This is a genomic window from Pseudarthrobacter linnaei (genome assembly GCF_055412825.1).
Genome location: NZ_JBVAYX010000025.1, coordinates 1 through 48,928 on the forward strand (window position 1 = coordinate 1; position 48,928 = coordinate 48,928).

The 48,928-nt window shown below is 67.4% G+C and carries 49 protein-coding genes and 5 pseudogenes; 28 read left to right on the forward strand and 26 right to left on the reverse strand.

What is annotated here, in order from left to right:
* Window positions 1–131 precede the first annotated feature (131 nt).
* Window positions 132–1,445, forward strand: a complete 1,314-nt coding sequence (locus ACZYZ3_RS16485; protein WP_463964891.1) for an MFS transporter — start codon at window positions 132–134, stop codon at window positions 1,443–1,445.
* Here the strand turns inward: ACZYZ3_RS16485 and ACZYZ3_RS16490 are convergent.
* Together ACZYZ3_RS16490 and ACZYZ3_RS16495 are read right to left on the reverse strand one after the other, a co-directional pair.
* The gene (locus ACZYZ3_RS16490; RefSeq protein ID WP_463964892.1) at window positions 1,423–1,689 is read right to left on the reverse strand and encodes a hypothetical protein; all 267 of its coding nucleotides are present in this window, start codon (window positions 1,687–1,689) and stop codon (window positions 1,423–1,425) included. The genes ACZYZ3_RS16485 and ACZYZ3_RS16490 overlap by 23 nt on opposite strands.
* Window positions 1,690–1,783: 94 nt before the next feature.
* A complete protein-coding gene (locus tag ACZYZ3_RS16495; RefSeq protein ID WP_463964893.1) occupies window positions 1,784–3,460 on the reverse strand; it encodes an alkaline phosphatase D family protein in 1,677 nt (558 codons plus the stop codon).
* Window positions 3,461–3,890: 430 nt separating this feature from the next.
* Between ACZYZ3_RS16495 and ACZYZ3_RS16500 the strand changes: the two genes are divergently transcribed.
* The 3 genes from ACZYZ3_RS16500 (at window position 3,891) to ACZYZ3_RS16510 (ending at window position 7,545) form a co-directional block, all read left to right on the forward strand.
* Window positions 3,891–5,252, forward strand: a complete 1,362-nt coding sequence (locus ACZYZ3_RS16500; protein ID WP_463964894.1) for a hemolysin family protein — start codon at window positions 3,891–3,893, stop codon at window positions 5,250–5,252.
* A complete protein-coding gene (locus tag ACZYZ3_RS16505) occupies window positions 5,245–6,285 on the forward strand; it encodes a hemolysin family protein (protein ID WP_463964895.1) in 1,041 nt (346 codons plus the stop codon). The genes ACZYZ3_RS16500 and ACZYZ3_RS16505 overlap by 8 nt, the downstream gene beginning before the upstream one ends.
* Window positions 6,286–6,357: 72 nt before the next feature.
* Window positions 6,358–7,545, forward strand: coding sequence for a TerC family protein (locus ACZYZ3_RS16510; protein ID WP_463964896.1), 1,188 nt, complete (start codon window positions 6,358–6,360; stop codon window positions 7,543–7,545).
* A 36-nt stretch (window positions 7,546–7,581) separates the two neighbouring features.
* Here ACZYZ3_RS16510 and ACZYZ3_RS16515 read toward each other — a convergent pair whose 3' ends face one another.
* From ACZYZ3_RS16515 to ACZYZ3_RS16530, 4 genes are all read right to left on the reverse strand, one after another.
* Window positions 7,582–8,190 carry a nucleoside/nucleotide kinase family protein gene (locus ACZYZ3_RS16515; protein ID WP_463964897.1) on the reverse strand — a complete coding sequence of 203 codons (609 nt, stop codon included), beginning with the start codon at window positions 8,188–8,190 and terminating at the stop codon, window positions 7,582–7,584.
* Window positions 8,191–8,594: 404 nt separating this feature from the next.
* Window positions 8,595–8,921, reverse strand: coding sequence for a GYD domain-containing protein (locus ACZYZ3_RS16520; protein ID WP_463964898.1), 327 nt, complete (start codon window positions 8,919–8,921; stop codon window positions 8,595–8,597).
* Window positions 8,922–9,031: 110 nt separating this feature from the next.
* A complete protein-coding gene (locus ACZYZ3_RS16525; RefSeq protein ID WP_463964899.1) occupies window positions 9,032–9,508 on the reverse strand; it encodes an NUDIX hydrolase in 477 nt (158 codons plus the stop codon).
* Window positions 9,505–10,140 (reverse strand): hypothetical protein, encoded by a 636-nt coding sequence (locus tag ACZYZ3_RS16530; protein WP_463964900.1) that lies wholly within the window; start codon window positions 10,138–10,140, stop codon window positions 9,505–9,507. Before ACZYZ3_RS16530 ends, ACZYZ3_RS16525 begins: the two co-directional genes overlap by 4 nt.
* A gap of 180 nt (window positions 10,141–10,320) precedes the next feature.
* Here ACZYZ3_RS16530 and ACZYZ3_RS16535 point away from each other — a divergent pair, with 180 nt between their 5' ends.
* The 4 genes and pseudogenes from ACZYZ3_RS16535 to ACZYZ3_RS16550 all read left to right on the forward strand — a co-directional run.
* On the forward strand, window positions 10,321–11,529 hold the full coding sequence (locus ACZYZ3_RS16535; protein ID WP_463964901.1) for an alanine racemase: 1,209 nt from the start codon (window positions 10,321–10,323) through the stop codon (window positions 11,527–11,529).
* A gap of 760 nt (window positions 11,530–12,289) precedes the next feature.
* Window positions 12,290–13,189, forward strand: a complete 900-nt coding sequence (locus ACZYZ3_RS16540; protein WP_463964902.1) for a hypothetical protein — start codon at window positions 12,290–12,292, stop codon at window positions 13,187–13,189.
* Between the two features lie 216 nt (window positions 13,190–13,405).
* Window positions 13,406–13,672, forward strand: a pseudogene (locus ACZYZ3_RS16545) (MFS transporter); the annotation flags it as partial.
* A 54-nt stretch (window positions 13,673–13,726) separates the two neighbouring features.
* Window positions 13,727–14,157: pseudogene (locus ACZYZ3_RS16550) on the forward strand (phospholipase D-like domain-containing protein); the annotation flags it as partial.
* Window positions 14,158–14,526: 369 nt separating this feature from the next.
* Here the strand turns inward: ACZYZ3_RS16550 and ACZYZ3_RS16555 are convergent.
* Window positions 14,527–14,865 carry a YnfA family protein gene (locus ACZYZ3_RS16555; RefSeq protein WP_463964903.1) on the reverse strand — a complete coding sequence of 113 codons (339 nt, stop codon included), beginning with the start codon at window positions 14,863–14,865 and terminating at the stop codon, window positions 14,527–14,529.
* Between the two features lie 431 nt (window positions 14,866–15,296).
* Here ACZYZ3_RS16555 and ACZYZ3_RS16560 point away from each other — a divergent pair, with 431 nt between their 5' ends.
* Together ACZYZ3_RS16560 and ACZYZ3_RS16565 are read left to right on the forward strand one after the other, a co-directional pair.
* Window positions 15,297–15,599 carry a DUF4193 domain-containing protein gene (locus ACZYZ3_RS16560; RefSeq protein ID WP_463964904.1) on the forward strand — a complete coding sequence of 101 codons (303 nt, stop codon included), beginning with the start codon at window positions 15,297–15,299 and terminating at the stop codon, window positions 15,597–15,599.
* Window positions 15,600–15,678: 79 nt separating this feature from the next.
* Complete coding sequence (locus tag ACZYZ3_RS16565; RefSeq protein ID WP_463964905.1) at window positions 15,679–16,695, forward strand: hypothetical protein; 1,017 nt, start codon at window positions 15,679–15,681, stop codon at window positions 16,693–16,695.
* Between the two features lie 41 nt (window positions 16,696–16,736).
* Here the strand turns inward: ACZYZ3_RS16565 and ACZYZ3_RS16570 are convergent, their stop codons facing one another.
* The 3 genes from ACZYZ3_RS16570 to ACZYZ3_RS16580 form a co-directional block, all read right to left on the reverse strand.
* A complete protein-coding gene (locus ACZYZ3_RS16570; RefSeq protein ID WP_463964906.1) occupies window positions 16,737–17,072 on the reverse strand; it encodes a YegP family protein in 336 nt (111 codons plus the stop codon).
* A gap of 205 nt (window positions 17,073–17,277) precedes the next feature.
* Window positions 17,278–18,255: a dienelactone hydrolase family protein gene (locus tag ACZYZ3_RS16575; protein WP_463964907.1), complete on the reverse strand. Its 978-nt coding sequence runs from the start codon at window positions 18,253–18,255 to the stop codon at window positions 17,278–17,280.
* Window positions 18,256–18,334: 79 nt separating this feature from the next.
* On the reverse strand, window positions 18,335–19,063 hold the full coding sequence (locus tag ACZYZ3_RS16580) for a TetR/AcrR family transcriptional regulator (protein WP_463964908.1): 729 nt from the start codon (window positions 19,061–19,063) through the stop codon (window positions 18,335–18,337).
* Between the two features lie 106 nt (window positions 19,064–19,169).
* On the opposite strand from ACZYZ3_RS16580, the gene ACZYZ3_RS16585 reads away from it, so the two are divergent.
* From ACZYZ3_RS16585 to ACZYZ3_RS16605, 5 genes are all read left to right on the forward strand, one after another.
* Entirely contained in the window at window positions 19,170–19,937 is a 768-nt protein-coding gene (locus ACZYZ3_RS16585) for a DUF2306 domain-containing protein (RefSeq protein ID WP_463964909.1), read from the forward strand.
* Window positions 19,937–20,929 (forward strand): NAD(P)-dependent alcohol dehydrogenase, encoded by a 993-nt coding sequence (locus ACZYZ3_RS16590; protein WP_463964937.1) that lies wholly within the window; start codon window positions 19,937–19,939, stop codon window positions 20,927–20,929. Before ACZYZ3_RS16585 ends, ACZYZ3_RS16590 begins: the two co-directional genes overlap by 1 nt.
* Before the next feature lie 95 nt (window positions 20,930–21,024).
* Complete coding sequence (locus tag ACZYZ3_RS16595) at window positions 21,025–22,038, forward strand: isopenicillin N synthase family dioxygenase (protein ID WP_463964910.1); 1,014 nt, start codon at window positions 21,025–21,027, stop codon at window positions 22,036–22,038.
* A gap of 218 nt (window positions 22,039–22,256) precedes the next feature.
* Window positions 22,257–22,553: an MmyB family transcriptional regulator gene (locus ACZYZ3_RS16600; RefSeq protein WP_463964911.1), complete on the forward strand. Its 297-nt coding sequence runs from the start codon at window positions 22,257–22,259 to the stop codon at window positions 22,551–22,553.
* 189 nt (window positions 22,554–22,742) lie between these two features.
* Entirely contained in the window at window positions 22,743–22,997 is a 255-nt protein-coding gene (locus ACZYZ3_RS16605) for a hypothetical protein (protein ID WP_463964912.1), read from the forward strand.
* A 77-nt stretch (window positions 22,998–23,074) separates the two neighbouring features.
* Here the strand turns inward: ACZYZ3_RS16605 and ACZYZ3_RS16610 are convergent, their stop codons facing one another.
* The 3 genes from ACZYZ3_RS16610 to ACZYZ3_RS16620 all read right to left on the reverse strand — a co-directional run bounded on the left by ACZYZ3_RS16610 (window position 23,075) and on the right by ACZYZ3_RS16620 (window position 26,046).
* Window positions 23,075–23,656 (reverse strand): hypothetical protein, encoded by a 582-nt coding sequence (locus ACZYZ3_RS16610; protein WP_463964913.1) that lies wholly within the window; start codon window positions 23,654–23,656, stop codon window positions 23,075–23,077.
* Entirely contained in the window at window positions 23,649–24,035 is a 387-nt protein-coding gene (locus tag ACZYZ3_RS16615) for a hypothetical protein (protein ID WP_463964914.1), read from the reverse strand. The genes ACZYZ3_RS16610 and ACZYZ3_RS16615 overlap by 8 nt, the downstream gene beginning before the upstream one ends.
* 496 nt (window positions 24,036–24,531) lie before the next feature.
* Window positions 24,532–26,046 carry a CYTH and CHAD domain-containing protein gene (locus ACZYZ3_RS16620; RefSeq protein ID WP_463964915.1) on the reverse strand — a complete coding sequence of 505 codons (1,515 nt, stop codon included), beginning with the start codon at window positions 26,044–26,046 and terminating at the stop codon, window positions 24,532–24,534.
* Between the two features lie 149 nt (window positions 26,047–26,195).
* Between ACZYZ3_RS16620 and hrpB the strand changes: the two genes are divergently transcribed.
* From hrpB to ACZYZ3_RS16635, 3 genes are all read left to right on the forward strand, one after another.
* Window positions 26,196–28,877 carry an ATP-dependent helicase HrpB gene (gene hrpB / locus ACZYZ3_RS16625; RefSeq protein WP_463964916.1) on the forward strand — a complete coding sequence of 894 codons (2,682 nt, stop codon included), beginning with the start codon at window positions 26,196–26,198 and terminating at the stop codon, window positions 28,875–28,877.
* A gap of 104 nt (window positions 28,878–28,981) precedes the next feature.
* Window positions 28,982–29,254: a hypothetical protein gene (locus ACZYZ3_RS16630; protein WP_463964917.1), complete on the forward strand. Its 273-nt coding sequence runs from the start codon at window positions 28,982–28,984 to the stop codon at window positions 29,252–29,254.
* A complete protein-coding gene (locus ACZYZ3_RS16635) occupies window positions 29,251–29,553 on the forward strand; it encodes a hypothetical protein (RefSeq protein WP_463964918.1) in 303 nt (100 codons plus the stop codon). The genes ACZYZ3_RS16630 and ACZYZ3_RS16635 overlap by 4 nt, the downstream gene beginning before the upstream one ends.
* On the opposite strand, the gene ACZYZ3_RS16640 is transcribed toward ACZYZ3_RS16635, so the two are convergent.
* Both ACZYZ3_RS16640 and ACZYZ3_RS16645 read right to left on the reverse strand, forming a co-directional pair.
* A complete protein-coding gene (locus ACZYZ3_RS16640; RefSeq protein WP_463964919.1) occupies window positions 29,544–30,866 on the reverse strand; it encodes a nicotinate phosphoribosyltransferase in 1,323 nt (440 codons plus the stop codon). The genes ACZYZ3_RS16635 and ACZYZ3_RS16640 overlap by 10 nt on opposite strands.
* An 8-nt stretch (window positions 30,867–30,874) precedes the next feature.
* Window positions 30,875–31,036: a hypothetical protein gene (locus ACZYZ3_RS16645; RefSeq protein ID WP_463964920.1), complete on the reverse strand. Its 162-nt coding sequence runs from the start codon at window positions 31,034–31,036 to the stop codon at window positions 30,875–30,877.
* Between the two features lie 79 nt (window positions 31,037–31,115).
* Between ACZYZ3_RS16645 and ligD the strand changes: the two genes are divergently transcribed.
* Window positions 31,116–32,138: a non-homologous end-joining DNA ligase gene (ligD, locus tag ACZYZ3_RS16650; RefSeq protein ID WP_463964921.1), complete on the forward strand. Its 1,023-nt coding sequence runs from the start codon at window positions 31,116–31,118 to the stop codon at window positions 32,136–32,138.
* A gap of 6 nt (window positions 32,139–32,144) precedes the next feature.
* Here the strand turns inward: ligD and ACZYZ3_RS16655 are convergent, their stop codons facing one another.
* Together ACZYZ3_RS16655 and ACZYZ3_RS16660 are read right to left on the reverse strand one after the other, a co-directional pair.
* Window positions 32,145–33,065 (reverse strand): amidohydrolase family protein, encoded by a 921-nt coding sequence (locus tag ACZYZ3_RS16655; RefSeq protein WP_463964922.1) that lies wholly within the window; start codon window positions 33,063–33,065, stop codon window positions 32,145–32,147.
* A 177-nt stretch (window positions 33,066–33,242) separates the two neighbouring features.
* A complete protein-coding gene (locus ACZYZ3_RS16660; RefSeq protein WP_463964923.1) occupies window positions 33,243–33,611 on the reverse strand; it encodes a hypothetical protein in 369 nt (122 codons plus the stop codon).
* A gap of 148 nt (window positions 33,612–33,759) precedes the next feature.
* On the opposite strand from ACZYZ3_RS16660, the gene ACZYZ3_RS16665 reads away from it, so the two are divergent.
* Window positions 33,760–35,043, forward strand: coding sequence for a class I SAM-dependent methyltransferase (locus ACZYZ3_RS16665; protein ID WP_463964924.1), 1,284 nt, complete (start codon window positions 33,760–33,762; stop codon window positions 35,041–35,043).
* A gap of 19 nt (window positions 35,044–35,062) precedes the next feature.
* On the opposite strand, the gene ACZYZ3_RS16670 is transcribed toward ACZYZ3_RS16665, so the two are convergent.
* Window positions 35,063–35,734 (reverse strand): alpha/beta hydrolase family protein, encoded by a 672-nt coding sequence (locus ACZYZ3_RS16670; protein WP_463964925.1) that lies wholly within the window; start codon window positions 35,732–35,734, stop codon window positions 35,063–35,065.
* A gap of 61 nt (window positions 35,735–35,795) precedes the next feature.
* Between ACZYZ3_RS16670 and ACZYZ3_RS16675 the strand changes: the two genes are divergently transcribed.
* Window positions 35,796–36,794, forward strand: a complete 999-nt coding sequence (locus ACZYZ3_RS16675) for a pirin family protein (RefSeq protein WP_463964926.1) — start codon at window positions 35,796–35,798, stop codon at window positions 36,792–36,794.
* A gap of 622 nt (window positions 36,795–37,416) precedes the next feature.
* Window positions 37,417–37,605 (forward strand): hypothetical protein, encoded by a 189-nt coding sequence (locus ACZYZ3_RS16680; RefSeq protein WP_463964927.1) that lies wholly within the window; start codon window positions 37,417–37,419, stop codon window positions 37,603–37,605.
* 391 nt (window positions 37,606–37,996) lie between these two features.
* On the opposite strand, the gene ACZYZ3_RS16685 is transcribed toward ACZYZ3_RS16680, so the two are convergent.
* Window positions 37,997–38,299: a DUF4193 domain-containing protein gene (locus ACZYZ3_RS16685; RefSeq protein WP_024367177.1), complete on the reverse strand. Its 303-nt coding sequence runs from the start codon at window positions 38,297–38,299 to the stop codon at window positions 37,997–37,999.
* A gap of 263 nt (window positions 38,300–38,562) precedes the next feature.
* Between ACZYZ3_RS16685 and ACZYZ3_RS16690 the strand changes: the two genes are divergently transcribed.
* Entirely contained in the window at window positions 38,563–38,829 is a 267-nt protein-coding gene (locus ACZYZ3_RS16690) for a hypothetical protein (RefSeq protein WP_463964928.1), read from the forward strand.
* A 32-nt stretch (window positions 38,830–38,861) separates the two neighbouring features.
* Here ACZYZ3_RS16690 and ACZYZ3_RS16695 read toward each other — a convergent pair whose 3' ends face one another.
* Window positions 38,862–39,365, reverse strand: a complete 504-nt coding sequence (locus tag ACZYZ3_RS16695) for an HtaA domain-containing protein (RefSeq protein WP_463964929.1) — start codon at window positions 39,363–39,365, stop codon at window positions 38,862–38,864.
* A gap of 199 nt (window positions 39,366–39,564) precedes the next feature.
* Between ACZYZ3_RS16695 and ACZYZ3_RS16700 the strand changes: the two are divergent.
* Window positions 39,565–40,257, forward strand: a pseudogene (locus ACZYZ3_RS16700) (peptidase S1); the annotation flags it as partial.
* A gap of 445 nt (window positions 40,258–40,702) precedes the next feature.
* On the forward strand, window positions 40,703–41,548 hold the full coding sequence (locus ACZYZ3_RS16705) for an AfsR/SARP family transcriptional regulator (protein ID WP_463964930.1): 846 nt from the start codon (window positions 40,703–40,705) through the stop codon (window positions 41,546–41,548).
* Window positions 41,549–41,593: 45 nt separating this feature from the next.
* On the opposite strand, the pseudogene ACZYZ3_RS16710 reads toward ACZYZ3_RS16705, so the two are convergent.
* A pseudogene (locus ACZYZ3_RS16710) lies at window positions 41,594–41,948 on the reverse strand (DUF4113 domain-containing protein); the annotation flags it as partial.
* A gap of 5 nt (window positions 41,949–41,953) precedes the next feature.
* On the opposite strand from ACZYZ3_RS16710, the gene ACZYZ3_RS16715 reads away from it, so the two are divergent.
* Window positions 41,954–42,358: a VOC family protein gene (locus ACZYZ3_RS16715; RefSeq protein ID WP_463964931.1), complete on the forward strand. Its 405-nt coding sequence runs from the start codon at window positions 41,954–41,956 to the stop codon at window positions 42,356–42,358.
* Between the two features lie 530 nt (window positions 42,359–42,888).
* Here ACZYZ3_RS16715 and ACZYZ3_RS16720 read toward each other — a convergent pair.
* Complete coding sequence (locus tag ACZYZ3_RS16720; RefSeq protein WP_463964938.1) at window positions 42,889–43,464, reverse strand: dihydrofolate reductase family protein; 576 nt, start codon at window positions 43,462–43,464, stop codon at window positions 42,889–42,891.
* A 691-nt stretch (window positions 43,465–44,155) separates the two neighbouring features.
* Here ACZYZ3_RS16720 and ACZYZ3_RS16725 point away from each other — a divergent pair.
* The gene (locus tag ACZYZ3_RS16725; RefSeq protein ID WP_463964932.1) at window positions 44,156–44,503 is read left to right on the forward strand and encodes a hypothetical protein; all 348 of its coding nucleotides are present in this window, start codon (window positions 44,156–44,158) and stop codon (window positions 44,501–44,503) included.
* Between the two features lie 148 nt (window positions 44,504–44,651).
* Here the strand turns inward: ACZYZ3_RS16725 and ACZYZ3_RS16730 are convergent, their stop codons facing one another.
* Window positions 44,652–45,725 carry a DNA polymerase IV gene (locus tag ACZYZ3_RS16730; RefSeq protein WP_463964933.1) on the reverse strand — a complete coding sequence of 358 codons (1,074 nt, stop codon included), beginning with the start codon at window positions 45,723–45,725 and terminating at the stop codon, window positions 44,652–44,654.
* A gap of 730 nt (window positions 45,726–46,455) precedes the next feature.
* Here ACZYZ3_RS16730 and ACZYZ3_RS16735 point away from each other — a divergent pair.
* Window positions 46,456–46,824 (forward strand): hypothetical protein, encoded by a 369-nt coding sequence (locus ACZYZ3_RS16735; RefSeq protein WP_463964934.1) that lies wholly within the window; start codon window positions 46,456–46,458, stop codon window positions 46,822–46,824.
* Here ACZYZ3_RS16735 and ACZYZ3_RS16740 read toward each other — a convergent pair.
* From ACZYZ3_RS16740 to ACZYZ3_RS16750, 3 genes and pseudogenes are all read right to left on the reverse strand, one after another.
* Window positions 46,761–47,381, reverse strand: coding sequence for an L-threonylcarbamoyladenylate synthase (locus tag ACZYZ3_RS16740; RefSeq protein WP_463964935.1), 621 nt, complete (start codon window positions 47,379–47,381; stop codon window positions 46,761–46,763). The two genes, ACZYZ3_RS16735 and ACZYZ3_RS16740, sit on opposite strands and share 64 nt — an antisense overlap.
* Before the next feature lie 145 nt (window positions 47,382–47,526).
* Window positions 47,527–48,654, reverse strand: coding sequence for an XdhC family protein (locus ACZYZ3_RS16745; RefSeq protein WP_463964936.1), 1,128 nt, complete (start codon window positions 48,652–48,654; stop codon window positions 47,527–47,529).
* Window positions 48,647–48,928: pseudogene (locus ACZYZ3_RS16750) on the reverse strand (SRPBCC family protein); the annotation flags it as partial. The gene ACZYZ3_RS16745 and the pseudogene ACZYZ3_RS16750, both read right to left, overlap by 8 nt.

The window sequence follows — 48,928 nt, forward strand, 5'->3', positions numbered from 1 at the left end:
CCCACGAAACCGTCCCCGCCAGCTGACCGGCACCACCAGCACCTAACCGCAACCCTGTGGCGGCGGCCCTGAACACCAGGGCCGCCGCCACGCTTCGTCCGCCACACTTCGTCCGCACCACATGGAGCACCATGAACTCCGGCACCACCAACCCGCTGCAGCAGCGGCATCGTCGCCCCGCCCCCACGCTCGGCCTGCGGCAGAACCTGGCGCAGTTCATCCTCCTCGTCGCCGTCAACGCCCTCGTCGGCGGCACCCTGGGCCAGGAACGCACGGTCCTCCCGCTGCTGGCCGGACAGGTCTTCCACCTCGACCTCTACACGTCCGCGCTGACCTACATCCTCGCCTTCGGCCTCGCCAAGGCCGCCACCAACTACTTCGCCGGCACCCTCTCGGACCGCTACGGCCGCAAACCCGTCCTGGTCGCCGGCTGGGTCATCGCCCTGCCCGTCCCGCTGATGCTGATCTTCGGACCCTCCTGGGGCTGGATTGTGGCGGCCAACGTCATCCTGGGCATCAGCCAGGGCCTCACGTGGTCCACCACCGTCATGATGAAAATGGACCTCGTCGGCCCGGAACGCCGCGGCTTCGCCATGGGCCTGAACGAAGCGGCCGGGTACCTCGGTGTCGCCGGCACCGCCCTGGCCACCGGCTACATCGCCGCCACCTACGGCCTGCGCCCCGGACCGTTCCTGCTCGGCGCCGCCTACATCGCACTGGGCCTCGGCCTCTCGGTCTTCGCCGTAAAGGAAACCCGGGGCCACGCCAAGCTTGAAGCCGCGAACCACACGTCCGCCCACGCCAACGCCCACGGCGACCTGAGCAACCGCGACATCTTCACCCTCACCAGCTTCCGGGATAAATCCCTCTCCTCGGTCAGCCAGGCCGGCATGGTCAACAACCTCAACGACGGCCTCGCCTGGGGACTCTTCCCCGTCCTCTTCGCCGCCGCCGGACTGACCATCGAAAGGATCGGTATCCTGGCCGCCGTCTACCCCGCCGTCTGGGGCGCCGCGCAGCTCGTCACCGGAGCAATGTCGGACAAATACGGCCGGAAATGGCTGATCGTGGGCGGCATGCTGCTCCAGGCCGCCGCCCTGGCGATGATCGCCGTCGGCCAGGACTTCGGGATCTGGCTGGCCGCGGCCGTGCTCCTGGGCCTCGGCACGGCGATGGTCTACCCCACCCTGCTCGCCGCCATCGGCGACGTCGCACACCCGGAATGGCGGGCCCGCTCCGTGGGCATCTACCGGCTGTGGCGCGACGGCGGCTTCGCCGTCGGCGCGCTGCTCTCCGGCATCATCGCCGACGCGTACGGCATTCCGGCCGCCGTCGGCGTCGTCGCCGGACTCACGGCCCTCTCGGGTCTCCTGGTGGCCGTCCGCATGCGCGGCACCGACCACCACCCACCGCCCCTCCGGGCTAAGGCTCCAGACGGACCGTGAGGTTAAGGTAAATGCCGTGGGTGACCAGGCGGTCTGCCAGGAACGTGGCAAGGCCCGCCTCGGTCGCGGTGTGCTCGCCTTTCGCGATCGCGCCCCGAAGGCACGCCGTCGTCGCCGTGGACCTGACGGTGGACAGGGGAGCGCGGTGGTCGGATACCAGCCGCTCAATATCCGTCTGGAAGGCGTGCTGGTGGCCTTCCCGTGCGGTGGCGAGCAGGGTGAACGGCACGAAAGCAGTCGGCATGGAGGGTCCTTTTCTGGCGGCCCCTCGGCCGCCCAGTGAGAACAAGTCTTCGAAGCTTCCGGCTATTCCCCGAACTGGTGTGCTGGGTCCGGGCTCACCCGGCGGGCGCCCCGTCGCGCCGCGGGGCCACCGTGACGGAGGAGACGCGCTTGAGTCCGGGATGCAGGTGGTCACCGCCGTTCACGACGCCGGTCTGCCACCACAGCTTCAACCCCTCCGGTGCCACTTCCAGGCAGGCCAGGTTGTTGTCGAACCAGGGCCCCTTGACGCCGGACCATCGAAACGGCGGGTCCGGGACCTTTGCCGAGCGGGCCACCAGGGCGCCTACCGGGGTGGCCAGTCCGTAGGACATGATGGCCGCGAAGGACCTCATCAGCCGGGGCAGCGGGTTGCGGATGGGGGAGCAGACGGCCTGCACAATCCGGCTGCCGGAGGAGCGGTCGACTTCTGAAACGTAAGAGTAGTGGACGTCTCCGGAGAGAAAAGCGATGGTTTCCGGCGCCGGGCCCCGTTTGCCGTCGGCGACCTCGGTCACCATGGCCGCCACTTCCTGGAAACTGTTCTGGAAGGCGCCCCAGTGTTCAAGGTCCACCGCCTGGCGCAGTTTTTCGCCGGCCCGCGCGGCAGGTTTCCCCCATGCACCCCGGGAAATGGCCTCATTCCAGGACTCGACGTAGTGCAGTCCCGTCGGCAGCAGGAAAGGCAGCGACGTTGCCACCAGCAGGTGGCGGAAACCGCCGCGCATCCGTCCGTCCAGCCAGGCCATTTCCACCTTGTCCAACAGGGCGCGGCCGTCCGGCGTCAGATCCCGGGCCGCTCGGGAATCCACCACAATCAGCCGCGTGTCCCCGAAATCCCGGCAGTAGCTCCACCGGTACGATCCGGGGTCCTGATCGGCCTGGTCCGCGAACCTGTCCAGCTCGGCGCTCACATCGATCTCATCCTCGTCCACGTGCCCGGCGATCAGCTGCCAGATGGCGTCCTCGGCCCGCTCCCGCGGTGACAGGTTGCCAAGATGCTGATAAACCCAGTACGAGGCCAGCCCCGCGACAATCCGCCCATGCCACCAGGAAGTGGCCTCCATCTCCTTCTTCCAGCTGAATGAGGTGTTCCAATCGTCGCGGATGTCGTGGTCATCGAAAATCATGGCGCTGGGCAGCGTGGATAGCAGCCACCTGTTCGCAGGGTCTGACCAGGCCAGATTGTAGAGGTGGGCGTATTCCTCAAAGTCCTTGAGTTCCTCGCCGGGCGGTTCATCGATGTCCCTCCGGGCACGGATGAACTCCTGCATCTGCTCGCTGGTCACGTCGGCGTACACCTGGTCGCCGAGGAAGGCCACCAGATCCGGCCACGGCGGATTATCGCCGGAGGCCATCTTCAGTGCATACGCCCGCAGCGAGTCGACGCCGTGGGTCCGGTTGCCGGCCTCATCGTGCGGCACACTGGTCCGGCAGGAGCCGAAGGCCATCCGCAGCGGCTTGCCCGGCTGCAGCGTCGCGATCATTGACGGCGGGAACTCCGATGCGGGATCGGGCCAGACCTGGCTTCCGTCGATGTCGAGGGAGTACGGCGTGACGGTGCCGGGCTCCAGGCCGTCCAGTTCCACCAGGGCGTAATGGTGGCCGTGAACCGCGAAGGTGGCGGCTACCCATTCCCGGCCGCCGGCGCGAAGGGTAACCCGGGCAGCGGCCCGGGTCTCCACCCAGATGCTTGCTGAGGTCTCATCCACGTACCGCATCATCGGGCCGAGCACGAGGGGTGAGGTAGTCATGACTCAGTTCTACCTGCTCGACATCGGTGCGGCCATGCTTTGGCGGCAAATGATCCGACGGACCGGATGCTTTCGTGGTGTCGCAGTCCTTGTGGTCGCAGGAATCGAGGTCCTTGCCAGCCACGCCGCCGCAGGCCTGCACCTGGGCTTTCATCGTGGATTCCAGGTCGCCGGTGAACAGCCGTCCGCCGGGAATGACTGCCCTCAGGAACGGTTCGTCACCGGCGCCGCCGTGGAAAGGTGTGGTTCCTCCCGGCAGCGAGTTACCGGCAGATGGCCGGATGACGGGTTCGCCTGCAGCGGATTGCTGCGCGGCGTCACGGCCGGGCGGATAGACTGTCAGGCACTATGGATGACCCCCCCTCACATATGCCCTCGCCCCTCAACTCCCTGACCGGATTCCCGGCCACCGCAGGAGAGGGGCGCCCGAATGTATGAATGGATCATGATCGGCGTCGGCCTCGTCCTGACCGTCGGCACGGGAATGTTCGTTGCCTCCGAATTCGCCCTGGTCAACCTGGACCGCAACGACCTTGAAGCCCGCCAGGCGCGCGGGGAAAAACGGCTGACACCGACCATCAAGGCCCTTAAGATCACGTCGACACACCTCTCCGGCGCGCAACTCGGCATCACGTTGACCACCCTGCTGACCGGGTACACGTTTGAGCCGGCCATCAGCAAACTGCTCAGCGGACCGTTGACGAGCGCCGGCGTCCCCGAGTCAGTTGTCCCCGGCGTGGGGGCCGTCGTCGGCATCTTCCTGGCCACGATCTTTTCCATGGTGATTGGTGAACTTGTCCCCAAGAACTTCGCCCTGGCCCTCCCGCTGGCCACGGCAAAAGTGGTGGTTCCGTTCCAGACGCTATTCACCACGGTCTTCAAGCCCGTGATTGTGCTGTTCAACAACACCGCAAACAAAATCATCAGGTCCTTCGGCATCGAACCCAAGGAAGAGCTCTCCGGTGCACGCAGTGCCGAGGAATTGAGCTCCCTGGTCCGCCGGTCCGCGCTGGAAGGCGTCCTCGACCTGGACCACGCTGCCCTGCTGCACCGGACACTGCGGTTCTCGGACCACAGCGCCGCCGACGTGATGACCCCGCGCGTGCGGATGGCCACGATCGGATCCGACGACACGGCCGAGCAAATCGTCAGCCGGGCGACCGCCACCGGCTATTCGCGCTTCCCGGTGATCGGCCGGGACCGGGACGACGTAATTGGTGTGCTGCACGTCAAGCAGGCCTTCGCGGTGGCCCTCGACGACCGGTCGGGAGTCTCGGCATCCGACCTGATGATCGAGCCGCTGCGGGTGCCTGAGTCCATGGGCGTCGACACCCTCCTGGGTCTCCTCCGCCGGCAAGGCCTGCAGGTGGCGATCGTCTCGGACGAGCATGGCGGCACCGCCGGCATCGTCACGCTCGAGGACCTGGTGGAGGAAATCGTCGGGGAGCTCGAAGACGAGCACGACCGTGCCCGAACCGGCGTCGTGCGGACCGGCCGTTCGCTGACCTTTGATGCCTCCCTCCGGCCGGATGAACTCCTGGACCGGACCGGCATCACCGTCCCGGACGGGGAGGAGTACGACACGATGGCCGGGTTCGTTACGGACCGGCTGGACCGGATCCCCGAACTCGGCGACGAGGTGGCCATCCACGGCGGGACGCTCCGGGTGGAACGCGTGGTGGGGACGCACGTCGAACGGCTCCGGTTTACCCCGGACGAATCCACGGAACCCCCGCAGAGCGCCCATGACCGGATCATCGACAATCTCACGCAGGAGCTGACCCATGAGTGAATATCTGCCAGGCATCATCTGGCTCGTCGTCCTGCTGGTCGTCAATGCCTTCTTTGTCGGTGCTGAATTCGCCGTCATCTCCGCCCGGCGGTCGCAGATCGAGCCCAAGGCCGAGGCTGGAAGCAAGGCCGCCAAGACCACCCTGTGGGCGATGGAGCACGCCACCCTGATGCTGGCGACCAGCCAGCTCGGCATCACGGTGTGTTCCCTGGTCATCCTCAACGTCTCGGAACCGGCGATCCACCACCTGCTGGAGATCCCCCTTGGCCTGACCTCCCTGTCGGCCGAGACGATCGGCATCGTCGCGTTCGTCGTCGCCCTGCTGCTGGTGACCTTCCTGCACGTGGTGTTCGGCGAGATGGTGCCGAAGAACATCTCCTTCTCCGTTCCGACGCGGGCGGCGCTGCTCCTGGCCCCCCCGCTGGTGCTCGTGGCCCGCGTCTTCAAACCGGTCATCTGGACCCTCAACGGCATCGCCAACTCCATCCTGCGGCTCTTCAAAGTTGAGCCCAAGGACGAGGCCACCAGCGCCTACACGCTGGACGAGGTCGCGAACATCGTGGAGCAGTCCACCCGGGACGGGATGCTGACGGACACCAGCGGGACCCTGACCGCGGCCTTCGAGTTCACGGCCAAGACGGTCGCCGACGTGGAAGTGGCGATCGCTGACATGGTGCTGCTGCCCTCGACCGCCACCCCGGCGGACATCCAGCGGGCGGTCGCGGCGCACGGCTACTCCCGTTACATCCTCACGGACGACGACGGCGCCCCCACCGGCTACCTGCACCTCAAGGACGTCATGGACCTCACGACGGCGGCCGCGTTCAGCGAGGCGGTACCCGCCAAGCGGATCCGGAAGCTGGCATCGGCCTTCAGCGGCAGCGAACTCGAGGACGCGCTGGCCGTGATGCGCCGCACCGGAGCCCACGTGGCCAGGGTATTTGACGCCCATGGCACGACAACCGGCGTGCTGTTCCTCGAGGACATCATTGAGGAACTCGTCGGCGAGGTGCAGGATGCCACCAGTGCATAAATTCCCCAGATCATCTGAGTCACCTGACCGAACCGGCCGCAGCGGCCGGACCCTTCACGGAAGTTGAGCACCATGACCGTTTCCCCCCTCATCTGGGCCGTCACCATTGCCGTCATCCTGGCGTTGCTGGCCTTCGACTACTTCTTCCACATCCGCAAAGCCCATGTGCCCACGCTCAAGGAGGCCGCCGCGTGGTCGGCCCTCTACGTGGGCCTGGCGGTCGTCTTCGGTATCGTGGTGTGGGTTTTCGGCGGCACCGCGATGGGGTCGGAGTACTTCGCCGGCTACATCACGGAAAAGGCGCTCTCGGTCGACAACCTCTTTGTCTTCCTGATCATCATCGCGAGTTTCCGGGTGCCCCGCGAAGACCAGCAGAAGGTGCTGCTTTTCGGCATCGTCTTCTCGCTGATCGCCCGCACCGGATTCATCCTGCTGGGCGCCGCGCTCATCAATTCCTTCGCGTGGGTGTTCTACATCTTCGGACTGATTCTGCTGATCACTGCGGGCAACCTGCTCCGGCCGGACACCCACGGCGACGACCAGGCCGATAATTTCATAATCCGCATCGCCAGGAAGCTCTTCCACACCACGGAGCACTACGACGGGGACAAGCTCTTCACCATCCAGAATGGCAAGAGGGCGCTGACGCCGATGCTGCTGGTCATGGTGGCCATCGGCGGCACCGACATTCTCTTTGCCCTGGACTCGATCCCGGCGATCTTCGGGCTGACCCAGAACGTGTACATCGTCTTCACCGCCACCGCGTTTTCCCTGATGGGCCTGCGCCAGCTGTACTTCCTGATCGACGGGCTCCTGGACCGCCTTATCTACCTCGCGTACGGCCTGGCGGTCATTCTCGCCTTCATCGGGGTCAAGCTGGTGCTCCACGCCCTGCATGAGAACAACCTGCCGTTCATCAACGACGGCCAGCCGGTTCCCGTCATCGAGATCAGCACGGCCACCTCCCTGACCGTCATCGTTGGGGTGCTGATCCTGACTGTCGTGGCGTCGCTGCTGAGCAAGGCCGGCAAAGCCCAGACCTCCATCAACAATGCGCGCCGGCACGCCGTCAATTACCTTGACCTGGAATACACCGCTGACTCATCCGAACGTGAGCGGATGTACCGGATGCTGACCGACGAAGAGGCCCAGATTCTCACCATGGATCCGAAGTACCGCAACAAGGCCAAGGACATTGACAAAATCCGGGCGCTGGTTGCGGAAGCACACCGGCAGCACGAGGAATACCTCGCACGGTAGGTGCCGGGCCCGGCCGGGTCTCCGGTCAGAGCATTGTCAGGCGGGGCCGGCGGGGGAGCGACCCCCGGCCGGCCCTACGCAGGCATGGGTGATGACGGCTTGCAGCCGGGCCAGCACCTCGGCTGGCTGCCCGCCGGCGGGGATGCTGGTAAACGCCGGGAATTCCGGGAGGGACCGGTACGCCTCGTGCAAGGACTGAAGGTCTTCGAGCCGCTCGGAGTCGGTGCCTCGCGCGAGGACCCGTGCATGCGCCTCGCGGGGGTCAACGTCGAGGTAGATCAGCAGATCGGGCTGGGGGAGCGCGCGAATGAGGAACGGCAGCACCCGACCCCGGGGCAGTCCGTGTATCCGGCGCAGCGCGAGCTGGCAATGCAGGTCCCGGTCCATGACCACCAGGCCGGTAAATCGCCTCGCGCGGCGGTGTGAATTCAAGACATTAAACGTCCGAACTGCAGTTTCAAGAACGTCCGCCAGCCGCGGGGGCAGGTGGATCCCGAGCCAGGCACTGATCAGGGACATCTGTCGGCGACCGGCATAGTTGCCGAGAAACAGGGCCCCGTTCCCCGCGCTGCGGGCGGCATCAACCAGGGCGCGTGCCGCCGTCGTTTTTCCTGAACCGTCAATTCCGGTGAGCACGATCAGCAAGCAGTCTCCTTTGGTGGGGGTGTTGGGCCGCTACCCACCCCAACGAATGGACGCCCGGCTTGATCCCCCGGCTGGGGCCGTCCGCGGTGCCGCTGTCAGAGATTGTGCGCCAGCAGTTCAAGCCCGATGACCACCAGGCTCAACACTACTTCGGCGAACATGATCAGGGCTTTGTGGCGGCCCAAGCAGGGAACCAATGACCACGATGCTGAGGGTCACGGCCGCGGCAGCGGGCGTCGTCTCGTCTGCGTGGCCCCGCAGGGCCAGCACCACAGCCCGGCTGGTGCAACTGATTAGACGCGCCCCTAGAGGCTCGCCGCGCGATGGACGGCGGACAGCTCGCGGCGCCCGGTCGGTTCGGTTGCATTCATCAAGGAGTCCTCTCTGCGCGTGGGACGGGATCGTCAGGTACCGGGAGCCCGGTACCCGACCTCCGCGGCCATCCGCAGGGCGTCCAGCGTTTCATCGACGGTCAGCAGCACTGTTGTTTCCAGCGAACTCAGCGCTCCGCCTCCTGTGATTGCCAGCGCCACGGCGGCCATGGACACGTTGTCCGGGGCCTCCCACAGGTTGTAGCCGTCGTGGCTGCCGAAGGCGTACCAGAAACCGTGGAGCTTTCCCCCGACCGATTCGATATAGGCCTGGGCGGCTTTGCCGCGGTCTTCTGGGTTTTTGATCATCCTGGCCCAGGTTTCAGGGGTGTAGCTGAACTTCGACAGATAGAGCGGCATTGTCTTTCCTTTCGTTCGCTTCCGGAGTGCGGATTACCCAAGGATGACAGTCCGCTGCCTGGCCAGCAATGGCTTGCGGCGGTCAGTGAGGTGGCCGGCGGACGCGCCCTTCAGGTGCCGAGGCTCTTCAGATGTTGGATCAGCGCGTCGAGGATCGGCAGCTGGCCGCCGACCAGCCTGGTGCGGGCGTCCCCCACACCGGTCCACCTGGCATCGTCGATCTCGGGGTAGTCGCGAACGGTGCCGGATCCCTTCGGCCATTCCAGGGAGAAGGTGTTGCTCACGATGCGGTCGGGTGCGAAATCGGATTCGGCGGTGAAGACCGTAATCACCTTTCCCGAGGGTTGCCGGAAGACACCGAGTTCGTAGTAGTCGGCAGAGGGTGCAGGAGCCCCCATTTCTTCGGCGAATTCACGTTCCGCGGCGGCCAGCGGGTCCTCGGCTTGAACGTATTCGCCCTTGGGAATCGACCACGCGCGGGCATCCCTGCGCGCCCAGAACGGTCCGCCCATATGGGCTAACCACACCTCCACGTCCCCTCCACCGCACAGGCGGTACAACAGAATACCAGCGCTCCGGACTGTCATTGCCCGCCGCCTGTCCCGGGCGGACCGGGGTCCTGGTCCCGCCCTGCTCCGGTGCCGCTGGTCGGGAGGAACTGGCGGTTCCGGATCCGTGATTCGCCAAATTCGATGGCCACCGGGTCGATGTCCCACGGCCCGCGGCCCCTCGACTTGGGGCGGCCGACAGCGATGTGCGGTGTCCAGCGGGGATATCTGAAACCGAGGGCGCGTGAGCCGAGGATAAAGTCATCGACATTGTCCACCAGCAGCTCGTCCAGCAGCTCGTGCAGCGCCTTCACGAGGGAAACCTGAAAGTCCCGCACATGCGGGGGCACCTCCACTTCCAGCCCGCTCACGCGCCCGCCGCCCAGCAGGACCAGCCGCTCAGATGTCCCGGAAAAGCCTCCGAGCACGGGCAGCCCCTCCAGCCAGGCAGACGCCGTGCCGGCGGCGTCCTCGGCGGTCGTGATGCCCCTGGTCCACTCCGCGATGTCCCGGGCGAAGTCCGCCAGGACGCCGATGTGCAGCAGGGTCAGGTGCAGCCCGCGCTGCCGGCGCAGCGCGTCGACCTGGCTGCCCAGTTCCTCGTAGTCCGCGGGCCCGGAGCCGATGGTGAGTACCGGCACCTCCACCGTGATGCGCGGCGGCGTTTGCATTCGGCCCCTCCCGTCCGCAGTGGCTGCTGGCTCTCTCTCGCTGCCATTATCCTCCCGGGCGGGAACCGGCGACTCAAAAAATCAGCGGGCACTGCGAGGCGTGCCTGGCGGATCGGACTTTGCAGCCCGGATGTGCAGGCCGGATCCGGCAGGCGGCAGGCGGCATGGCACAATAGCCGCGTGAGCAGCCCGATGCAGCGCCAGAGCGGACCCGGTGACAATGCCGTGGCGGAGATGCCAGCGGCCGCGGCGTATCCACAATTGCGGCTCAATATCGCTGCCCTCGACAACAACATCCGGGTGATGGCCTCCTGGTGCGGGCAGCGGGGCGTGGAGCTGGCCCCCCACGTCAAGACAACGATGTCCGCCCCGGTCATCGCCCGCCAGCTGGCTGCCGGCGCCGTCGGCGTCACCGTCGCCACCGCGGACCAGGTCGCCTCGGCGCTGGGCTGGGGCCACCGGCACGTTCTTGTGGCCAACGAGGTCGTCGACCAATACGGCCTGATGCGCCTTCGTTCCTGGCTGGAGGAAGATTCCGGGCGGGAAATCCGGTGCTTCGTGGATTCTGCTGCCGGTGTCGAGGCGGCAGCCCGGGTGTTTCCCGGGGCCGCCGTCAGCCTTGAGGTGCTGATCGACGTCGGGACACCGGGCGGCCGCACGGGTACCCGGAGCCTCGATGAGTCCCTTCGGCTGGCTCGGCTGGTCCACGGGACGCCCGGACTCCGGCTCGCCGGTGTCGCCGGTTACGAAGGCGTCGTGCCCAACAGCCGGTCGGAGTCCACGGTCGACGCCGTCGACCGGCACTGCAGGCTGGTGCGGGATGTGTATCTGGGCGCCGCGCAGTTCTTCGAGACCGCCGCCCCTATCTACTCCATGGGCGGGTCAGCCTTCCCGGACCGCGTCGTGGAGTACCTTCCGGACGACAGCCTGGTGCCCGGAACCCGAAGGATCCTCAGGTCCGGCCGCTACGTCACGCACGATCACGGCACCTACGCCAGCGTCAGCCCGCTGCCGGGCCTGATTCCCGCGGTTTCGGTCCGGGCGGTCGTCCTGTCCACGCCTGAAGCGGGAATGGCCGTGGTAGGGGCCGGCAAACGGGACCTGCCCTACGACGACGGGCTGCCGGTTTTCCTATCAGCCCACACCGCGGACGGCGCCCCCAGGGACGAGGCAACCGCCGTGGTGCGGAACCTGTTCGACCACCACGCCGTCCTTTCCGGGGTGAGCGGGCTGGACGTTACCGATGTGGTCGACTTCGGGATATCCCACCCCTGCTCGGCCTTTGACCGCTGGCCCGAGTACGTCGTCACCGACGGCGGCGGACAAGCCGCCGGTGTATGGCGAACGGACTTCCACCGGTCCCCCCTGGCCGCCGGCCGGCAACCGTGAACGGCTCCTGCTGCCTCAGCCTCCGGGCCAGCGGGTCTCCGACCGTCAGGGGTAGGGGCGCCTCATCGGGGTGCCTGGTTGAGCCGAGCGGAAAGTCCCGGAACGGCCGGGCCGACATTTTCGATGTGGTCGCCAAGAACCAACCCTGATCCGATGTGCCGCGCTGAAGTCGCAGAGGGCGCGCATTGAATCCTGGAAGGCCGGAAAATTTTGCGCAGAAGGCCGGCCGGGATGGACTGTGTCCTCGGTGGGCAGCATGCCCGTGGCCACGTCATTAATGGCGACGGCGGAAGGATAGTGCCCCGGCGTCGGGATCACCTCAAGCACCCGGCTGCCAAGGTCCACGCGGGCCCTGCTGCGCTCGGGACCAGGAGGCCAAGGGGGCCGACGACGACTGGGGGGAGAGAACCCCGGTCTCAGAGGGCTCTCAAGCGTCGCCGACCCCGTCTCGCACCGGACCGCATCGGCTCCGGCAAGTAGACGTACTCGGTCCAACACCCCGCAGCGTTCGGCAGAGGCGCGGACCTACTACCATTGAACACCCTGTTGGCAGGAACGGCGAGCGATATCTCATGCGTGCATCACAAGGGTCGACGGACGGATTCATCCTTTCCGTGTGACGGCACCCGGCCGCGGCAGTCGTAGCGTTGGCGGTACCCGGAAACAAACCAGGGCCGCGGCGTTTCGCCCCAGCAGGACGAGCCGCCGGTCAGCGGCGGCTCTCCAGGAACCCCTGAGCCCAGGCGAAGCGAAGTGAACCATGACAACCCTGAAGAAACATGGTGCGGTCACGGCCGAGTCGCGGGCGCTCATCATCGGCAGTGCGGGCTTCTTCATCCTCGGCGTAATGGCTTTCGTGCTTGTGGGGCGGGAGCCTGTTGCCTTGTCCGGACGGGGTTCGGCGGGTGACATCGCCCCGCACGGGACGGCGATCCTCGGTGCGGCCGCGGTGGTGGCCGGGTCCCTGCAACGCCGTGGGCCGGAATCGAACCAACCACCCGCGGGTGGCGGAACACGCAATGACGTCGACACCGCCGCCCTCGCGCTGGCTCATGCCTGCATCTTCCTCCTCGGCTGGCTGGCGCTGTTCTCCATCTTCCAGCGGGCGTTCGTGAGGGCAGTGTTGTACCCCCTGGCCGCGGCAATCCTCGTCGGGGTCACCGGAGCCATCAGTGCCTACATCGCGTACCTCTCGGCAGTCACCATGAACGCCTACCGGCTCGCCGCGCTGCTGGCCGTCTTCCTCGTCACAGGTGTCCTGACGAGCATGCTCACCGCAGAAGACCCGTTGTCGTGGCAGGAAAATCTCAGTGCCCTCGGCACGAGTTCCGACGTCTCGGGGGCGGCGTTCAACATCACGCTGATCGTTGCCGGCGTCGTGGTCACCACGCTGGCCGGATACTCGACCAGGACGCTCGAATCGACGGCAGATGCCGCGCGGTCGCGACGCCGCGTGCGACAGCTGGAAGGCGGCATCATCCTCATCGGAATTCTCCTCGCCTGCATGGGATTGTTCCGGGTCGGCTACTACAACCTCACCGCTGTGGAGCTCATCGCGGCCTCGCTGGTCTTCGCGTGGCTGATCGTCCTGAGCAGGTCCGGCGCACCTAGCCCTCCGGCCACGCTGCTGCACCCGGACCAGACCGGACCGGACTCCTGAAGAGTCACGACAGAGGGGACAGGGATGAAAGAATTGCAGCGGGGGCGCCCGCCCGGGTTGCCCATCGCCGGCCAGCTCCGCTCCTACGACCGCGCCTGGCTGAGGGCGACCTGAGCGGCTTCCAATCGGCGATTGCGCTCGAAGCGCTGGTGTCCGCCGCTCTCATCCTTGATCGGCGGAAAAATCGGCGACCTGATCGGGCGGAAGCGCGCCTACGTGATCGGGCTGGTCTGTTATGCCATCGGCGCCGTGGCGATGGCGCAGAGCCTCCTCCCGATCAAAATCTTCTGGGCCGTGATCGGCGGCCTGGGCGCCTCGCTCCTGCTGCCCGCCATGCAGGCCCTCATCCATGGCAAATCCGAGGGTGCTGAGCAGAAACGCGTCTATGCCCTGGTCTGCGCCTCGGCGGCGATTGCCGCGGCTGTGGGGCCCCTACTCGGCGGGTTCATCACCACGTTCCTGTCCTGGCGCGTTGCGTTCATGCTCGAGGCGCTGATCATCGCGGTGGTGCTCTCCGGCATCAAGCTTGTTCGCGACGTGCCGGACGAATCCATCATGATGGCAATCGTCACGGCCGCCGCCCGGGGACTCAGCGTCGGACGCTTCGTTTCCGAGATTGGAGACCAGAGCATGGTCTACCACGCGCAGCGTTCGTACAACGAGGCGCTGCTCCGCGCCGGCGTCAGGATCTACCTCTACCGGGCCCCCAGGGGGTTGCCTTCCAAGCACTTCACCATCGACGAGGAGGTTGCGGTGATTGGGTCCAGCACCATGGACGTCCGGTCGTTCAGCTTCAACATGAGGCGTCGGTCCTGGCGCATGGGCGCGGCTTTGTGGACGCGATCCGCAAGATTGAAGACGCGTACCGGATGAGCAGTTTTGAACTCCAACTTCAAGACTGGCTCCGGCGGCCCGTAGCCCAGAAGGTGTTCGACAATCTGGCCCGTCTGACAGCGCCCCTCCAATAGCGCCGGAGCGGCTCGGGGCGGGGCGTCGAGGCACCGCGCCTACCGGGCAGCGTCGGCGAGCAGCTGCCGTCCGCTTCTGTGTTCAGCATTAGTTCCCTGCCAGTGAGGAAGATGGTGGGTGTGCTGGCGACCTCCAGGGCCTTGCCGTCCTCGGCGTCTTTCCGGATCCGTCCCTGGAGCCCTCGTCCGCCACTGCGGCGACCGCCGGGGAGGTGAAACGGTGGCTGGCACCGCGGACCCGTTGCGCATTGGCCACCGGCTGGGAACTTCCGGCGCGGGCACGCTGGCCGTCCGGGCCGCGGACCAGACGAGTCCGGCAGCACCGACGATGGCGGCGGATGCAACAGGGCGTCTGCGACGCCCGGTCGGCTAGCAGGCACTTCGTGGCGCAAACATGATCACGGCCACGCCAAACAGGCAGACCACGGAGCCGATAATGTCCCAGCGATCGGGCCGAAATCCATCGAACATCACGCCCCACGCAAGCGAGCCGGCCACAAAAACGCCTCCATAGGCTGCGAGGATGCGGCCAAAGTGCGCGTCGGGCTGGAGGGTCGCCACGAAACCGTACGCGCCCAGCGCGAGGACGCCCAGCCCGGCCCACCACCAGTCCTTGCCTTCACGGACCGCCTGCCAAACCAGCCAGGCGCCGCCGATTTCCGCTATGGCGGCGATCACGAACAGCAGAACGGATTTTGCGATAGTCACGCCACCATCATGGCAGGGAGCCTGCGGGTCAGCAGCGGCTCACGACTCCCGCCAGTTCTGAGCGTCATTGAGGACGCATGCCTGGCGGCTGCACTGCCGGGCACTCACCCTCCAGTCGGGCTGGCTGGAAGCCGCAGAGCGCTCGTCTTTCCAGGTCGGGATGACCCGCGAACCGCACTCCCGGCAAGGCGCCTCCACGTGGGCGCGCCGCTGCGCTTTGTTCATAATTTCCCCCAAAGAAACTCACCAGAATATAGCTGTAAATCGAACGAATGTACAAACTAAAACCCGCGGACGGCGATCGGAAAGCCGTTAACGGCCGCTCGTTCCGGGGTGTAAAGTATTGAAATTGTCGTGCGGGGAATACCCGGGCGGTTCCGTCTGTTGAACAGCTATCCGACACGCAATCCGACGAAGAGAGAATCACGGCAGTGGCAACCGATTACGACGAAGTACGTTCCGACGTTAAGGAATCGCAGGACAGGTCCCTTGAGGCACTGCAATCCGCGAATGCTCCGGACGCCCGCAGCGTGGCCCGCGAGCTGGACGAGACGGATTCGCTGGACGACTCGATCGTCCCCGGCGGAGAATTCGTCGCCGAGGAACTCATCGTCCAGGTCATCCCCCAGGCGGAGGATGAATTCACCTGTTATTCCTGTTTCCTGGTCCGGCACCGGTCCCAGATCGCGCGGGAAAAGAACGGCCACGCTTACTGCCTGGACTGCGAGGGCTAGGAGCAGCGGACAAATCCGGTGCAGTGGCAGCGGCACTGCAGTCGGTGACGGAAACCATGGGAGCACTTAGAATCGGCGCATGACCGTAGCGGACTGGCTGTTGGATTCTGATCCTTCCGTTCGATGGCAGGCGCTCCAGGATCTTGCCGGCGCTCCCGCCGACGTCGTGGCCGCGGAGCGCGCACGGGTGGTTACCAACGGATGGGGCAGGCGGTTGCTGGCCCTGCGCGGCGAGGACGGACAATGGGCCGGGGGAGCGTATTTTCCCGGGCAGGGCGGCGACTCCGACGTCGGGCCCTCCGATGGAGCCGGCACGCCGGACAGCCCGGAGGATTCCGGTGGGCCCGAAGGAGCCGGCGAAGGGGTCCAGCCCTGGACCGCCACCACATACAGTCTCCTGCAGCTGCGTGACTTCGGCGTGGACCCGGATAATGACCAGATCCGCCGGACGGTGGCCTTGGTGCGGGACAACTGCCGCTGGGAGGAGGGCGGACAGCCCTATTTCACCGGCGAGGTCGAGCCCTGCATCAACGGCATGGCCGTTAGGCTCGGCGCCTACTTCGGCCAGGACGTCGACGGCGTGGTTGCCCGTCTTGTCAACGAGCAGCTCGAGGACGGCGGGTGGAACTGCTGGGCGGAGTACGGCGCCGTCGTGTCCTCGGCCGCGACAACGATCAACGTGCTGGAAGGCCTGCTGGCGCACGAGCAGTCAACCGGCGGTTCCGCGGAATCCACCGAGGCGCGGCAGCGGGGCGAGGAGTATCTCCTCGAACGACGGCTGTTCCGCCGCAAAAGCAACGGCAAGGTCATTGATCCGGCGTGGCTGGAATTCTCCTTTCCGACCCGCTGGCATTACGACGTGCTCCGTGCCCTGGAGTATTTCCGGTCCGCCGGTGGCCCGCCCGACCTGCGCCTGGCCGAGGCAATTGAGCTGCTTCGGTCCAAGAGGCAGGCCGACGGCACGTGGCTGCTGGAGAACACGCATCCCGGGCAGGTCCACTTTGAGCTTGAGGACGGTGACGGGCGGCCCAGCCGCTGGAACACCCTGCGAGCGCTGCGGGTCCTGCGGTGGTACGAGGGCGGAATGCCCCCGTAGCCCACACGGTGGGCCCGTGACCGCCGTCGTTCCCGCACGGCCTACGCTGCGCCCGTCCATCTGGGCGATGATGCTGCCCGGCGGATGGTCTTGGCACGGGTGTGGAAGGCGTCGGCCCGCTTATGCCAGTCGTGGCGGGCCTGCGGGGCTCCCACGCTGGACGCCGAGTCGTGGACCCGGCCCTGCGCGGTTGCCTCGGAGCACAGGTCGCTGACCAGCCCCATCCCGGCGCACTCACGCACGGCAGCGATGCCGGCGACAGCGGCGGACTTGTCGCGGAACGCAGCCGACACGGCCATCACGGTGCCGTCCGGTGCCTTGAGCCGGAATCGGAACTTCGACTCCGCGTCAACAAACAATTCGAATTTTCCGGCCATCGCCATCCTCCCGGTTCGGGAAAGCCTGCGCCTCGGCGTCACTACCGTGGATCAGGCCGGACGCACCACTGCGTCCGAGTCCCGGTGTTCTTGTCGACCGATCACGAAAGATCAGTTCCTCTGGTGATGACCAGTCTGTTGCAGGCCCCGTGGGGCCCGCAAGACAAGGCACGTAAACCCTGGGTAAAAGTTGTGCAACAACGGCTCAGATGTATTTGGTGAACCAGGCCAGCGTGTCGTTCCAGGCGGCGGTGGCCTGCGCTTCGACGTAGCGCGGCCCCGTGTCATTGTGGAAGGCATGGTCGACGCCGGGATAGACAGTGAGCTGGTGGCGGACGTCCGTGTCGGCCAGGGAATCCCTCAGCGCCGGCAGTGCGCCGGTGATCCGCTGATCGAGTTCGGCGTAGATGCCGAAAACCGCTGGCTTGATGGCCGGGACTTTCGACAAGTCGGGGGACGGACCATAGAATGCCGCGGTCGCCTTCAGCCCGGGAAGATCCGTCGCCGCCTGCCAGGTGATGCCCCCGCCGAAGCAGTAACCGGTCATGCCGATCCGCCCCTCTTCGACGAAGTCCTTTGTCAGCAGATAATCAAACGCCGCCGCGAAATCGGCGACATGGCGCTGGGCGCCGGCCGTCGTCAGCGCCCCCGGGACGGCGTCGCGGTCCATCCCCGCGGTGCCGCCTTCCCTGCTGAGCAGGTCCACGGCGAGGGCAGCGAAGCCGGCCTTGGCGAAACGCCGTGCCACGTCCTCAATGTGCGGGGTCAGCCCGCGGTTTTCGTGGCAGATCAGGACCGCCGGTCCGGACGCCCCCGCCTCCGGCCGGGCAAGGTAGGCGCTGATCGCTGCTCCCCCGGCAGGGAACCGGACGGTCTCTGTCACGAGGCCGGGCGCTCCCTCGGGAACCGAGAGTGGGCTCTTGGCCCCTGCCACCGGGCCGGGGGACGCGCTGCCGGCCCCCGTGCCCGCGGGCGAGGGGCTGGGGGTGGGCATAGGGTCGGTGCTGCGCGGGACTTCCTCCGGCGTGCAACCCACCATCAGCATCGCCGCCGAGGCTGCGGCCATGCTCCCTGTGATGAAAGCCACCCGGCGCGTGAACGTCCGCTGGCTCAGGGCGCCCGCACGGTAATCATCGAAGAATTCCTCGATCAGGTACTTCTCAAACTTGCCAAGCTTGGTCATGAAAGCCCTCCTGGAGCGTGCGCATATCCTCCTCTGAAGTCCCTCATCCGGCAAGGGGAGTCCCGGATTCGAAGGCCACCTACGTGCGGTCCAGCTTCGCCTGCGTCGATGACCAGCGTTGCTCGTGCAGCCGCTCAAAACCGTCGAGGAGGAGGTCGAGCGCGAATTCGAACTCGAACTGGTCGTCGCAGCCATGCCCGACCACCGACTCTGCATCGTGGTTCATCGACATGGCGATCGCGAAGATGTTCGGATAGCGGGCCGCCATCTGCTCGAGCAAGGCGGACTGGGCTTCCGGTGGAATCTCTGCCGGGGACCCCGCCTTCCGGCCCCCCGCGTCGAACAGCTCCTGGGTGAAGCCCCACATACGGCCTCCGATGGCATGCATCACGTGGTGCGTGAGATCGGCGGAGAAACCGCCGGCCAGGAACATGCCGGTGAACGAGTCCATGTAGTCAAGGACGGCAGGCGTCTTGTTGGTCCGCGATTCGATGGCCTGGCGGGCCCACGGGTGCCGCTGCAGCGCCTGCCTCGCCGAAAGCACCCGCAGGCGGACGGCGCTCTTCCAGTCCTGTTCCGGCGCCGGGGGAGCGATTTCGCCTATGAGGGCCGCGACCATCCCGTCGAGCAGCTCATCCTTGTTGGCGACGTGCTTATAGATCGCCATCGGCACCACCCCGAGCTCCTCGGCGAGCCGGCGCATGCTGAGCGACTCGAAGCCCGCGGCATCAGCGAGTTCGACGGCGGCCTGCAGCACCCGCTCCCGGTTCAGGGGCGTGCGGGCCGTGGCCTCCAGCTGCTGAGTCATCCCGACAACCTTTCCCTAGCGGCACCCTCTTGACAAGTGTACGCCGTACACCTACCGTAGGGCCATTGGGTGTACGCAGTACACCCCCTGAGCTGAGGACCAGGCCATGACATTAAAACCCAGCAGCGCCCGCGAACCCAGCAGTGCCCTTGAACCCACCGGGCGCCCCAGGCCACGTCGCGGACCCTCGTGGGCTGTACCCGCCGCCCTGATCCTCCTGAGCCTCATTCCGGTAATCGCCGGGGCGTCGCGGATGACGGAGCTGGCCGGGGAAGCCGCCATCACGCCACAAAATGCAAGGTTCTTTGCCTCCCCGGTTCCCGTCGTGGTCCATATTGTCAGTGCCACCATCTACAGCCTGCTCGGGGCGTTCCAGTTCGTTCCCGCGCTGCGGGGCAGGCGCGGCTGGCACCGCGTCGCCGGGGGCATTCTCATTCCCGCGGGCCTTTTTGCCGCCCTCTCCGGACTGTGGATGTCGGCTTTCTACCCCCTCCCGGACGGCGACACAGACGTCCCGGTTCGGCTGCTCTTCGGCTCGGCGATGCTGGTCAGCATCGTCCTGGGAGTGATCGCGCTTAGGAACCGGGATTATGTCCGGCACGGCGCGTGGATGACGCGCGGCTATGCACTCGGCGTCGCGGCCGGAACCCAGGCCCTGGTGATTCTGGCCTGGATACTGCTCGTGGGAACGCCCGATGAGCTGACCCGGGCGCTGCTGATGGCGGCGGCCTGGGTGATCAACCTGGCCGTGGCCGAGTACGTCATCCATCGGCGCGCCCGACGCTCCGTGCGCACGCACACTCCCTCCGGCCGCTCCGGCCGCGCCGACCGCTCAGACCGCTCAGACCGCGCCGCTGCGGGGGTGGCCAGGTGATGGCCGCCGTGTACCGGCAGTTCGGACCTCCGGACGTCGTGCGGGTCGAGGAGATAGCCAAGCCACTGCCCGGCAGCAACGAGGTGGCGGTTAAGGTGCATGCGAGCACGGTGAGCGCCGCGGATCACCGCGCGCGCGGCCGCGATATTCCCCGCGGGCTGGGGATGCTGGCCGCGCCGGCGCTGGGCCTCTACAGGCCGCGACGCCGCGTGCTGGGGATGGACATAGCCGGCGTCGTCGAGGCTGTTGGTGCGAACGTCACGAAGTTCCAGCCCGGCGACGCGGTGATCGCGATGCTCGGCGCCAGCTTTGGCGGGCACACCGAGTTTGCCTGTGTGCCCGCGGACGGCGCCATCACAGCCAAACCACGCAACATGACGTTCGAGGACGCCGTGACACTCGTCTTCGGCGGCCTCACCGCACGGGTCTTCCTCAGCCGCGCAAGCATCAACCCGGGCCACACGGTCCTGGTCAACGGAGCGTCCGGCGCCGTGGGAACGGCCGCCGTGCAGCTCGCGAAGCAATCGGGTGCCCATGTTACGGGCGTGAGCAGCGCCGCCAACGCTGATTTGGTGGCGTCACTGGGCGCGGACAGGGTGCTCGACTACTCAGCCGTTGACGTCACTACTGAGGGCAGGACCTACGACGTCGTCATGGACTGTGTCGGCAATCTCCCGTTCGAGCGGGCCGCGGCAACAATCAACCCCGGCGGGGCGCTGCTGCTCGTCGTCGCCGACCTTAAAGGAATACTGCTGGCCCCCTGGCGGAGCCGGGCGAGCGGAAAACTCGTCACCGCGGGCAGCGTTACGTACGCGGCCGAGGATCTGGCGTTCCTCGTCCGTCTTGCGGAACAGGGGCACTACCGGTCGGTCAGGGACCGCAGCTACAACCTTGCCGACGTCGTCGCAGCGCATCGCTTCGTGGACGCGGGGCGCAAAAGGGGCAACGTCATCCTGCGGATGCCGGCCAGCGCAGCCGCCGGAATGTCTTAAATCGACATGCGAATGCCCCACGCCACCTACAACTCCGTAATATTGGAGAAAGTACAGCCGCCAGCTTGCCATGTACATCGAAAAGGACTAATAAGGTGCCACTCAAATCATTGCCCGTCCTGGACCTTTCCCGATTGAGCGCGGGCCCGGAGGAGGCCTCGCGGTTCCGCGATGACCTCCGCAACGCCATGCATGAGGTCGGCTTCCTCTACCTGGCCGGACACGGCATCCCGCAGGAGCTGACGGATTCCATCGTCGACGTCTCCCGACGTTTCTTCGAGCTCCCTGACGAGCAGAAGCTCGCGGTCGAGAACGTCAACAGCCCGCAGTTCCGGGGTTACACCCGGGTCGGCGGCGAGCTCACGGACGGCGCCGTCGACTGGCGGGAGCAAATCGATATCGGCGTTGAGCGTGCCGTGGTGGAGCAGGGGCCAGGCGTCGCCGACTACTGGCGTCTTGAGGGCCCCAACCTGTGGCCGGATGCCCTCCCCGAAATGCGGGGCATTGTCCAGGAGTGGACCGGGCGGCTGAGTGACATTTCGCTGACCCTCCTGCGTGCCCTGGCGGTGTCCCTCGGGGCGGCCGAGGACACTTTCGATGAGGCATTCGCGGCACGGGCCTTTCCCCTGCTGAAAATTGTGCGGTATCCGGGGGAGTCCGACCCCGAGCCCAAGCAGGGCGTGGGCTCCCACCGCGACGGCGGCGTCCTGACGCTGCTGCTCGTGGAGCCCGGAAAGGGTGGGCTGCAGGTCGAGTACCAAGGGCAGTGGATCGACGCCCCGCAGGTGCCGGGAACGTTCGTGGTCAACATCGGCGAGATGCTCGAACTGGCAACCAACGGATACCTCAAGGCGACCCTGCACCGGGTGATTTCGCCCCTGCGCGGTACCGACCGGATATCGCTTCCGTTCTTTTTCAACCCGGCGCTGGACGCGACGATGCCCCAGCTCGCGGTCAGCCCCGAGTTCCAGGCCAAGGCCCGCGGCCTGTCCGTCGACCCGACAAACAGCCCCATCCTCGAAACGTACGGGGACAACGCCCTGCGCTACCGGCTGCGGGCACACCCGAACGTTGTAGCCGAGCACCACTCTGACCTGCAGAACAGCTGAGCCGCCCCGCTCGCGCCGCCGTCGGCCCGATCACGGTGAGGGCCGACGGCGGAAGCGGCGCCCCGGAATGCCACGGAACGCCCTGTGCCAGCCGGAAGGCCCTGTTGTACAGGTAACGGGGGAACCTCCCAGGGAGGCCGCAGGCCTTCTAGGGTGGATGGCACGGACAACCGCAACGAGATCCGCCAGTTCCTGGCGCCGCGCCGCGCCAGGAGCCCGTGAACCTCGCCCGGTTCGGGGAGTTGTCCATGCGAAGCGAGGAGTTCCGCGTCCGGTGGGCGGCCCACAACGTGCGTTATCACCACACCGGCCTGAAGGACATCCACCACCCGGTCGTGGGCGATCTGCACCTCGCGTTCGAGGCAATGGATCTGCCAGCTGATCCAGGGTTGTCCCTGGTCGTCTACAGCGCGGAGCCAGGCTCGGCTGCCGAGGAGGCGCTGGGACTGTTGGCCAGCTGGATTGCCACGAGTGATGCGGAGGCGGGCGCCGTGGCTGCGAATGCGGCTCCATAGGAGACAAACGTGGCGATCCGGGCCAAGCAGCCCAGCAACAAGAATGCGGGAATCCCTGGCCCAGGGGCCGGACAGCCCGAAATGCAGTGGGGGAGCCATGTTGCCCGCGGTGACGGGTAGGCTCCATGTGCCAGGGGAGGTCAACAACTCTTAGGGGGAACCGTGTTCAACCGCAGCCAGATTATGTTCATGCTGGGAGTAGTCCTGTTTGCCGTTGGGATGGCCGTCGCCTTTGCCGTGCGTGTCGTTTCATTTTCACGCTACATGCGACTTGAGGCGCTGGGCCTGGATTTGGATCCTGCCCTGGGCACCGGACTGTTCAGCCAGATCGTTGCACCCACCATGGCCGAACGGACCATTTTCTACGCCTCTGTTGCCCTCGTCCCGATCGGTCTGGTGCTGCTGATCCTCGCGTGGCGCAGACGCCCGCTGGCTGGCCGCTGACCCCTGGCCGCCGGCCCGTGCCCCGGTTCACCGCGGAGACGCAACGCGGGGTCACTTCCGGTTCATCCGGCGGCGGATTATGGGCGCGAGGTGACCCCGCGTTGCGTTGCAGTGGCCGTTACGTGCCACCCGGCTTGGTCAGCCCAGGGTGATGGCCAGTGGCTCCTGCGGAATGACGCACGACATCCGTTCGAAACCCCGGCCGCTCCCGCGCCCGCAGCCCGGTTGTTTCTGCCGGTGTCGTCGCACCAGTCGATGTTGAAGGGCATCGCCGTGAGGGCCGACTCTCCCGCAGCGGTCCCGGTGGGGACCTCAAAACTGTAGCTGAAGCCCCCGGCGTCGTTCATCGGGGCGGTCGCGGTCAATACGTCCCGGCCGGCGGCGTCGGTCATGGTTACCTGGATGCGGGCATTCGCGCCGTAGCGCGGGTTGCAGTCAGCGTCCGGAGCCTTCACGGTCACGGTGTCGCCTGGTTTGGCGCTCGACGGCGACACGGAAAACACCGGCGGGAAGCAGGGCGGCTCGCCGTCTCCGGAGGAGGAACCCGCGCAGCCGGAAAAAGCGAGGACCACCAACACCAGACTGGCCCGGGCGGCGGCCAGGACCGGGACTCGCCGGTGTCGGGCGGGATCCTGCGGCGCGGCGGTGGCTTCAGGCACTTGGGAGCCTCTTTCCCCGGACGGCCAGTCCCACCAGAGCCAGCAAAGCGAGACCGCTGGCGGTATAGAGCAGCCCGCCCCACGGCGCATGATCGCCCCCTGGGGTCGCGAAGGCATCGGCAATGCCCAGGCCTCCCGTAAACGCGACGAACCAGTGGGACGGCGCCGCGAGGACGATCAAAGCCAGGTACCCGGCGGTCACGTCGCTCGCGCGTGGCGCCTTCGCGAGGATTGTTGCTATCAGGGCAACGGCAGCCAAGGCCCCTCCGACAGCACTCCAGGCGATCACCCGGGGAGCGCCCAGGGACTCGCCGGCGTCGTCGAGGGCTGTGTATATTTCGTCAAGGTTGCGCCCGGGACCGCGGCCATCGGATTCCACACGAGAGTCTGGAAGGCGCCGGCGATCGAATAGGCGGCCAGCGCCGCGGATCCTACCCCCGCCGCAATGACAGCCCTGCGCTTCGGAACAATTTCCCCGTGAACCATGGACAGAAGCTATCACCCTCCGGCGCCTGATGTGCCGCGATCCCGGGCCTCCGGCCTCCCAGTGAGGACGGCTCGGGAAGCACCCGCGGCATCGGGGCCAGCCTTCCGGGCGAATGCTGGGCTTGAATCCGCACGATGGCTAGCCTGTCGATTATGGATCTGCCGGCAGCACGCGCTACCGGCCCCCGCTAATGGACTCCACGGGCGACGATCGGCCTGCCGCGGCGGACAGGAAATTTCCGCCGGGGCCGGTGCTGCTGGGAGTGGGCTAATAACCGTCTGACTCTTTGTTCCGGGCAGGCGCCAGACCCTGGCTGCGAGGCTGGACGCACACCTCCACAGCCCCGTGCTGGTCATTCGACCCCCGGGTCGCTGACGCCGGGGGCCACCTATTTCCAGCGGAGCGGCGTGGGCGGAGACGAGCTCCACGTGCGGAAGAACCGCTCGCGGGATTCCTCCCCGGCCGCTTGTTCGAGGGCATGCAGCCGCCCGTAGGTGAACGCGCTTTTTCCGCGATGCTTGGCGGCCAATTCGCGCAGCAGGTCCTGGGTGACCACGCTGTCGTGGTGATCGCCCAGGCTCTCCTGGATCTCTTCGGCGGCACGTGCCAGCGTGGTGGCCTGTTTCCCGAAAATCGGGGCAGCCGCTTCTGCCGCATAGCGCAGCCGCTTGGCGCTCTTCCGGACTTTATGGAGGGCGGCGTCCGCGGCCGGGCTGTCGGAGTCGACGTCGAGGGCACGCACCTCCTTCTTCAAGCGCTTGCGCTGCTTCGACACGAGCCGGCCCACGGTCTGCAGGGCTTCCTTCCCGGCAGTCCCGGTCAGCGGCGGCTCCGCCAGGAAGGCATCCAGCGAATCGAGCAGCCGGAAGTAGCGGGGACTCTTCAACGCGGTCAGGCCCTTCGCGCGGGCATCGTGGGCCGCGGCATCGAAATGCTCCTTGATCTGCCGGGCAACCGGGGCCAGCAACAGGTCCGGTGGCTCGGCGGCGATCAACTCCAGCAGTCGGGCCCGCATCACCTCGTTGTCCCGGGCCTCACCCACCGTGCCGGCAAGCCATTGGAGTTCTGAGCGGAGCGATCGGGTGACATCGGGGTCGGCAAGTTTACGGAAGGTAGCCAGCGCGGATCGCATCCGGCGGGCGGCCACCCGGAGCTGATGGACGGCGTCCGGCACGTTGTCCCGGACTCCGGGGTCATGCTTCTTGAGCGCCTCGACCTGCTGGCCCAGATAGGAAAGGAGCACCGCCGAAGCCGGTCCCTCGGGATCCGGGCCGGGTGCGGGTTCGCTGCCGGCGGGATACTGTTCGCCCAGGCCGCGGGCGAGTTTGGATGGCATCGCCGACTTATGGTGGCCCGTCCCGGCGAGCAGCTCGTCGGCGCCTTTGAGCAGCCGCTTGGGTCCGTCGATGAGCTCGATTTCCCATTCCCGCCAGGTGGAGTGTGCCTGCGGCTCCACCAGGGTCTGGGCATCCACCCGATCATCACTGAAGTCGGCCAGGGCGGTTCCGTCGGATGCGAAGAGGCGCTGCGTGGTGCGCCGGGTGTTCAGCCTTGCCACCGGAATCACGTCCTGGTCCCTCGTATGGACCTGGACGAGTCTCCGCAGCCGCCGGGGCACCGACTCCGGATTGTTGCCGAACTGCACCGTGAATTCCTGACGTTCCCCGACAGCCACGGGGAGTTTCAAGTGCCATCCGTCGTCGTGTCCACCGGTCCGCCGGCGCAGGGTGATCCCGCGGGACGCCAGTGCCAGGCCGGCGGTATCAAAGTAGAGGGCGTCGAGGGATTCGTTCTCGGGTGGCCCGACCCGGTCCACGCCCGGCAACGACTCGAGGACCGGCAGTTCGTCATTTTCGCCGACGTCGTACTTTCGCTCCACCTCGAGCATCTCGGAGTCGGTCATGGACCAGAGTAGGCCCGCTCGAGTTCGGGCCGCATGAGCCAAAGGTCCCGGGATCGAGGCGGCTCAACGTTCTCTGCCTTAACGACCGAGGACGCCATTTCCGTTCCGCGCGGAACACGGCGTCCCGGCTTTGTAGGGACAATGGAGGTGTGACTACTCCGGCTGTTCCGCTGACCCCTGCTCCCGTCCCGTTCAAGCTGGCGGTCATCGGGTCCGGCCTGGTCTTCGGGCATTCGCTCGGCGATCTGGCCGAGGCACTGCAGGCCGGCGGCCCGGGCGCGACCGCCGTGGTGCAGGCGCCGCCAGGCACGGGCAAGACAACGCTGGTCCCGCCGCTGCTGGCCAACCTTGCCTTAAGCGCAGCAGGGCAGCAGGGACGCGGGGCGGTCGCACGCGTTATTGTCACCCAACCGCGTCGGGTCGCCGCGCGCTCGGCAGCCCGGCGGTTAGCTGCGCTGGACGGCAGCCGACTGGGGGAGCGGGTCGGGTATACGGTCCGCGGCGAACGCCAGACGGGCCCGGGAACGCTGATCGAATTTGTCACCCCGGGCATCCTGCTGAACCGCCTGCTCGCGGATCCGGGACTGGAAACCGCCAGTGCCGTCATTCTCGACGAAGTCCACGAACGCGGCCTCGAAACCGACCTGCTGCTCGGCATGCTCACCGAGGTCCGCCAACTGCGGGGCGACCTCGCACTCGTCGCCATGTCCGCGACCCTGGATGCGCCGCGCTTCGCCGCCCTCATCGGAGCGGGCGGCGACGCGGAGGACCACGACCCGGCGGACCACGGCGCCGGCCGCCTGGCGCCCGTCGTCGACTGCCCGTCCGCGCTGCACGCATTGGCGGTGGAGTGGGTACCGGCCGCGGTGCCACGGCTGGATGAGCGCGGTGTGACCCGGGGCTTCCTGGACCATGTGGCAGACACGGCCGCCGCGTCGCATGCTGCAGCACTCGCAACAGGTCTGGACATTGACGCCCTCGTGTTCGTCCCGGGGGCCTGGGAAGTGTCCTACGTCGCGGCCCGGCTGCGCGGCCGCACGCGCGCGGAGGTCCTGGAACTGCACGGGCAGATCGGCGCGGCAGAGCAGGACCGCGCTGTTTCCGGGCGGGAACCCGGCGGCAGCCCGAGGATCATTGTCTCGACGTCGCTCGCCGAGTCCTCCCTGACAGTCCCGGGAGTCCGGCTGGTCATCGACTCCGGGCTGTCCCGGGAGCCGCGGCGGGACGCGGGCCGCGGAATGTCCGGGCTCGTGAACGTGTCCTGCTCCCGCGCTTCGGCCGAGCAGCGCGCCGGGCGGGCTGCCCGCCAGGGACCGGGGCAGGTGGTCCGCTGTTACGACCAAAAGACATACGGCGCCGCCCCGGCCCACCCGACGCCGGAGATCGCCGTCGCGGACCTCACCGGCGCTGCCCTGGTTCTGGCGTGCTGGGGGTCGCCCGGCGGCCGCGGGCTGTCATTGCCGGACGCCCCGCCACAGTCCGCGATGGACGAAGCCGTTGAGGTGCTGCGGGAACTCGGCGCGGTGGAACCGGAGGGCCTGGCCACGGTTCTCGGCAAGGCGCTGGCGAGGATACCCGCCGATCCCCGGCTGGCCCGGGCGCTGCTGGACGGGGCAGCCGCTGTGGGGAACCGTACCGCCGCGGAAGCCGTCGCGCTCGTCGCCGGGGACCAGCGTGCCCCCGGCGCCGATCTCCCTCGACTCCTGGCCGGCCTGCGCACGGGCAAGGATCCGGCGTCCCGGCGCTGGGCTGACGACGTCCGGCGGATGGAGGCCATCGCACGCCAGGAGCGCTCCGGCGTCGTATCCCCATCCGTCACGGCTGCGGTCACCCCCCGCGATGCTGTCGGCGTCGTCGTCGCCCTCGCCTTCCCGGACCGGGTGGCGCGCCGGGTCCCCGGAGACGGCCCGGAACGCTATTTGCTCAGCTCCGGGACCCGCGCCGGGCTCCCGGCCGGAAGCTCCCTGTCCGGGCACGAATGGCTCGCCGTCGCCGAAGTCTCCCGGGCCCAGGGGCGCGACGCCGCCGGCACGGGAGCTGTCATCCGCTCGGCAGCACCGCTGACAGCGGACACGGCCGAAGCCGCCGCCCGGCACCTCCTGAGGGACACCGTGGAGGCCGTGTTCAGCCAGGGCCGGGTCACGGCCCGGAAGGTGCGGCGGCTGGGCGCGATCGTCCTCTCCTCCACACCGGTGCGTCCCTCCGCCGCTGAAGGCCGTGCGGCAGTGGCCCGGGCGCTGGAAAGGGAAGGGCTGGGAACGATTGGATGGTCGACGGCGGCCGACGCCCTGCGCCGCCGGCTTGCCCTGCTGCACCGGGAACTCGGGGATCCATGGCCGGATGTGACCGAGCCGGCATTGCTGGCCCGCCTCGGTGAGTGGCTCGCACCGGAACTCGAGGCGCTGGCCGGAGGCGCTGCCACCAGCGGGATTGACCTGGCCGATCCCCTGCGGCGCCTGCTGCCCTGGCCCGACGCCGCCCGGCTCGGGGAACTGGTCCCGGAACGGCTGGAGGTGCCGAGCGGTTCCTGGGTCAGAATCGACTACCCCGACGTCGGTGACAACGGCGCCCGCCCGGTGGTCGCCGTCAAGCTTCAGGAGTGCTTCGGCTGGGACGAGACGCCGCGGCTCGTAAGCGGCAGGGTGCCGGTGCTGTTCCACCTGCTGTCGCCGGCCCGGCGGCCCCTGGCCGTGACGGATGACCTGTCCTCGTTCTGCTCCGGACCCTACGCCCAGGTCCGTGCCGAGATGCGGGGCCGGTACCCCAGACACCCCTGGCCGGAGGATCCGTGGTCGGCGCCGGCGACCGCCAGGACCAAGAAACGGAGCTGAAGCTCGGGCGGCGGTTACGTGATTGTGACGCGGCTCACGGCGTGTCGGGTATCCTAGAGGTGGTCATGCAGCCGGCCGTAATTGCTTCGCAGGGGAATTTTTACATGACCAGCAAACTCGGCGTCACTGTCGCTGTCGACCTCAGTTCAGAATCCGCCCTCGCATCACCGGTGGGCCAACTTACCGTCAAGAACGTGGCAGGTCTTATTGCCGTTGCCCGCCGGGCAGGTTCGTTTGGTCATGGTCTCGACACCGTCGTGGACCTGCGGGAGCTCACTACCGCCGACCCCGAAGCCGTCGCGATGCTCCGCGATTCGGGATGGTGGGGCAGCCGTCTGCTCGGAGCCGGCACCGCCGGGCGGAAGCGCGCAGCATGAGACCGGAACTGGCTGGCGGATACGGCTCGCTCGCCCACGCCCACGGCGCAGAGCTGATGTTCGATTCGTTCCGCCGCTGGCCCCTGGTGCCCTCCGCACAGTTGGTGCGTCTCCGCTCGGCGCTGCTTCAATGCGTCGAGCTGGCCTCCCCGGACAAGGGCAGGGACCTCTCGGAGTCCGCCGGAAAGCTGTTGCGGCTCGTCACCGATGAGCTGGACCGCCGCCGTACCGGCCGCCCCGCCCGTCCCGCGGAACTGCAGGCAGGATACCGGCGCGCACGGCGCCGCCCTCACGCATAGATGGTCGGTATGGCGGGTTCGCCCCGCTGGAGCCGGTTCACGACGGCGGGCAGTTCTGCCATGGTGTCGGCGTGCCGGCCCCGGGCCCGCACCACGGCCTCCGGCCCGGTCCATCCGGGAAGGAGCTCGCCAGCCCGGATGAACTGCTGGAGCAGTGGCCTGCCGTTGGGTTCCTCCGCCGGCGGGCGGCCAACCCCCAGGACCTCGTGGGTGGCCGTGCCGGAGCCGTCGAGCCGGCGAACGGCGTGCTTCCGGCCACCGACATTGATCTTGTTCTTGGAGCTCTTGGCAACCGCAATGAACTGCCCGGCGTCGTTGGTGCGGCTGACCAGCTTGTAGACCATGCCGGCGGTGGGGGCGCCGGAACCCGTGACCAGCGCCGTGCCGATGCCGTACGAATCAGCCGGCGCGGCCTGGAGCGCCGCCACGGAGTACTCGTCCAGGTCAGACGTGACGACGATCTTCGTGTGCACGTTGCCCAGGCTGTCCAGCAGCTCACGGACCCACCGGGCCTGCGCCAGCAGGTCTCCGGAATCGAGCCGCACCGCCCCCAGCTGGTCGCCGGCGAGGTCGACGGCGGTCCGGACGGCCGCTTCGACGTCGTAGGTGTCCACCAGCAGTGTGGTCCCGGCCCCGAGCGAGTCCAACTGCGCCCGGAACGCATCGCGTTCGGTGTCGTGCAGGAGGGTGAAGGAATGAGCTGCCGTTCCCACGGTCCGGAGCCCGAAGCGCCGGCCCGCTTCCAGGTTCGATGTTGCAGCGAAGCCAGCGATCACGGCCGCCCGGGCAGCCGCGGCGGCGGCTTCCTCCTGTGCCCGGCGCGAACCCATTTCGATGCAGGGCCGTCCGCCTGCCGCACTGACCATCCGTGAGGCCGCCGAGGCGATGGCACTGTCATGGTTGAGGACGGACAGCACGAAAGTCTCCAGGATGCAGGCTTCGGCGAAAGTCGATTCCACGATCAGGACGGGCGAGTAGGGGAAGTAGGCCTCCCCCTCGGGGTAGCCCCAGATGTCGCCGGAGAACCGGAAGTCCGCGAGCCGGGCGAGGGTGCCGGCATTGACGACGCCGGTCCGGTCCAGGAACTCCAGCTCCGCCGCGCCGAAGCGGAAACCGGCGAGACCCTCCAGCAGCCGCCCGGTTCCGGCCACGATCCCGTACCGGCGCCCGTCCGGCAGCCCGCGGGCGAACGCCTCGAACACGGTCCTTCGCTCTGCGGCCCCGGAGTGGAGGGAAGCCTGCAGCATGGTCAGTTCGTAGTGGTCGGTGTAGAGGGACGAAGTGGGGCGGTCCCACGCCGGCGAGGTGTCCATGATTCACCCTAGTCCTCCCGGCGCCGAGGGTCAGCCCGGAGCCGCCGCGGCCGGTTTCCTGCCGCACCTGGGTGTGGGGTGGGTTCCTCGACGAAGACGCCGGAGAGCACAACGATATTGCCGGCGGCGGTGAACGCCAGGTGGCCGGAGGCGAGAGAATACGCGCCCATCTCTCGAGCGTTGTCGATCGATGGGGCACCGTTGTGGCCGGCTCTTCAGTTGTCCCTGGTCTGGGAGTACCTTGTCCCCATGGCCAAGGACGAAGCCACCATCACGGTTGACAGCCCCGGCGGGCAGCGGAACCTGCGGATCTCCAGCCCCAGCAGGGTCCTGTGGCCGCAGCTGGGCCTCACGAAGCTGGACCTCGCCCGGTACATTGTCGATGTCGGGGACGCCTTCCTGGCGGCGAACGGCGACCGGCCCGTGACGCTCCAGCGGTTCGGCGACACCATCGACGGCGAGCAGTTCTTCTCGAAGAACCCGCCGCGGGGCGCCCCGGACTTTGTGCGCTCGGTGATGGTGGTCTATCCCAGCGGACGCTCCCATCCGCAGCTGGTGATCGACGAGATTGCCGCCGCGGTCTGGGCGGTGCAGATGAACACGGTGGTGTTTCACCCCTGGGCCTCGCGGGCCGGCAACCCGGACAACCCGGACCAGCTCCGGATCGACCTCGACCCGCAACCGGGCACAGGATTCGAGGACGCCGTGCCTGCCGCGCAGGAACTCCGCTCCGTGCTGGCCGAGGCCGGGCTGGAGTCCTTCATCAAGACCTCCGGCAACCGGGGCCTGCATGTGTTCGCTCCGATCGAACCCAGCCACGAGTTCCTGGAGGTGCGGCACGCCGTGATCGCCGCCGCCCGCGAACTGGAGCGGCGGATGCCGGCCAAGGTCACCACGGCCTGGTGGAAGGAAGAGCGGGGCACCAGAATCTTCGTCGACTTCAACCAGGCGAACCGCGACCGCACCATGGCCGGGGCCTACAGTCCGCGCGCCCTGCCCGGTGCCACGGTTTCCTGCCCGATCGGCTGGGATGAGCTGGAGCACGTCACCACCAAGGACTTCACCGTTACCACGGTGCCGCAGCGGCTCAAAGCCACCGGGGACCCGTGGGCGGAGATGCATGCGAAGCCCGGCACCATCAGCGTCCTGCTGAAGTGGTGGGAGCGGGACGTCTCGGACGGGCTGGGGGAACTGCCCTTTCCGCCGGACTTCCCGAAGATGCCGGGTGAGCCGATGCGGGTGCAGCCCAGCCGGGCCAGGAACAAGGAGTAGGGCGGGTCAGACGCCCAGCAGGCGCTTGCCGTTGGACCAGCAGACCATCCGCAGCCAGTCGTCGTCGAGCCGGGGCTCCTTGTCACGGAGCCGTTCCAGCGCCTCCAGCTGATGGGCGTAGGCGTACGGGATGTTCGGGAAGTCGCTGCCGAGCACAATCCGCTCCGGGATCGCGACCAGCCGCGGCAGGAGCTCGGGCGGGAAAGGCGCGGCGGCCTCGAAGAAGTCCGTGAACACCATGGTGGTGTCCAGGTGAAGGCGGGGGTACGTCTCGGCCAGGTCCAGGAACTCGCCATACTCAGGGGCCCCCAGATGGGCGACGACGGCGGTCAGCTGGGGATGGCGGCGCATGACACCTTCAAGCTTGTCCGGGCCGGTGAAACCGGGACGGGGAACCGGGCCGCTCCCGACGTGCACGACGACCGGAACGCCGGTCTCGGCGAGCAGCCCCCAGACGGGGTCGAGGACCGGCTCGCGCAAATCGAATCCGCCCACTTGCGCGTGGATCTTGAAGACCCGGGCGCCGCGGTCCAGGGCCGACCGCACCTGATCCAGGACGCCTTCCTCGGGAAAGAAGGTGGCGCTCGGGACGCAGTCGGGCTCTGCTGCGGCCAGTTCGAGGGCAAAATCAGTGAGTTCCGCCGCCATGCCCGGGCGGTGCGCGTAGGTCAGCGCGGTGAAATGGCGCAGCCCCAGCTGGCGCAGGCGGGCCAGTCTGCTCGCCTCGTCCGTGCGGTAGGTAATGGGCCAGGGGCGGCCGATGAGGGGGCCGGCCTCGTCGAAGTGCGCCCACACCCGGCGCAGCATCCGCTCCGGAAGGAAATGCGTATGGATGTCGATCAGGCCCGGAAGCCCGAGTTGCCCCCACCACTGCGGTACGTCAGCGTCCCGCATCGTCTCCGCGGGCACGTCCATTGCGTTGTTCACGCCCATAGTCTGTCACGCCGAGACGTGTGCCGGGGCCGGCGCCGGGCGGGCGCGCCGAATGGGTGGGGCGGCCCCGGCCTACGCTCAGTTCAGCGCCGGATTCGTCGCCACTCCCTGGCACGCCAGTGCGACCGCGTGCACGGACGTGCGCGGGAATTGTCGCGCATCGTGGTGGAGTCAGCGGCGGCGGAGGGTGCGGAGCACCCCGCGGACCGAGAATCCGACGGCACACACGAGCGGAACCAGCCCGGCAAGGACGGCGATGCTGTTGGGCCGAAACGACACCTGTCCGTCCCGTCCGCGGCAGTACACGCCCAGCGGGAGCACAAAGCCGCCTCCGCCGCCTCCGGCAGCCGGCCCTTCGCTGGCCCCGCCTGCGGCTGCGCCGACGGGGCCGGACCCGGAGTTCCCGCCGCCGCCGAAGCCGAAGGACACCAGGGCCACCGGGATCAGCTCTTCACCGTCCACGGTCACCGCCGGCCCATAAGCCCTGGACACACCCACGTTTTTGAACGTCTCCGTGAGAGACGACAGTGCTTCAGTCATGCCACGACCGTAGGTGCCCCGTGCGGGGGAGCGCCAGAGGCATTGGCCCCGGAACCGCACCGCGGCAGGGCCATCCGGCCCCTGTTCGCCTGGCGGCCGCCGAAATAGATTGGAAGCGGACGAAGGCGCCGGAAGAAAGGCCATGCTCATGAGTGAAAAGACCGGGGTGGCGCCACGGCTGGCGGAAGTGCTCTCCGTCGTCCTGGGCGCAGCGGAGATCCCTGTGCGGCTGAAGGCCTGGGACGGTTCGGAGGCCGGCCCCGCCGGAGCGCCGGTCATCGAGTTCCTCTCGCGGCGGGCGCTCCGCCGGATGCTGTGGTCGCCCGGGCAGCTCGGCCTCAGCCGCGCCTATGTTGCCGGGGACATCGACGCCCCGGGCGACATTTTCGCGAGCTTCGGGGCCCTGAGTTCCACCGGCAAGTTCGCCGAGCCCGGGCCGTTCCGGCGTCCCACTATCCGGGAACTGGCGACCATCCTGAAGAACGCCGCCCTGCTCGGTGCCCTGGGGCCGAACCCGGCGCCACCGCCGGAGGAAGCCAGGATCGTCCGCGCCGGCCGGCGGCACACGCGGACGCGTGACGCTGCCGCCATCTCGCACCACTACGACGTCGGCAACGACTTCTACGCCCTTGTCCTCGGCCCGTCGATGGTCTACTCCTGCGCAGTCTGGCAGGGCGAAGGCACCGGGCTGGAAGCCGCGCAGGACGCCAAACTCGATCTGGTCTGCCGCAAGCTGGGCCTGCAACCGGGCATGAGAGTGCTGGACGTTGGCTGCGGCTGGGGGAGCTTTGCCCTCCACGCGGCGCAGAACTACGGAGTCGACGTCGTGGGCGTGACGCTCTCGGGGGAACAGGCGGCCATGGCGGGCAAGCGCGTGGCGGATGCCGGTCTGACGGACCGGGTGGCCATCCGCGTCCAGGACTACCGCGACGTCGACGACGGGCCGTTCGACGCCATCAGCTCCATCGGCATGTCCGAGCACGTGGGCCGCGAGCAGATGCCCGGGTACGTTGCCAGGCTGCACGGGCTGCTCCGGCCGGGGGGCCGGCTGCTCAACCACGCCATTTCCTGGAATGCAGGGGCCACCGCCCCGGATCCGGACTCCTTCATCCCGCGCTACGTCTTCCCGGACGGCGAGATGCTGGCCCTGGCGGAGATGGTGGGAGCGCTTGAATCCGGCGGACTGGAAGTCCTCGACGTCGAGGCCCTGCGCCGGCACTATGCCCTGACCCTGCGGGCCTGGGTGCGGAACCTTGACCAGGACTGGAGCGAGGCGGTGCGGCTGGCCGGTGAAGGCCGGGCACGGGTCTGGCGGCTCTACATGGCCGCCAGTGCCCTGGGCTTCGAGTCCGGCATGACCGGCGTCAACCAGATCCTGGTGCAGCGGCCCGGCGGCGACGAACCGCCGCTGCGCAGGACCGCCTGGATCTGACGCCGCGGATGCCGGTGCCTCAGCCGGGTCGGTGCGCGGCGATGAAAGCCGCGGCGGATTCCGCCAGTGATGCCCCGACCTCCTCCGTGCTGTGCCTGCTCCCTTTGACATCGAAGGTGTGGCCGCCGCCGTCGCGCCACTCCAGGGTTGCTGTCGGACCGATGCGGGCCGCCACGGCCGCCAGCAGTCCCGGCGTGGCAAACGGGTCGCGCGTGCCCTGCAGGAAGAGCATCGGCAGGGTCAGCCCGTAGAGGTGCTCGTCGCGGAGCTTCTCCGGCTTGCCCGGGGGATGGAGCGGGTAGCCAAGGTAGATGAGTCCGGCCGCAGGCATCCCCTCGGCAACCGCCATCGAGGCCATCCGTCCGCCAAAGGACTTGCCGGCGGCCCAGAGCGGTTCGCCCGCCGACCGGGCGGCGGCGTCAGCCATGGCCGCGCGCCAGGCCGCAATCGCTGCCGGCGGCTTGTCGGGGAACTTCCGTCCGGCTTCCCGGTAGGGGAAGTTGAAGCGGAGCGTGGCGATTCCCAGCCCGTTCAGGGCGCGGGTGAACCCGGCCAGGAACGGGTGTTCCATGCCGGCCCCCGCCCCGTGGGCGACCACCAGGGTCGCCGCCGGGGTCCCCGGACGGGCGTACAAACCTGAAACGGCGGACTCGCCCACGCTGATCGTGACGGGCAACTCGGGGATGGTCATAACTCCATGATGACGCCTGCGCAGGCTGCGGACACCGCCGCGCGATGGCTAGGCTGTCGTAATGAGCAACACCGAGTCGGCACCCCAGGAGATCCTGTGCGAAACGGATGACAGCTGCGTGGGCGTGGAAGTCCTGGTGCCCCGGCAGGTACCGCTGGGCGGGCCGCGGGCCATGGACGTCAGACGGACGCTTCCGCAGCGCCAGCGGAGCCTCATCGGCGCCTGGTGCTTCCTTGACCACTACGGCCCGGACCGGGTCGGCGAATCGGGGGGCATGCACGTGCCGCGCCATCCGCACACCGGCCTGCAGACCGTCAGCTGGCTGTTCACCGGCGAGATTGAGCACCGCGACTCGGCCGGTTTCCACGCCGCAGTGCGGCCCGGCGAGGTCAACCTGATGACCGCCGGGCGAGGCATCAGCCACTCGGAATTTTCCACCCCCGGGAGCGACGTGCTGCACGGCGCGCAGCTGTGGGTGGCGCTGCCGGACAGTACCCGCCAGATGGAGCCCACCTTTGAGCACTACCGCCCCGATCCGCTGTCCGGAACCGGCTGGGTCATGCGGGTCTTCCTGGGATCCATGGCCGGTTCCACCTCACCGGTCACCACCCACACACCATTGCTCGGCGCTGAAATCCTGCTGGACTCGGGGGCGGCCCTGAATCTGGACACCGAGCCGTCCTTTGAACACGGGCTGCTGGTTGATGCCGGAGAGCTCATGGTGGATGGCCACCCGGTTGCCAAGGACCACCTCGCCTACCTGCCGGCCGGGCGCACGTCCCTGACCCTGGCGGCCGGCGTCGAACCGCTGCGCGTGCTCCTGATCGGAGGCGAACCCCTGGGCGAGCAGATCGTGATGTGGTGGAACTTCGTGGGACGAAGCCATGAAGAAATCGTCACGTACCGGGCGCAGTGGCAGGCGGAAATCGGCGCCGAGGACGCACTTGTTGCTGCCGGGACGGAAACCGAAGGCCTGCGCTTCGGCACTTTCCCCGCGGGTGAACCAGCGCCGTTGCCGGCGCCTGCACTCCCGAATGCGCGGCTCCGGCCCCGCGACTGAAGGCAGCCGGTGAGCTCCATACGGCCTCTGCCCAACGAGAAACCGGAGAGGTGCCGGCTCCGCCGCGGCAACCCACATCAACCGACGCGGGGTCATATCGCGCCCATAAAGTGGCTCCGGACGGGCCGTGAGTGACCCCGCGTTGTCAGGAGTGTGAACGAGTCCGCAATAGTGTTCCCTGCGGCGTACATGCGTGCGGTGGTTCGCCGGGACGGGTACCTGCCAACGAGGATCATGGTCTCATTGGCGACGGGTCCACGTGCGCCCTCGTCGGCCGGGACGGCGCCACCTCCTGGCTCTGAATCCCGGAATTCGTCACCACACCTGCCTCGGACCGCGGCACGCACCAGTTAACGGACTGTCGGACCCTTCGTTCCCAAGGGACGCAGCGGACTGCCCGGGCACCTCCAGGCGGTGGTTGGCGTCGTGCGCCTCCGTATCCGGCTGGTGCCCGAAGCCGGCGTCACCCTCGACGAGCGCGCCGGCGGCTGGCACTTCGACCGGGTCTGCCAGGGCTGCCAGGCGGACCTGATGAAGCGATCGGCCCTGCGCCTCAAGCTGCTGGATCACGCAGAGACGGTGCCTTCATGGCGGCCGCCTTGGCCAGTTCACCGAGTTCGTCGTGCCGGACGACGTCGATGCGGTGGCTTTAGTCGCCGGCTGGCAGTTTGAGAACTCCGCTGTGCAGGCCCACGATGGGCCGGATCAGGAACCTGACATTCTGCTGCGGACATACACGACGCCGGCGGCCGCCACCACGAACAAGGCGCTGCGGGCGGCGCTCGCCATCTGCTGGAGTTCGGCGCTGTAGGCCAGACCGGATTCCACCGATTCCTGGGCTGACCGCCGGATCGCATCCAGCAGGGAGCGGCCGCCGGCGCCCTGCGCCGCGAAACCCGGAGACTGCCAACAGGTTTCCCGTGAGGCCCTGTGGGCGGCCGTTTGGGCTCTGGGTTCCGCTGCCAACGCCAACAGCTCCGGACCCGGACGTGCCGGTGCCGGAGCTGTCAAAGGCAGACTGTAAATCCGCGGCAGCGTCTGCCGCGCTCGAAGGTCCTCCGGCTAGGTGGTCCAGTTCCGGATAACACCCGCCGCCGGCTACGTGCCGGCACGCGCTCCGGCGTCAAAGGGGAGAGTATCAGGACGCGCCGGGCAGAAAATACGCCGGCGGTGTCCTGGCAGAAAGGTCAAGCGTGCGGCTGTTAGCTCATGCAGTCAGCGCAGTACGAATGCCCGGCCTTCTCGCGGGCGAGTTGCGAGCGGTGCCGGACGAGGAAGCAGGAGTAGCACGTGAACTCGTCGTCCTTCTGCGGAATGACGGTGACCGTCAATTCCTCGCCGGACAGGTCGGCGCCCGGCAGTTCCACTCCTTCAGAGGTGTCAGCCTCATCGAGCTCGCGGGTTACGCTGCGGGCGTCCGGAGCATTCGCGGAGCGAAGCGCCTCCAGCGAGGCGTTGCGTGATTCCGCAACGTCGGATCGGACTTCGTCATAGTCGGTTGCCACCTGGTTAATTCTCGATTCCGTTGTTCTGGGTTTCCCGGGATAGAACGGTACCGCATCTATTTGTTAATTCGCTGGGTGTACGCGGACTGGATGCAGTGACGCTCACAACACCGGCACTCACAAAAGCGAAACCCGCTCCGCCGGTCCGTGGCTGCCGGCAGGGCCGCGCAGGTGTTCGATGATCTTCGTCCGGATTTCACGTGCCGTTCACGCCGCGGTCCTAGGCTGATTCTTCAAGCACCGATTGCCAGAAGGGATCCGTGATGGCCGATATCGCCGCAGTACTCGGAAGGCTCACGCCAGAGGAATTTGACGGCCTCCGGGCCCTCGGCCCGGCAGGGCACCTGCCGAGGCAGCTCACCGAAGCCCTCGACCGTGCGGCCGGCGGTCCGGGTGCGGGCCGTGGGTACTACGTTCCCACCGGCAGCGTCAGTGCCACGGGCGGACCCCACTTTGTCCTGCGCAGCGACGTCTCCGGCTGGTTGTTCGGTTCCGCTGCCCCGGTACGACAAGCCCACGGCGACGTTTAGGGGCCCCGGGGCTGTCCACCAGGGCGGCTCTGCTAGCTGGTGACCCGGATGAAGAGCGGATCCATCGGCTGCCCGGCGGCATATTGGCCGTCGAAGAGGTCTGACCCTTCCGGGGAGATGACGACGTCGATGTGCTCCCAGGCCAGGGTGCCATCGGCGACCCGGGGCTTCGACGGGCTGAGGAACGCTACAACGGTGCGGTCGTGGCCGCCGCCGTCGCCGGTGCTGATGGAGAGCACGCCGCTGCCTCCCGTGAAAAAAATCCACGGGTCCAGTATCCGGACCAGCAGCATCCCATGGTGGCCGGCGAGCCGGACGTCACCCCGGAAGCGCAACACGCCGGTGCCGCGGGCGACGTCGTAGTCGGACGATTCGGGGCTGAAGCAGAACAGGGACGATCCCGCCACCGTCGCCCCCTCGGTCGCTGAAACGGACCCGTCCGGCAGACTGGTGATGTAGTCGATGAAGCTGCGCTTGATGCCCCAGCTCAGGCCCAGCGCAGGCAGCGGATCGGGTGAAGCGGACGCTGGGTTCACGTAGGTTCTCCTGTGGCTGAACGGCTGGTCCTCTGAGCCTAGCGGCGGATTGCCCGCAGGATGAACTGCCGCCCGGGTGGCACGACATCCGCGGTATTTCTTTGGGGGCGCAGGGAGCGCCGGACTACCCCTGACGGGCCGGTGGATGACTTGAACAGACACCAGATCCAGGAGGTGCGCTGTTGCCACTGCCATCCATCGGGTCCGCATGGGCGCCGGCTCCGCCGTGCTGTTCACCTCGGACGGGTACCTCCTCACCAACGCCCACGTGGTGGGTGGTGCGTCGGGCAGTTGGTCGTGGCCGTCGGGGACCCCTGGACTTTCGGGCGCGGTGACCGCCGGAGTTGTAAGCGGACTGGGCGGATCCATCCCGGTCTGGGCCGCTCGTAAAGGGCGCATGAGCGAGGACGTCAGCCAGACCGACGCTGCCCTCTGCCCGGGAATCTCCGCCGGGGCACTCGCTGAGTCACCGGGAAGAATCGTCGGCATCACCACCGCGGTAGCCGGCTCCGGGCTGGGTCCGGCGGTTCCGGTCAACGCCTCCTCGGGGCGGATCATTGCCGCGCTGCTGAAGGACGGGCGTGTCCGCCGGGCTTACCCCGGCCCCGTCAACACACCGGTCCAGCTGCAGCCCAGTGCAGTGGTCCGGACCGGGTACCGCGAAGGGCTGCTCGTGGTTGAGGTCCTGCCCGGCTCACCCGCCGAGCGGTCGGGACTCCGGGCGGGCGATGAGCTCGTGCCCAACGTCGGCAAAACAGGCCGTTTCCAATGCGGAAAATCAGCAAAGCTGCTGTCTTCCGAATTGACTGGCATACCGCTCGAGCTGGCGATGATGCGTGACGGAACGGAAGGTCAGGGACCCGCCGTCCCCGAGGAAATGACCGAGAAGTAACAGCGGCGCCACCGCCGGCACGTGGGGTCGGCGGCAATGTCCAGCACCATTGTGCACATGGGTGTGGTGAAGCCACTTATTCGACGCTCTCCCGCCCGCTGCGAGTGAAGATGCTTACCCAGCATCCCGGTACTCACATTACTTCCGGCGGATACTTGGTGGCGCTGCCGCGTGTACCCGACTTTCCGCGCGATAAAGAAACGGGTAGCTGTATTCCTTGTTGCTCCCCATTTTGCGTGACACGGTTTTCCTAGAAAGCCGAAGGAAGTGAGTTTCAGCATCATTCCAATAATTCCTGCTGGCTCTCCGAAATACGAAGAGATGATGGCTGGGGAAAACGGAGATCATGGTGGATAACGTGGGCGATTCCACGCCGGGAATTTCGGTTCGACTATTCGGAACATTCGAGGTCAGGCGAAGTGGCGCAGTACTCAGAGCCGCGGACATGGGAGGCTGCAAGCCGCGGCACATTCTGGAGATCCTTTTGCTGAATCTGGGGACACCTGTCTCCAAGACGCGCCTCGTGGAGCTTCTGTGGGGACCGCAAGCCAGCGATGGCGCGGTCGCCACCCTGGAGAGCTACGTCAGCGGCATTCGCCGGGCGATCCAACCGGGCAACACCAAGTCGGGTCCGCTCCGCACCGCGAACGCCGGCTACGTGTTGGATCCGCAGCTGGTGGAACTCGACCTGTCAGAGTTCCGCGGTCTCGTCCGCGCGGCCCGGCAGGCCGCGCCGGCCGAGGCGCACGTGCTCTCGATGAAAGCCCTGGAGCTGGCCGCAGAGCCGCTGCTGGGCTTTGAACTCGTCGCCGACTGGGCAGAGGAGGCGCGGACCCGCCACGCGGCCGAAAAAGTCGCCGCCCTGATTCTTGCGGCAGAGACCGCAGCCTTTCTCGACAAGCCAGAGCTCGCCATCTCGCTGGCACAGGCCGCAATCCGGTCCGAGCCTCTCAATGAACGTGCGTGGACCATCCTTGTAGCGGGATACGAGCAAGCGGGACTGCCAGTCGAGGGCCTGTCCGCCTATGAACGGTGCCGCCGGCTGTTCGACCGCGACCTGGGCTGCGCCCCGGGACCGGCCTTGCAGGCGGCCCACTTGAGGTTGTTGCGGCAGCGCGCCGAAGGAAACACCGAGCTCTCGGAAGTCCTGGCGGCACTGCTCTATCTGGGCGAACGGCTGCACGAACCCAAGTGCACGCAGCTTGCCGCTGAGGAAGCCCGGCGCATGCAGGAGAACGCCGGCCGGGTCCTCGACTCCTTCCTGCAGCAGGCCCTGGCTAAGACCGGCTGACCCTGGCCTATACCCTGGTGCAGGCTGCCGGCCCGGGAGTCGCTCCGCTTTGACGACCGGGAACTCGGCCCAGTGGTGGTGTGCCGGGGGACAACAGTTCGCATCTCATGGTCCAGTCCGGCCCGCCCCGGATTCCGGCGTGGCCAAGCCCGATGGAGCCGCGCCCGTACCGCCGGCTGACCTCCTCCAGCAGCGGGCCAATGCCGCGTTCCTCGTGCGGGTTCTCGAAAATTGCCAGCGACGCCTGATTTCCGGTGGGGCGCAGATCGGTGACCATGATCCCCGCGCGGACGTACCGGAGGCCGTCGTCGACCCCGGGGAGCAGGGCGGACGCAGCGCTCGCCAAGAGGACCGGGTCAGCGGAGGGCATCGGCAACGGCACGCCCACCGACGGGTGGGAGCTCCATGTCAGAAGTGGAGCCCTACGAATCTCGTCCCGCGCAGACTGAGTTTGTCTGGGGCCTTCATCACGTGCAGATAGCCCTACCCAAGGGCGGCGAGAACGAGAGCCGGAAGTTTTACGTGGGCGTCCTGGGTCTCACGGAGGTGCAGAAACCACCGGTGTTGGCGGCACGCGGCGGACTGTGGGTTCGAGCCGACAATCTTGAAATCCATCTCGGTGCCGAGGAGGACTTCAGACCCCAGAAGGAGGCCCATCCGGGGATCGTTGTTTGCGACATCGATGCGCTTGCCCGCCGAATCGAAAGTTCCGGTCTTGCTGCCGAATGGGATGGGAACTTCCCGGGAATGCGTCGGTTCTACGCCTGGGATAACAACGGGAACCGACTCGAATTCTTGTCCCCGGAGTAATCCAACTAGCGAGGCCTGAACCTGCAAATTTCGCGGGGCCATTCGTACAAGAAGCTACTCGAACTTCATTTGCATGCTTTTGATAACGGAAGTCGATCCAACTGTTCCGGAAATTGACGGAGTAGCCAACATTTGGCAGAGCGAGTGCATGCTGGCTCTAGCCGTTCAACACGACGCCGAAGATGACGGTTTTTCAGTGTGAGGACAGGCTGACGAAGCATTCCTGCTGGACCGGCTGGGCGGGAAATATACGCCGCCGGGGGGCTCCGGTGCCGGGGCTGAGACGACGGCCACCGTGAAGCAGGCAGCGAACACAGTAAGGGCGGCCCGGGCTATCCGGAAGCGGTGCAGCATCAGGAGCGGCACGGCCATGACGAATATCGTATCGGCAGGCAGGACGGTCGGTGTGCCGGACCCCTTCCGGCTTTGTCGCTTTTGGAGAGCTATTGCCAAGATCCGTATGACCGGCCAGGGAACGGCGCGGACACCGTCACGTCCCTGAGTGACGCCCGGCGATTGAGCGTCAGCAATCAGCGGATGGCCCGATAGCGCACGTGGGTTACGAGCCGGGTACCGCTCACTTCCGTCGGCTCAAACTTGCAGTCCAGGACGCCGTCCAGCAGCCGCTCGCCTTCGCCCAGGACGACGGGCGCGATGTGGAGCCTCAGCTCGTCGATCAGCCCCGCCGAAAGGTACTGGCGGACGGTCTGCGCTCCTCCGGCAATGGCCACGTCCTTGCTCCCAGCGGCCTTCCGTGCCCGGGCCAACGCAGATTCGATCCCCTCGGTGACGAAGTTGAACGTGGTGCCGCCCTGCATTTCCAGAGGCTCGCGTTGCTGATGGGTGAGAACAAACACGGGTGCGTGATAGGGCGGTTCCTCACCCCACCATCCCTGCCACTTCTCATCCCACGCCCCGGGCCCTGCGAACATGTTCCGTCCCATGATGAAGGCGCCGGCCGCGAGGATGCCTTCGCGCTCGACTCCATTGGACTCGGGTTCTTCGAACTGCCACCTGTGCAGGAGGGTTGAAGTTGGCCGTGGTGGACCCTCGACCAGAGGGCTGGGTCCGGCACGAACTCGGGGACTTCTTGCGCGCAGCGGCAGGCGACGGCGGTCTTGGCAGCCCACTTCAAGCCCACTTCAACGCCGCGTCGCGGGAGGGCACGTCAATGACGGAGAATCCGCCCAAGTACTCCTTGTGGCCCGGTGGGGCAGCTCCTCCTCTTAATACGCAGACGACGGCACTGATCCGGCACTGGCGCCGCCCCGAACCATCCGGGCGGCACTCCGGCGCCGCCGGCGCTCCCTTGCCTTGCCGGCAACGAGAAGCTGAACTTATAAAGACCTGGTCCATTGCTCGGCCGCCGGACTCCATTCCACGGACGGTCCCGGCGCAGGGGGCTTTCAGACGGTCCCGGCCGCCAGCGGATCCTAAGCGCGGATCGCGCTGCTACCGCACCGGCCACTGGCTGCCGCGCCCGAAGGCAAACCAACCGGCAGGTGGCCGCCTCCACCGGGCAGGACACACGGAGACCGAATGACTTTCTTAGGATACGTTTCTACGCACCGGGCGAATGACGCGGGCGCTGGAGGGATCATTGCTGAAATCAAACGAGGGCCCGGTCAAGGGACAGCTCAACAGCGGCTCCAGTCATTCGGCGACGGCGCGGCCTGCCGTAACGCATCGGTCTGCCTCGGCCCGCCCGGTGTCCTTGGGCGGATTGCTACTCGCGGCCGGCACGCTGGGTTGGTTACTGGCCGCCGATGACACCAAAACCGCAATACACGCGGCACCGTGTTCGGGAAGGTGGAGGATATTGACGTCCGCTACACCACAGTTATCTGGGCCTCCGGGAAAAGATACGTGAGCTGGGGCGCCCCGAACCCGCCGACCGCATTCGGTTCCGGCTTCCAGCACGTCAGCGACCTGAAGAGCCGTCCGTTCAGCAGCCTTCCAAGCAACGAACGCATCAGCCAGCCTGGGACGACGACCGGACGTGATGCCATCGTCACCGCCTGGCATGACGCCCGCTTCTCCGGAGCGGCTTCAGCAGATGTTGATGTCGCTTCTCAATGGAATCTGCCGACAATCGTCGTCGGAGCCTTCGCGATTCTCTCGGTGATCATCGCGGCCTGGGTGTAGCAGATGCCGCGCTGGTCGCCGTCGGCGTTGGCCCCGGCAGTGTCCATGCCGTCCGTCTGGCCTTCCTGAGCCGGACACCCTGAGCCGCTTCCATCGAGTGCAGAGCGGGGATCCCGGACGGAGGCGACGTATCAGGCGAGCGACGCCGTCACCAACCGCCGCGCGTCGGCGTATGTCCCTTGCGGGCATCGTCGGGCATTGCCATTTCGGCCCGCAGGCCCAGGAGCCGGATCGGACGGCCCGCTTCGATTCCGGCTGCGAGGTCCAGGGCCCGCGCGAGGATTTCGGTCCGGTCGAATGTTACGGCAATCTTCCTCGCGTGGGTCTTGGTGAAGAACGGCGCGTACCGAACCTTCAGTGTCAGCCCAATCACGGGCCTTCCTTCGGCGACAACATCCTCAAGGACACGCGCTGTCAGCTCCCGTACGGCGTCGTCCACCTGGGAGGGCTCGGTCAGGTCCCGCTGGAACGTGGTCTCCCGGCTGTGCCCGCGGGCAACCCACGGTGTGTCGTCCACAACGCTGGCGCCGTCCCCGCGCCCGAGCTCCGCGTACCAGGGACCCATCCGGGGGCCGAACTCCGGGACCAGGTCTTGCGGGTCGGTCGCGGCGAGCTCGGCGACGGTGTTGATGCCGAGTTTGGCCAGCCGGCCCGAAACTTTGGTTCCGACGCCCCACAGGTCCCTGGTGGGCCGGCTGCCCATGACGTCGAGCCAGTTTCCGGCGGTGAGACGGAAGACGCCGGCCGGCTTGCCGAAACCGGTGGCGACCTTGGCCCGGACCAGGGTGTCGCCGATGCCCACGCTGCAATGCAGCTGCGTTCGCGCCAGGACCGCGGCCTGCACCTGCCGGGCGTAGGCTTCCGGGTTCTCTGTCTCAGTGCCTACAAAAGCTTCATCCCAGCCCAGCACCTGCACGGTGGCCCCGGGCTGCGCGCGCAGGGTCGCCATCACCGTTTCAGACGCCGCCAGGTAAGCCTCCTGATCGACGGGCAGGATCACCGCGTCGGGCACTTTCCGGGCCGCAATGCGTAGAGGCATTCCGGAACCTACGCCGAACGCCCTGGCTTCGTAGGACGCGGTCGACACCACAGCCCGTTCCGTGGGGTCGCCCCGACCGCCGACAATGATCGGCCTGCCCGCAAGCTCCGGCCGCCGGAGCACTTCGACCGCCGCGATGAACTGGTCGAGATCGACGTGCAGCACCCACAGGATTCCGCTCACGCCCCCAGTCTGCCCTAAACATCCCTGGCAAGCATCAGCTTCCCGCCGAGCCTGGCCGCAGGCCTGCTGCCTCCAGGATCCATCTTGTCCCGCAGCCGGCTGGAGGTGCGGGCGACTTCACCAAGATTGCGAGCTGCCCTCCTGCAGGCGTCCAAGGCCTGGCGCAGTTCATTCGCCGCTTGTTGAACCGGCAGCCTTACTTCATCGGGTGGGACAGTGCGGCGTGCGCTCATGTCGTCAATGTTGAAACTCCAGTCTGAGGCCAACTTCCCCCACTCTTGGGTGCTCCTAATATGGTCAGCAGCGTATGGGCGAAGCCGCCTCATGCGCAGCGCCCGTCTCGTTCCTTTCGAAGGATGAACACTTTTCGGTCATCGGCCCCGCATAGCCATCCAGGCCTGTCCCCAGTCGTCACCGTCCAACGCACCGCACCCCTTCGGCCGGGCCGCGCCCACAGCCTGCCGCGGCGTGTGCTGGCGTGTGGGCAGGGGCGTCGCTCTTGAGCGAAGCTCCGCTTTTTGCCCCGGAGCAGCGCCGTGATTTCGCCCGTGTGCGCCGGCTTCCCGGTCAGGAGAGCCAGGACGATCCGGCGGCACCTCCGAGCTCAGATCCCGCCGCCGAGTTAGCTTCGTCACGTGGCGGTCATTCCTCAAAAATCCGGGCGCGGCGGGCCCCATACTTGGAATGACCCCGGCGGACCTTTGCCCACCGCCAGGCATGAGGAGGGTCCATGAAAACCTTGAGAATTTTTCAGAGCACCGTGAAAAGGACCGTGACGAACGAGTACTTTCCCTCGGCGGCCGTGCTCGCCGGAGTGGTCCTGTTCTGGGGCATCGGGCTCTTCGGCGGACTCTCTCTGCTGAGCAATCACCAGACGCTGCTGACCACGCTGACCTGGTTGCTGTTCGTCTACGCCGCGGCCGTGCTCACGCCCCTCGCGGGACTGGTGGCGGCGGTGGACCTGTCGCGCCGCTGGTTGCGAAACCGGGCGTCCGGCGCCGCCACCTCAGCCGAGACCGCGTGGGTCCAGAGCGCCTATTCGAACCGGGACGGATCGCCCATGCCGCGCCGGACGATTTCGGCCACGCCGCTGGAGTAGTCGATGACGGTGGTCGGCTCCGCGCCGCAGTCACCGGAGTCAATCACGGCGTCCACCACGTGTTCCAGCCGTTCCTTGATTTCCCAGCCCTGCGTCAACGGCTCTTCCTCATCCGGCAGCAAGAGCGTGCTGGAGAGCAGCGGCTCGCCCAGTTCGGCCAGCAGCGCCTGGACCACCGGGTTGTCCGGGATGCGCACACCGACCGTCTTCTTCTTCGGATGCAGCAGCCGCCTGGGGACCTCCTTGGTGGCCGGCAGGATGAAGGTGTAGCTCCCGGGAGTTACGGCCTTGATGCTGCGGAACACGTCGTTATCGATCTGCACGAACTGGCCCAGCTGGGCGAAGTCCTTGCAGACCAGGGTGAAGTGATGCTTGGCATCGAGATGGCGGATGGACCTGATCCGGTCCAGCGCCTCCTTGTTCCCAAGCTGCGCGCCAAGCGCGTAGCAGGAGTCGGTGGGGTAAGCGATCAGCCCGCCGGAACGGACGATTTCCACGGCCTGGCTGATGGAGCGCGCCTGCGGGTTTTCGGGGTGAACATCGAAGTATCTCGCCATGGAACGAGCTTACGCCCGACGGCGGCCCGGGCGGCTAACGCCCGCTACGTCCGGCAACCTCGGGTCCCGCGTTTGACATCCTAAGCAACAAGACGACGGGGGGCCAGCCCCAGCGCAGGCCATCGTTTCCGATCACGGTGCCCGGTCAACGCTGCTCGTCGTGGTGGATCCGCTCGTCGAGTTGCCGGAGCGGCTCCCCGGTGCCGCTCCACTGCTTGGCGATGAATTCCGCGGCGATGGACACCGCTGTCTCCTCCGGGGTCCGGGCGCCGAGGTCGAGGCCCACCGGGCTGTGCAGCCGCGCCAATGCCTCCTCGCCCAGGCCGGCCGCGCGCAGCCTCGCGATCCGGTCTGCGTGGGTTCGGCGCGACCCCATGGCGCCGATGAAGGCGATCGGCGGGCCGCGCAGGGCAACGTCCAGCAGCGGAATGTCGAACTTCGGATCGTGCGTGAGGACGCACATCACGGTGCGTTCATCGACCAGACCCTTGTCCAACTGCTCGGCGAGATAGCGGTGCGGCCAAGCATTGACTACGTCGGCCGCATCGGGAAAGCGTGCGGGCGTGGCGAACACTGCCCGGGCATCGCACACCGTGACGCGGAAGCCCAGGAGCGCGCCCAGCCGGGCCAGCGCCGCGGCGAAGTCAATTGCGCCGAAGACCAGCATCCGCGGAGGCGGGGCGTAGCTCGCGAAGAAGACCCGCATGCCGGTGTCCAGCCGCTCCCCGTCGGGGCCGTAGCTCATAAGGCCGGACCGGCCGGCGGCGAGCAGGCCCTGGGCGTCATCGCCCACGGCCTGGTTGGCCCGCTCGGAACCGAGGTTTCCCTCATAGCCCCCCGGCCGCACGACCAGGTGCCGTCCCAGCCAGCTGCTGTCCAGGTGTTCGATCACCGTCGCGACCCCGACGCGCCGCTGTCCGGCAATGTCCTGCCGGACGGCCTCGAGTTCCGGGAAGCTGTGCCGGGACACCGGCTCGACGAAGATGTCGATGATTCCGCCGCAGGTCAGGCCGACGGCGAACGCGTCGTCGTCGCTGATCCCATAGCGCACCAGGACGGGAAGTCCGTCCTCCTTGACCTGGGTGGCCAGCTCGTACACGGCACCCTCGACGCAGCCGCCGGAGACCGAGCCGACCGCTTCCCCGCCGGCAGTGACTAGCATTGACGCGCCGGGGAGACGCGGCGCTGACTTAAAGGTGCCCACCACGGTGGCCAAGCCGGCGGTGTCACCCTTCTGCCAGCCCGGCATCATGGCTGCCAGTACGTCACGCACGGTCGGTTTTCAGCCTTCCGATCGCCCGGACCAGCCGGAAGGCGGAGCAGCGGCCTGCCCAGTAGGCGACGCAGGCCACGACCGCCACGAGTGCCAGGACCTTCCCGGGGCTGGACAGCTGATCCGCAGCGATCCCCTTCGCCAGGCTGAGGGCGTCCAGGCTGCCGGCGGGGGCAGGCGCGGCAGCAGCCCGGCTGCCGGCGGGCGGGGCCGCTGCGGGCACGGCGCCGGCCGGTAGGCCGGGAAGTCCCGGCGCTGGGGCCGGCGCCGGGGC

Coding starts and splice junctions, on each gene's coding strand:
- ACZYZ3_RS16485 (WP_463964891.1), top strand. CDS start 132: ATGAACTCCGGCACCACCAACCCGCTGCAGCAGCGGCATCGTCGCCCC.
- ACZYZ3_RS16490 (WP_463964892.1), bottom strand. CDS start 1,689: ATGCCGACTGCTTTCGTGCCGTTCACCCTGCTCGCCACCGCACGGGAA.
- ACZYZ3_RS16495 (WP_463964893.1), bottom strand. CDS start 3,460: ATGACTACCTCACCCCTCGTGCTCGGCCCGATGATGCGGTACGTGGAT.
- ACZYZ3_RS16500 (WP_463964894.1), top strand. CDS start 3,891: ATGTATGAATGGATCATGATCGGCGTCGGCCTCGTCCTGACCGTCGGC.
- ACZYZ3_RS16505 (WP_463964895.1), top strand. CDS start 5,245: ATGAGTGAATATCTGCCAGGCATCATCTGGCTCGTCGTCCTGCTGGTC.
- ACZYZ3_RS16510 (WP_463964896.1), top strand. CDS start 6,358: ATGACCGTTTCCCCCCTCATCTGGGCCGTCACCATTGCCGTCATCCTG.
- ACZYZ3_RS16520 (WP_463964898.1), bottom strand. CDS start 8,921: ATGCCGCTCTATCTGTCGAAGTTCAGCTACACCCCTGAAACCTGGGCC.
- ACZYZ3_RS16525 (WP_463964899.1), bottom strand. CDS start 9,508: ATGACAGTCCGGAGCGCTGGTATTCTGTTGTACCGCCTGTGCGGTGGA.
- ACZYZ3_RS16530 (WP_463964900.1), bottom strand. CDS start 10,140: ATGCAAACGCCGCCGCGCATCACGGTGGAGGTGCCGGTACTCACCATC.
- ACZYZ3_RS16540 (WP_463964902.1), top strand. CDS start 12,290: ATGACAACCCTGAAGAAACATGGTGCGGTCACGGCCGAGTCGCGGGCG.
- ACZYZ3_RS16565 (WP_463964905.1), top strand. CDS start 15,679: ATGACCGTAGCGGACTGGCTGTTGGATTCTGATCCTTCCGTTCGATGG.
- ACZYZ3_RS16570 (WP_463964906.1), bottom strand. CDS start 17,072: ATGGCCGGAAAATTCGAATTGTTTGTTGACGCGGAGTCGAAGTTCCGA.
- ACZYZ3_RS16575 (WP_463964907.1), bottom strand. CDS start 18,255: ATGACCAAGCTTGGCAAGTTTGAGAAGTACCTGATCGAGGAATTCTTC.
- ACZYZ3_RS16580 (WP_463964908.1), bottom strand. CDS start 19,063: ATGACTCAGCAGCTGGAGGCCACGGCCCGCACGCCCCTGAACCGGGAG.
- ACZYZ3_RS16585 (WP_463964909.1), top strand. CDS start 19,170: ATGACATTAAAACCCAGCAGCGCCCGCGAACCCAGCAGTGCCCTTGAA.
- ACZYZ3_RS16590 (WP_463964937.1), top strand. CDS start 19,937: ATGGCCGCCGTGTACCGGCAGTTCGGACCTCCGGACGTCGTGCGGGTC.
- ACZYZ3_RS16605 (WP_463964912.1), top strand. CDS start 22,743: ATGCTGGGAGTAGTCCTGTTTGCCGTTGGGATGGCCGTCGCCTTTGCC.
- ACZYZ3_RS16620 (WP_463964915.1), bottom strand. CDS start 26,046: ATGACCGACTCCGAGATGCTCGAGGTGGAGCGAAAGTACGACGTCGGC.
- ACZYZ3_RS16630 (WP_463964917.1), top strand. CDS start 28,982: ATGACCAGCAAACTCGGCGTCACTGTCGCTGTCGACCTCAGTTCAGAA.
- ACZYZ3_RS16635 (WP_463964918.1), top strand. CDS start 29,251: ATGAGACCGGAACTGGCTGGCGGATACGGCTCGCTCGCCCACGCCCAC.
- ACZYZ3_RS16640 (WP_463964919.1), bottom strand. CDS start 30,866: ATGGACACCTCGCCGGCGTGGGACCGCCCCACTTCGTCCCTCTACACC.
- ACZYZ3_RS16645 (WP_463964920.1), bottom strand. CDS start 31,036: ATGGGCGCGTATTCTCTCGCCTCCGGCCACCTGGCGTTCACCGCCGCC.
- ligD (WP_463964921.1), top strand. CDS start 31,116: ATGGCCAAGGACGAAGCCACCATCACGGTTGACAGCCCCGGCGGGCAG.
- ACZYZ3_RS16660 (WP_463964923.1), bottom strand. CDS start 33,611: ATGACTGAAGCACTGTCGTCTCTCACGGAGACGTTCAAAAACGTGGGT.
- ACZYZ3_RS16665 (WP_463964924.1), top strand. CDS start 33,760: ATGAGTGAAAAGACCGGGGTGGCGCCACGGCTGGCGGAAGTGCTCTCC.
- ACZYZ3_RS16670 (WP_463964925.1), bottom strand. CDS start 35,734: ATGACCATCCCCGAGTTGCCCGTCACGATCAGCGTGGGCGAGTCCGCC.
- ACZYZ3_RS16675 (WP_463964926.1), top strand. CDS start 35,796: ATGAGCAACACCGAGTCGGCACCCCAGGAGATCCTGTGCGAAACGGAT.
- ACZYZ3_RS16690 (WP_463964928.1), top strand. CDS start 38,563: ATGGCCGATATCGCCGCAGTACTCGGAAGGCTCACGCCAGAGGAATTT.
- ACZYZ3_RS16705 (WP_463964930.1), top strand. CDS start 40,703: ATGGGAGGCTGCAAGCCGCGGCACATTCTGGAGATCCTTTTGCTGAAT.
- ACZYZ3_RS16715 (WP_463964931.1), top strand. CDS start 41,954: ATGTCAGAAGTGGAGCCCTACGAATCTCGTCCCGCGCAGACTGAGTTT.
- ACZYZ3_RS16735 (WP_463964934.1), top strand. CDS start 46,456: ATGAAAACCTTGAGAATTTTTCAGAGCACCGTGAAAAGGACCGTGACG.
- ACZYZ3_RS16740 (WP_463964935.1), bottom strand. CDS start 47,381: ATGGCGAGATACTTCGATGTTCACCCCGAAAACCCGCAGGCGCGCTCC.